At 65.3% G+C, this 55,495-nt stretch carries 57 protein-coding genes, 1 tRNA gene and 1 pseudogene (2 of these 59 only partly in view); 36 read left to right on the forward strand and 23 right to left on the reverse strand.

What is annotated here, in order from left to right:
• From RF641_RS06440 to RF641_RS06460, 5 genes are all read left to right on the forward strand, one after another.
• A protein-coding gene (locus RF641_RS06440; RefSeq protein ID WP_113606970.1) for a flavin monoamine oxidase family protein crosses the window boundary here: on the forward strand, positions 1-640 show its 3' portion. It extends 794 nt beyond the left edge of the window; the window shows 640 of its 1,434 coding nt (coding positions 795-1,434); its start codon lies off the left edge, out of view; the stop codon is at positions 638-640.
• 4 nt (positions 641-644) lie between these two features.
• Positions 645-1,517 (forward strand): universal stress protein, encoded by an 873-nt coding sequence (locus RF641_RS06445; RefSeq protein WP_047120068.1) that lies wholly within the window; start codon positions 645-647, stop codon positions 1,515-1,517.
• A 156-nt stretch (positions 1,518-1,673) separates the two neighbouring features.
• Complete coding sequence (locus RF641_RS06450) at positions 1,674-3,188, forward strand: APC family permease (RefSeq protein WP_244910839.1); 1,515 nt, start codon at positions 1,674-1,676, stop codon at positions 3,186-3,188.
• Between the two features lie 74 nt (positions 3,189-3,262).
• Complete coding sequence (locus RF641_RS06455) at positions 3,263-3,670, forward strand: arsenate-mycothiol transferase ArsC (protein WP_047120911.1); 408 nt, start codon at positions 3,263-3,265, stop codon at positions 3,668-3,670.
• A gap of 62 nt (positions 3,671-3,732) precedes the next feature.
• Complete coding sequence (locus RF641_RS06460) at positions 3,733-4,893, forward strand: MFS transporter (RefSeq protein WP_424572862.1); 1,161 nt, start codon at positions 3,733-3,735, stop codon at positions 4,891-4,893.
• Positions 4,894-4,935: 42 nt separating this feature from the next.
• On the opposite strand, the gene RF641_RS06465 is transcribed toward RF641_RS06460, so the two are convergent.
• Positions 4,936-5,424, reverse strand: a complete 489-nt coding sequence (locus RF641_RS06465; protein WP_047120065.1) for an Lrp/AsnC family transcriptional regulator — start codon at positions 5,422-5,424, stop codon at positions 4,936-4,938.
• Between the two features lie 225 nt (positions 5,425-5,649).
• Between RF641_RS06465 and RF641_RS06470 the strand changes: the two genes are divergently transcribed.
• Entirely contained in the window at positions 5,650-5,850 is a 201-nt protein-coding gene (locus tag RF641_RS06470; protein WP_047120064.1) for a helix-turn-helix domain-containing protein, read from the forward strand.
• Positions 5,851-5,898: 48 nt separating this feature from the next.
• On the opposite strand, the gene RF641_RS06475 is transcribed toward RF641_RS06470, so the two are convergent.
• Complete coding sequence (locus RF641_RS06475; RefSeq protein WP_424572803.1) at positions 5,899-6,687, reverse strand: MerR family transcriptional regulator; 789 nt, start codon at positions 6,685-6,687, stop codon at positions 5,899-5,901.
• Between the two features lie 475 nt (positions 6,688-7,162).
• Between RF641_RS06475 and RF641_RS06480 the strand changes: the two genes are divergently transcribed.
• The 8 genes from RF641_RS06480 (at position 7,163) to RF641_RS06515 (ending at position 15,739) form a co-directional block, all read left to right on the forward strand.
• Positions 7,163-7,993, forward strand: a complete 831-nt coding sequence (locus RF641_RS06480) for a hypothetical protein (protein ID WP_161447282.1) — start codon at positions 7,163-7,165, stop codon at positions 7,991-7,993.
• A gap of 57 nt (positions 7,994-8,050) precedes the next feature.
• Positions 8,051-8,401 (forward strand): cupin domain-containing protein, encoded by a 351-nt coding sequence (locus RF641_RS06485; protein WP_052772483.1) that lies wholly within the window; start codon positions 8,051-8,053, stop codon positions 8,399-8,401.
• 71 nt (positions 8,402-8,472) lie between these two features.
• Positions 8,473-9,120: an aminoacyl-tRNA hydrolase gene (locus tag RF641_RS06490; RefSeq protein WP_424572804.1), complete on the forward strand. Its 648-nt coding sequence runs from the start codon at positions 8,473-8,475 to the stop codon at positions 9,118-9,120.
• A gap of 140 nt (positions 9,121-9,260) precedes the next feature.
• Positions 9,261-11,825: an SH3 domain-containing protein gene (locus tag RF641_RS06495; RefSeq protein WP_424572805.1), complete on the forward strand. Its 2,565-nt coding sequence runs from the start codon at positions 9,261-9,263 to the stop codon at positions 11,823-11,825.
• 330 nt (positions 11,826-12,155) lie between these two features.
• Entirely contained in the window at positions 12,156-13,046 is an 891-nt protein-coding gene (locus RF641_RS06500) for a metal ABC transporter substrate-binding protein (RefSeq protein ID WP_424572863.1), read from the forward strand.
• Positions 13,043-13,798, forward strand: a complete 756-nt coding sequence (locus RF641_RS06505; protein WP_047120059.1) for a metal ABC transporter ATP-binding protein — start codon at positions 13,043-13,045, stop codon at positions 13,796-13,798. Before RF641_RS06500 ends, RF641_RS06505 begins: the two co-directional genes overlap by 4 nt.
• Positions 13,795-14,670, forward strand: a complete 876-nt coding sequence (locus tag RF641_RS06510) for a metal ABC transporter permease (protein ID WP_424572806.1) — start codon at positions 13,795-13,797, stop codon at positions 14,668-14,670. Before RF641_RS06505 ends, RF641_RS06510 begins: the two co-directional genes overlap by 4 nt.
• Before the next feature lie 217 nt (positions 14,671-14,887).
• Positions 14,888-15,739, forward strand: a complete 852-nt coding sequence (locus RF641_RS06515; protein WP_424572807.1) for a GDSL-type esterase/lipase family protein — start codon at positions 14,888-14,890, stop codon at positions 15,737-15,739.
• Positions 15,740-15,821: 82 nt separating this feature from the next.
• On the opposite strand, the gene RF641_RS06520 is transcribed toward RF641_RS06515, so the two are convergent.
• Together RF641_RS06520 and RF641_RS06525 are read right to left on the reverse strand one after the other, a co-directional pair.
• A complete protein-coding gene (locus tag RF641_RS06520; RefSeq protein ID WP_424572808.1) occupies positions 15,822-17,150 on the reverse strand; it encodes an MFS transporter in 1,329 nt (442 codons plus the stop codon).
• A gap of 11 nt (positions 17,151-17,161) precedes the next feature.
• Positions 17,162-18,397 (reverse strand): M20 metallopeptidase family protein, encoded by a 1,236-nt coding sequence (locus RF641_RS06525; protein ID WP_424572809.1) that lies wholly within the window; start codon positions 18,395-18,397, stop codon positions 17,162-17,164.
• Between the two features lie 116 nt (positions 18,398-18,513).
• Here RF641_RS06525 and RF641_RS06530 point away from each other — a divergent pair, with 116 nt between their 5' ends.
• Positions 18,514-19,527 (forward strand): winged helix-turn-helix transcriptional regulator, encoded by a 1,014-nt coding sequence (locus RF641_RS06530; RefSeq protein ID WP_424572810.1) that lies wholly within the window; start codon positions 18,514-18,516, stop codon positions 19,525-19,527.
• 76 nt (positions 19,528-19,603) lie between these two features.
• Here RF641_RS06530 and phnE read toward each other — a convergent pair whose 3' ends face one another.
• From phnE to RF641_RS06550, 4 genes are read right to left on the reverse strand one after another with little or no spacing between them, the layout of a single operon-like run.
• A complete protein-coding gene (gene phnE / locus RF641_RS06535) occupies positions 19,604-20,479 on the reverse strand; it encodes a phosphonate ABC transporter, permease protein PhnE (RefSeq protein WP_082344831.1) in 876 nt (291 codons plus the stop codon).
• The gene (locus RF641_RS06540; protein ID WP_424572811.1) at positions 20,476-21,237 is read right to left on the reverse strand and encodes a phosphonate ABC transporter ATP-binding protein; all 762 of its coding nucleotides are present in this window, start codon (positions 21,235-21,237) and stop codon (positions 20,476-20,478) included. Before RF641_RS06540 ends, phnE begins: the two co-directional genes overlap by 4 nt.
• The gene (locus tag RF641_RS06545; RefSeq protein ID WP_424572812.1) at positions 21,238-22,167 is read right to left on the reverse strand and encodes a phosphate/phosphite/phosphonate ABC transporter substrate-binding protein; all 930 of its coding nucleotides are present in this window, start codon (positions 22,165-22,167) and stop codon (positions 21,238-21,240) included. It abuts the gene before it with no gap.
• Between the two features lie 46 nt (positions 22,168-22,213).
• A complete protein-coding gene (locus RF641_RS06550; protein WP_424572813.1) occupies positions 22,214-23,410 on the reverse strand; it encodes a TIGR03364 family FAD-dependent oxidoreductase in 1,197 nt (398 codons plus the stop codon).
• 168 nt (positions 23,411-23,578) lie between these two features.
• On the opposite strand from RF641_RS06550, the gene RF641_RS06555 reads away from it, so the two are divergent.
• Both RF641_RS06555 and RF641_RS06560 read left to right on the forward strand, forming a co-directional pair.
• Positions 23,579-24,349 (forward strand): GntR family transcriptional regulator, encoded by a 771-nt coding sequence (locus RF641_RS06555; RefSeq protein WP_181728063.1) that lies wholly within the window; start codon positions 23,579-23,581, stop codon positions 24,347-24,349.
• A 21-nt stretch (positions 24,350-24,370) separates the two neighbouring features.
• Positions 24,371-25,060, forward strand: a complete 690-nt coding sequence (locus RF641_RS06560; RefSeq protein ID WP_047120055.1) for a phosphonatase-like hydrolase — start codon at positions 24,371-24,373, stop codon at positions 25,058-25,060.
• A 61-nt stretch (positions 25,061-25,121) separates the two neighbouring features.
• On the opposite strand, the gene RF641_RS06565 is transcribed toward RF641_RS06560, so the two are convergent.
• Positions 25,122-25,805 (reverse strand): metal-dependent transcriptional regulator, encoded by a 684-nt coding sequence (locus tag RF641_RS06565; protein WP_047120905.1) that lies wholly within the window; start codon positions 25,803-25,805, stop codon positions 25,122-25,124.
• A gap of 188 nt (positions 25,806-25,993) precedes the next feature.
• On the opposite strand from RF641_RS06565, the gene RF641_RS06570 reads away from it, so the two are divergent.
• A complete protein-coding gene (locus RF641_RS06570; protein WP_047120054.1) occupies positions 25,994-26,890 on the forward strand; it encodes a ribokinase in 897 nt (298 codons plus the stop codon).
• A 68-nt stretch (positions 26,891-26,958) separates the two neighbouring features.
• A complete protein-coding gene (locus RF641_RS06575; protein WP_424572814.1) occupies positions 26,959-27,804 on the forward strand; it encodes an oxygenase MpaB family protein in 846 nt (281 codons plus the stop codon).
• On the opposite strand, the gene RF641_RS06580 is transcribed toward RF641_RS06575, so the two are convergent.
• Positions 27,789-28,280 (reverse strand): DUF6328 family protein, encoded by a 492-nt coding sequence (locus RF641_RS06580; protein ID WP_047120053.1) that lies wholly within the window; start codon positions 28,278-28,280, stop codon positions 27,789-27,791. The genes RF641_RS06575 and RF641_RS06580 overlap by 16 nt on opposite strands.
• A gap of 306 nt (positions 28,281-28,586) precedes the next feature.
• On the opposite strand from RF641_RS06580, the gene RF641_RS06585 reads away from it, so the two are divergent.
• Positions 28,587-28,982: a hypothetical protein gene (locus RF641_RS06585; protein WP_424572815.1), complete on the forward strand. Its 396-nt coding sequence runs from the start codon at positions 28,587-28,589 to the stop codon at positions 28,980-28,982.
• A gap of 72 nt (positions 28,983-29,054) precedes the next feature.
• Here RF641_RS06585 and panD read toward each other — a convergent pair whose 3' ends face one another.
• From panD to RF641_RS06600, 3 genes are all read right to left on the reverse strand, one after another.
• Positions 29,055-29,477 carry an aspartate 1-decarboxylase gene (gene panD, locus RF641_RS06590; RefSeq protein WP_120990905.1) on the reverse strand — a complete coding sequence of 141 codons (423 nt, stop codon included), beginning with the start codon at positions 29,475-29,477 and terminating at the stop codon, positions 29,055-29,057.
• 100 nt (positions 29,478-29,577) lie between these two features.
• Positions 29,578-31,128 carry a histidine ammonia-lyase gene (gene hutH, locus RF641_RS06595; RefSeq protein ID WP_424572816.1) on the reverse strand — a complete coding sequence of 517 codons (1,551 nt, stop codon included), beginning with the start codon at positions 31,126-31,128 and terminating at the stop codon, positions 29,578-29,580.
• Positions 31,129-31,235: 107 nt separating this feature from the next.
• Positions 31,236-31,808, reverse strand: a complete 573-nt coding sequence (locus tag RF641_RS06600; RefSeq protein ID WP_047120049.1) for a DUF3060 domain-containing protein — start codon at positions 31,806-31,808, stop codon at positions 31,236-31,238.
• Positions 31,809-32,143: 335 nt separating this feature from the next.
• Here RF641_RS06600 and RF641_RS06605 point away from each other — a divergent pair, with 335 nt between their 5' ends.
• The gene (locus RF641_RS06605; protein WP_047120048.1) at positions 32,144-32,374 is read left to right on the forward strand and encodes a hypothetical protein; all 231 of its coding nucleotides are present in this window, start codon (positions 32,144-32,146) and stop codon (positions 32,372-32,374) included.
• Positions 32,375-32,591: 217 nt separating this feature from the next.
• Complete coding sequence (locus RF641_RS06610; protein WP_047120047.1) at positions 32,592-33,101, forward strand: Dps family protein; 510 nt, start codon at positions 32,592-32,594, stop codon at positions 33,099-33,101.
• Between the two features lie 109 nt (positions 33,102-33,210).
• Here RF641_RS06610 and RF641_RS06615 read toward each other — a convergent pair whose 3' ends face one another.
• The 3 genes and pseudogenes from RF641_RS06615 to RF641_RS06625 form a co-directional block, all read right to left on the reverse strand.
• Positions 33,211-33,996, reverse strand: coding sequence for an IclR family transcriptional regulator (locus RF641_RS06615; protein WP_047120046.1), 786 nt, complete (start codon positions 33,994-33,996; stop codon positions 33,211-33,213).
• A 52-nt stretch (positions 33,997-34,048) separates the two neighbouring features.
• Positions 34,049-34,327 (reverse strand): annotated as a pseudogene (locus RF641_RS06620) (SDR family oxidoreductase); the annotation flags it as partial.
• 32 nt (positions 34,328-34,359) lie between these two features.
• The gene (locus RF641_RS06625) at positions 34,360-35,268 is read right to left on the reverse strand and encodes a carbohydrate kinase family protein (protein WP_047120037.1); all 909 of its coding nucleotides are present in this window, start codon (positions 35,266-35,268) and stop codon (positions 34,360-34,362) included.
• 182 nt (positions 35,269-35,450) lie between these two features.
• Between RF641_RS06625 and RF641_RS06630 the strand changes: the two genes are divergently transcribed.
• Positions 35,451-36,119, forward strand: a complete 669-nt coding sequence (locus RF641_RS06630) for an alpha-ketoglutarate-dependent dioxygenase AlkB family protein (RefSeq protein WP_047120036.1) — start codon at positions 35,451-35,453, stop codon at positions 36,117-36,119.
• On the opposite strand, the gene RF641_RS06635 is transcribed toward RF641_RS06630, so the two are convergent.
• Complete coding sequence (locus tag RF641_RS06635; RefSeq protein ID WP_147407272.1) at positions 36,116-37,057, reverse strand: endonuclease/exonuclease/phosphatase family protein; 942 nt, start codon at positions 37,055-37,057, stop codon at positions 36,116-36,118. The genes RF641_RS06630 and RF641_RS06635 overlap by 4 nt on opposite strands.
• 84 nt (positions 37,058-37,141) lie before the next feature.
• Between RF641_RS06635 and RF641_RS06640 the strand changes: the two genes are divergently transcribed.
• A complete protein-coding gene (locus RF641_RS06640) occupies positions 37,142-38,422 on the forward strand; it encodes an MFS transporter (RefSeq protein WP_047120035.1) in 1,281 nt (426 codons plus the stop codon).
• Here the strand turns inward: RF641_RS06640 and RF641_RS06645 are convergent, their stop codons facing one another.
• Positions 38,423-38,848 carry a VOC family protein gene (locus RF641_RS06645; protein ID WP_053798744.1) on the reverse strand — a complete coding sequence of 142 codons (426 nt, stop codon included), beginning with the start codon at positions 38,846-38,848 and terminating at the stop codon, positions 38,423-38,425. It abuts the gene before it with no gap.
• Between the two features lie 192 nt (positions 38,849-39,040).
• Here RF641_RS06645 and RF641_RS06650 point away from each other — a divergent pair.
• Positions 39,041-39,113, forward strand: a tRNA-Ala gene (locus RF641_RS06650).
• A gap of 447 nt (positions 39,114-39,560) precedes the next feature.
• Here RF641_RS06650 and RF641_RS06655 read toward each other — a convergent pair.
• The gene (locus RF641_RS06655) at positions 39,561-40,919 is read right to left on the reverse strand and encodes an NAD(P)-binding domain-containing protein (protein WP_424572817.1); all 1,359 of its coding nucleotides are present in this window, start codon (positions 40,917-40,919) and stop codon (positions 39,561-39,563) included.
• Between the two features lie 739 nt (positions 40,920-41,658).
• Here RF641_RS06655 and RF641_RS06660 point away from each other — a divergent pair.
• Positions 41,659-42,429, forward strand: a complete 771-nt coding sequence (locus tag RF641_RS06660; protein WP_047120032.1) for an SDR family oxidoreductase — start codon at positions 41,659-41,661, stop codon at positions 42,427-42,429.
• Positions 42,419-43,465 carry an L-idonate 5-dehydrogenase gene (locus tag RF641_RS06665; protein WP_047120031.1) on the forward strand — a complete coding sequence of 349 codons (1,047 nt, stop codon included), beginning with the start codon at positions 42,419-42,421 and terminating at the stop codon, positions 43,463-43,465. The genes RF641_RS06660 and RF641_RS06665 overlap by 11 nt, the downstream gene beginning before the upstream one ends.
• Before the next feature lie 106 nt (positions 43,466-43,571).
• Here RF641_RS06665 and RF641_RS06670 read toward each other — a convergent pair whose 3' ends face one another.
• Entirely contained in the window at positions 43,572-43,793 is a 222-nt protein-coding gene (locus RF641_RS06670) for a hypothetical protein (RefSeq protein ID WP_047120030.1), read from the reverse strand.
• A 4-nt stretch (positions 43,794-43,797) separates the two neighbouring features.
• On the reverse strand, positions 43,798-44,982 hold the full coding sequence (locus tag RF641_RS06675) for a S8 family serine peptidase (RefSeq protein ID WP_047120029.1): 1,185 nt from the start codon (positions 44,980-44,982) through the stop codon (positions 43,798-43,800).
• Positions 44,983-45,146: 164 nt separating this feature from the next.
• Here RF641_RS06675 and RF641_RS06680 point away from each other — a divergent pair, with 164 nt between their 5' ends.
• The 5 genes from RF641_RS06680 (at position 45,147) to RF641_RS06700 (ending at position 50,803) form a co-directional block, all read left to right on the forward strand.
• Positions 45,147-46,736 (forward strand): sialidase family protein, encoded by a 1,590-nt coding sequence (locus RF641_RS06680; protein ID WP_047120028.1) that lies wholly within the window; start codon positions 45,147-45,149, stop codon positions 46,734-46,736.
• A 93-nt stretch (positions 46,737-46,829) separates the two neighbouring features.
• A complete protein-coding gene (locus RF641_RS06685; RefSeq protein ID WP_424572818.1) occupies positions 46,830-48,038 on the forward strand; it encodes an NAD(P)/FAD-dependent oxidoreductase in 1,209 nt (402 codons plus the stop codon).
• A gap of 2 nt (positions 48,039-48,040) precedes the next feature.
• Complete coding sequence (locus RF641_RS06690) at positions 48,041-48,946, forward strand: P1 family peptidase (RefSeq protein ID WP_424572819.1); 906 nt, start codon at positions 48,041-48,043, stop codon at positions 48,944-48,946.
• A 45-nt stretch (positions 48,947-48,991) separates the two neighbouring features.
• On the forward strand, positions 48,992-49,435 hold the full coding sequence (locus RF641_RS06695) for a universal stress protein (protein WP_047120026.1): 444 nt from the start codon (positions 48,992-48,994) through the stop codon (positions 49,433-49,435).
• 3 nt (positions 49,436-49,438) lie between these two features.
• The gene (locus RF641_RS06700; RefSeq protein WP_053798735.1) at positions 49,439-50,803 is read left to right on the forward strand and encodes a mycothione reductase; all 1,365 of its coding nucleotides are present in this window, start codon (positions 49,439-49,441) and stop codon (positions 50,801-50,803) included.
• Here the strand turns inward: RF641_RS06700 and RF641_RS06705 are convergent.
• Positions 50,800-51,138 carry a CHY zinc finger protein gene (locus RF641_RS06705; RefSeq protein ID WP_424572820.1) on the reverse strand — a complete coding sequence of 113 codons (339 nt, stop codon included), beginning with the start codon at positions 51,136-51,138 and terminating at the stop codon, positions 50,800-50,802. The two genes, RF641_RS06700 and RF641_RS06705, sit on opposite strands and share 4 nt — an antisense overlap.
• The gene (locus tag RF641_RS06710; RefSeq protein WP_424572821.1) at positions 51,131-52,162 is read right to left on the reverse strand and encodes an alcohol dehydrogenase catalytic domain-containing protein; all 1,032 of its coding nucleotides are present in this window, start codon (positions 52,160-52,162) and stop codon (positions 51,131-51,133) included. The genes RF641_RS06705 and RF641_RS06710 overlap by 8 nt, the downstream gene beginning before the upstream one ends.
• 50 nt (positions 52,163-52,212) lie before the next feature.
• Between RF641_RS06710 and RF641_RS06715 the strand changes: the two genes are divergently transcribed.
• The 4 genes from RF641_RS06715 to RF641_RS06730 all read left to right on the forward strand — a co-directional run.
• Positions 52,213-52,905 (forward strand): tyrosine-protein phosphatase, encoded by a 693-nt coding sequence (locus RF641_RS06715; protein WP_047120023.1) that lies wholly within the window; start codon positions 52,213-52,215, stop codon positions 52,903-52,905.
• The gene (locus RF641_RS06720; RefSeq protein ID WP_082123975.1) at positions 52,902-53,972 is read left to right on the forward strand and encodes an ROK family transcriptional regulator; all 1,071 of its coding nucleotides are present in this window, start codon (positions 52,902-52,904) and stop codon (positions 53,970-53,972) included. Before RF641_RS06715 ends, RF641_RS06720 begins: the two co-directional genes overlap by 4 nt.
• A gap of 78 nt (positions 53,973-54,050) precedes the next feature.
• On the forward strand, positions 54,051-54,839 hold the full coding sequence (gene ppgK / locus RF641_RS06725) for a polyphosphate--glucose phosphotransferase (RefSeq protein ID WP_047120021.1): 789 nt from the start codon (positions 54,051-54,053) through the stop codon (positions 54,837-54,839).
• 28 nt (positions 54,840-54,867) lie between these two features.
• Positions 54,868-55,495, forward strand: the 5' portion of a protein-coding gene (locus tag RF641_RS06730; RefSeq protein ID WP_113606948.1) for an HAD family hydrolase. 188 nt of this gene lie beyond the right edge of the window; 628 of the gene's 816 nt are visible here — the first part of the coding sequence; it begins with the start codon at positions 54,868-54,870; its stop codon lies off the right edge, out of view.

Consider the following 55,495-nt stretch of genomic DNA (forward strand, 5'->3'; position numbering starts at 1 on the left):
GCCGAACCTGTACAACCGCATCAGCTACTTCCCGCCGCTGCCTCGCTGGCAGCACGTCACCCACCAGCACCAGTCCATGGGCCTGGTCATCAAGGTGCACGCGGTCTATGACACCCCGTTCTGGCGTGAAGAGGGCCTGTCCGGCACCTGCTTCGGCCCGAACCACCTGGTCCAGGAAATCTACGACAACACCTTCGACGGCGAATCCACCGGCACCCTCGTCGGCTTCATTTCGGATCTGGAAGCCGACAAGATCTGGGCCATGGACACCGACGCCGAGCGCAAGGAAGCCATCCTGAAGGCCATGGCCGAGTTCCTGGGCGAGAAGACCCTGGATCCGAAGGTCTTCTACCTCTCCGACTTCGGCTCCGAAGAGTGGACCCGTGGCGCCTACGCCACCAGCTACGATTTGGGCGGCCTGTACCGCTTCGGCCCGAGCCAGAACGAGAACGTCGGCCCGATCTACTTCTCCTCCTCGGACCTGGCCGGCGAAGGCTACCAGCACGTTGACGGCGCAGTACGCATGGGCCGCCGCAACGCGGCCCGCATTCTCGCGGAACTCGACGGAACCTCCTACGACGAGTCCTACGACGGCGTGGCTACCCTGACCGCTCCGGCCGACTCGAAGATCACCGTCTAAGACGATGAAACTGCTCGTAGGTTACACCGCCGACGAACGCGGCGCGGAGGCCATTGAGTTGGCCAGCGCAGTGGTGGCCGGAACGAAGGATGCATTCGTGCAGATTGCCATCGTTCTTCCGGCCGCCGCACCCTTTACCGCCGTCTACCCGGGCGGAGACCATGGTTATGAAACCATTCTCTCCGCCCAGGTGGACCGGTGGGCCGCCGAAGCACTGGCGCTGGTTCCCGAGGGAATCGGCGCCAGCGTTGTGGCGCGCTCCGTGTCGTCCATCGCTGAAGGGCTGATCGAACTCGGCGAAGAGTTCGAAGTCCACGGAATCGTGCTCGGAGGGCGCAAGCGCCATCTGGGCGGCTTCTTCATGCCCGGGGCCATCGCCAACGCCCTGCTGCACTCCTCGCCGCTGCCGGTCTTCATGACCTCACCGGCCTCTCTGGAGAACCTGCGCGAAGCAGGCGGGCAGATCACCCGGCTGACCGCGTTCGTCGGAGACCGCCCCGGGGCCGAGGAGATCATCTCCCTGGCCGCCCGCGTCGCCAACGCGCGCAATATCAAGCTGCGTGTGGCAAATTTCGTGGCCCACGCCGACGTGTCCGAAGGCTCCGCCGGAATCGACGACCACGTGCGCGGGATCCGCGAATACCTCGATGAACTGGTGAAGGAACTGGGCATCGAAGCGAGCGTCGAGGTCATCGCCAGCGGCAGCATCGACACCGCGATCAACGAGCTGTCCTGGCAGCCCGGAGATCTGGCCCTGCTCGGCTCGGCCCGCCTGGCGGCGCATCGCCGCCTGTTCATCGGCCCGAAGGCGCATCGCATCCTCGGCCACCTCAACGTCCCCATGGGCGTCATTCCCCACTTGCCATCAACACGGTAGAAAGCCGATCAAAAATTCGTATCCCTTGGATCCTCTCCAAAACGCACTCACCGTCGACCGCCCTGCCGCATACCTGACACAGCGTCCAGGGCGGCGCGCACTGCCGCGGCTCAACGGTGAGCACACTCCCAAAGGTTTTTGACAATGTCACAAGAAATGAGGCGGGATAGCCTTCCCGAAACGAACGATTCGGGACTTCATGAAAAAGGTCTGTCCAAGGGCACCGTCGGTGTCCTGGGCCTGATCGTTATCGGCATCTCCTGCATTGCCCCGGCGTACACCTTGACCGCCGGGCTCGGCGCGACCGTCGCCGAGGTGGGCACCAGCCTTCCGGCCATCCTGATCGCCGGCTTCATCCCCATGCTTCTCGTAGCCCTCGGCTACCGGGAACTGAACAACGCCATGCCCGACTCGGGCACCTCCTTCACCTGGGCGACCCGGGCCTTCGGGCCCATGATCGGCTGGATGGGCGGCTGGGGCCTGATCGCCGCCACGGTGATCGTGCTCTCCAACCTGGCCGCGGTGGCGGTGGACTTCTTCTACATCCTCATCGCACAGCTCACCGGCCAGGAATGGATCGCGGCGCTGACCAAGAACCTGTGGATCAACATCCCCACCACGCTGGTGTTCATCGCCATCGCCGCCTACATCTCCTACCGGGGCATGAATGCGACCAAGGTCTTCCAGTACGTGCTGGTGGGCTTCCAGGTGGGTGTGCTGCTGCTGTTCGCCATCATGGCGTTCACCTCGGATACTCCCTACGATCCGACCCAGATCACCTGGGACATGTTCAACCCGGCGGGCGTGGAATCCTTCACCGCCTTCGCCGCCGGCATCTCGCTGTCCATCTTCGTGTTCTGGGGCTGGGACGTCACCCTGACCATGAACGAGGAAACCACCGACCCCAACAAGGTCCCGGGCCGCGGCGCCACCTGGACGGTGCTGATCATCATAGCGCTGTACCTGGCCGTCGCCACCGCCGTGCTGTACTTTGCCGGCGTCGGAACCACCGGACTGGGCGCCGGCAACCCGGACAACCAGGAATCCATCTTCGCGGTGCTGGCCGGACCGGTCATGGGCCCGCTGGCCATCTTGATGTCGCTGGCCATCATGTCCTCCTCTGCGGCGTCGCTGCAGTCGACAATGGTCTCCCCGGCGCGCACCATCCTGGCCATGGGCTACTACAAGGCGCTGCCAAGCAGCTTCGCCAAGATCTCCCCGCGCTACATGTCGCCGTCGGTGGCCACCGTGGTCTCGGCGGCAGCCGCCGCGGCGTTCTACGTCGTCACCCGCCTGCTGTCGGAAAACGCCCTGTGGGACACCATCACCGCCCTCGGCCTGATGATCTGCTTCTACTACGGCCTGACCGCGCTGGCCTGCGTCTGGTACTTCCGCAGCGAGCTGTTCTCCAACGCCCGGAACTTCTTCTTCAAGTTCCTGGCTCCACTGGTGGGCGGTGTCATCCTGCTGGTGATGTTCTTTGTCACCGCGGTCGACTCGATGAACCCGGAGTACGGTTCGGGCTCGGAGATCGGCGGCATCGGCATGGTCTTCATCCTCGGTGTCGGCGTGCTGCTGCTGGGCGTGTTGGTCATGCTCTACAGCCGCATCCGCCACCCGGCGTTCTTCAAGGGCGAGACAATCAAGACCGGCAAGAACCTGACCCTCTGAGAATCCAGGCGCCCCGGCGTCACTGTTGCACATTGAACCACCCAAAGCGCGCTTTGGGTGGTTCAATTGTTTTCATGACTACACCTTCGGTTCTCTTCATTTGCTCACGCAATGCCGGCAAGTCGCAGATGGCCGCGGCACTGATGGATTACGTGTCAGACGGCAAGGTCACCAGCTATTCGGCCGGCACCAACCCCGGTGCCTCGATCAATCACGAAGCGGTCGCCTCGCTGGCCGAGTGCGGCGCGGACATGGCCCAGGGCGAACCCAAGCCCATCGATCCGTCGCTGGCCGCCTCGGTGGACCGGGTGGTTATCCTCGGCACCGACGCCAATCCGAGCTTCGATCCGCAGGTGAAGACCGAACGCTGGGTCACCTACGAGCCGAGCGAAGACGGCATCACCGGCGCCGAACGGATGAACATGATCCGCGATGAAATCGCCGACCGGGTACGCAGCCTTTTCCACGAATTGGAGAAGTAGGCATCGCACTTTCCAAGACCGCACGCCGCACCACCTCGTGGTGGCTTCCCGGCATCTGCCTGATCCTCACCGGCTGGTGCGCCAACCAGTATGTCTCCCTGATCAGCTGGTACCAGCAGCAACGGCTGCTGAGCGAATTCGAAGCCATGCTGGTCATGGGCAGCTATCTGCTCGGCATGATCCCTGCGCTGATGTTCGGCGGCCCGCTGACTGACCGCTTCGGGCGAAAGCCCTTCACGCTGGCGGCCCTGGCATTCTCGGTGCTCGGATCCCTGGCCCTGATGGGCGGCTGGTACACCGAAGCGGGCCTGTACCTCGGACGCGTCTTCACCGGGCTGGGCATGGGGCTCGCCATGGTGGCAGTCACCAGCTGGGTCAAGCTGATCAGCCCCGGGCCGGCAGGCGCCACCCGGGCGGCGCTGTGCACCTCGGCCGGCTTCGCCATCGGCCCGGCGATCTCCGGCGCGATTGTCGGATCCAGCCAAAGCCCGGAACTCGCCTACGCTGTCCACGCGGTCGCCACGCTGGCCTGGTTGCTGCTGATGCTCACCGCCAAGGAGGAACAGCCAGCCGTCCTGCGCCAGGTGGATCCGGCGGATGCTGCCCCTGCCGCGCACCAGATGCGGACCAGCATGGCGAACATGAAGCGGTTCACCCGGCTGGTGCTGCCCGCAGCCCCCTGGGTCTTCGGGATGGCAGCCACGGGGTTCGCGGTGGTCCCCGCCCTGACCGCCGAACCGGGCCAATCCAGCCTGCTGTATTCCACGATCACCGTGGTGGTCACGATGGGCATGGGCGCAGCAATCCAGCCGCTGATCCACCGTTTCAACGATGTCAGCCGGGTCGGCCTGCTGCTCTGGGGGCTGGGCGTCGCCTTGGCGGGCCTGTTGCTGATGCTGGTGGTTTCGCTGACCGGCTCCGAAGCCGTGGGCATGGCGGCATCGGTCGTGTCTGGCGCCGCGAACGGAATCCTGCTGGTCGCAGGGCTGAGCCAGGTGCTGGATCTGGCAGGTCCCGCGGATCTGGGCAAGCTGACCGGACGGTTCTACATGTGCTGCTTCATCGGCTTCACGTTCCCCACGCTGTTCGCCCTGTGGCGGCCGATGGCCCACCCGGCGCTGTTCATCGGGCTGCTCGCCATCTGCTGCGCCGCCTCCATGGTCCAGGTATTCAGGGCCCGGAAATACCTGCCCGGACGAATCCCCCAGCATGTAACAGACTAACGGCCAGGCACGCGGTGCCTGGCCGTTGTGAAAGATGCGGGCTTAGTGCTTTTCGCCGCTCAACTTCTTGAGCAGCTCGGTGGTGCGGAACGGAATGACGTCGCGCAGGATCATTGACGTCGAGGTGCGGGTGATGCCCGGGCAGAGGCGAATTTCCTCGCTGACCCGGTACAAGTCGTCGGGGTCCGTGGCGGCTACGCGGATCAGCAGGTCGGTATCGCCGGCAGGAGCCACGCACTCGAGGACTTCTGGGATTTGCCGCAGTCCCGCGATCGCCTCGTTCAGGCGGGCCTGGTCCAGCTCCGCGCTGACGAACGCGCTGACGCCGCGGCCCATGGCCGCCGGCAGAATACGCGCAGTATTCGGACGCAGGGCGCCGGAGTTCGCCAGCCGCTCCAAACGGGACTGCACGGTGCCTCGGGCCAGTCCAAGCTGCTGGGCGAGCATCATGATGGGAACACGCGGATCGGCATCGAGGGCCAGAAGGATACGTCGGTCGGTTTCATCGAGCTGATACGTATCCGAATTCATCTGTGGTCTCCTATGACGGCGTGTGCGTGAAGATCGCGAGTGCTACAAATAGATTTTAGTCAAAATGACCAGTATCTCCCAAGCGTGTTGCACGGACTGACCGGTTTGTTGCGTGCGCGGTGCTCGCAGGGGCAGCAACGGCATAAATTGTGGCGTAGGGAACACGTTATGCACAGGTTGCGTCGAATCAGATCTAACTTCAGCAAATGACAGTAATCTGATGCCATGAGGTTCTTGCGATTAGAAGACGTTGCCGAGGAGCTGAACGTCAAGCTTCCGCAGATCCGCGCGTTGATCAAGAGTGGAGAGCTGCCAGCCATCCAAATCGGAGGCAGGGGAGTGTGGCGCGTGGAACGCGAAAAGCTGGAGGAATACATCCAGACTCGCTATGCCCAAGCGCGCGAGGAAATCGAGAGGGAATCATAGCGGGCGCTCCGGCAGAGTCTTCGAGACGTATGCCGAAGCACCTGATTGCTAGTGCTCCTCTTCATTCATGAACGAATGCAGGGCATCGCGGACGAACGGTGCGTGCCCCTGATAGTTCTTGGCGAAGCGTTCATCAGCGACGTACATGTCGGCAAGTCCCAGCACGTACGCGCGCAACTGCGCCGGGTCGCCGGAAGCGGCCGGGGTGCCCGGTATGGACGCCAGCCACTGCACGTGCCGGGAAGCCAGCAGGCGTGCGGCGTCGCTGTCGGCGGAGATTCCGTCTTCGCCAGCCTGTACCCACGCGTGGTTCAGCTCCTTGACCTGTTCCATCATGTCGGCTCGCTCGGCGCCGCTCTTCGAGCGCCACCATTGATCGGAACGCTCGTAGGCTTCCGAGCCCCACCGGGCGACGACTTCTTCCTTGTATTGCTCGTTGAACCCTTCGAAGGCCGAATCGAGATTCACTGTTTCCCCTTTCGATAGTGCGCTAATGCTGTGGCGCAGGGCCTTGATCTGACGGTCTATGTTTTCCCGCTGCCGATCCAGGTCTTTGACATGGATTTCCAGCGCCTGGATCTGTTCCGTTTTGGAATCGAGCACCTCGGAGATGGTGTCCAGCCGCAGGCCCAATTGGCGCAGCAGCAGGATCCGTTGCAAGCGGACCAGCTCGTGCTGGCCATAATGCCGGTAGCCGTTGTCAGCCACGAATGCCGGACGAAGCAGGCCGATGTGGTCGTAGTGCCGCAAGGTTCTGCTGGTCACCCCGGTCGACTTGGCTACCTCGGAGATGCTGTAACTCGTGTCCGGGTGTTTCTTTCGGCGAATCTTATCCATATGGAAACGCTATAGGTTGACGTTACGTCAAGGTCAACACCGTTCGGAACGCACCTTCCGGGAGGGTTTTCGAGCAGTGCCGGCAAAGTGACGGATCGACGCAAACGAGATGGGCCGAGATTGATCATATTGATCAACCATGATGATGCGTATTGCACACCCTGACTGGTCTGTAGTTGAATAAACGTAGTTGAAGTCGTCAAGAGCTACCGCCGAGAACGACTTTCACCGGCACGTTCCAGACCAAAGTCATCTGTAACGTTGTCGTGCGCTTCGACCACCCGTATCGAACCATGGTGAATAGAATTCGCGAGCGGCTCGCAGGTATTCCACCCTTGAGGGAATGCCTCCGAGCCGCTCGTTTGTCCTGCCATTCCTGCTCCGGGGCTCGCGAAACGCTGGCCTGAAGCCCTACAGGTTGCCCTGAGCTCTGGAAGAATAAGTCCAGAGGAACACTTGGGGACTCGAAGGAGCAATGTTGAGATCAACCGCAGGCGTCTGGCAAAGCTGGTGGATGCAGCTGGTGGCCGGGCTGCTGATCGTGGCGTTCGCCGTCCTTCCGTGGCTGTGGATCGGCTACGAAGACCAAGCAATTCTTCCCTATGCTTCGAACGACGCACTCGGATTGCTGCTCGTCTTCTCCATGGCGACCCTGCTCAGCGCATTCTTCGCCCGCAGGGTTGGGTACGGCGGTACTAAATTCGCCGTGGTGACCGATGTCGGCATGGTGCTCGGGTTTATCGCGCTGGCATTCCAAGCGACGTACGCGCTCGAACCGGGACTATTCGATGGGGAGATCTCTGCGGACTCGGTGCGCCACCTGTATTTCCTTGGCACCCTGTTTGCCGTGTTCCAAGCGCTGTACTACCTGATCGTCAAGCTCAAGCTCATTGCAGCGGCCCCGCTGGTTGCGCTGATCGCCGTGGGCTTCAGCTACTGGCTGCAGGTCGTGGCTTCTCTGGTTTCCGGAGCGCAGTCCTACGCGCAATATCTCTGGTATGCCGGGCCGGTAGTCCTCGGCCTGGTGCTGGGAGTCCTGGGGTTCCTGAAGGCCGCCAATCTGCTGATCTGGATTCTCTCGCTCGTGATCCAGTGGATCACGCCTGCGCTGTTCGAGAGTGTCGCCGCGGTCGGCCAAGGCACGGAGCGCGGTGTCGGGAGCATTCTCGGCGCGCTCGTGAGCGGCACTTCCGATGCCCTAGTTAAGCAAGAATGGCAGATCCCTGTTCTGGTCAGCCTCGCTACTGCCATGCTGACGAGCGTCGTCTTGCTGATTGTCCACAAGGTCAGGGGACGAAGGTACTAGCCGATCTCGTCGGATGATTATCTCCCTGCGCACCATGAATTACGGAAGGAACTAGCCATGAGCCAGAATACGTCGGATGCGAGCGATTCGGTGCTGATCGCCCGGACAATCCAGGACTATGCCGAACGGAATCCGATCAAGCCCGGCAAGTACGCCGCCAAGCGCATTTTCGCGGGGGAGAAGGCCCAGATCACCGAAATCGCCTTCGATGCAGGGGTGGAGCTTCCGGACCACATGGCGCGCACACCGATCATCGTCCAGGTGATCAGCGGCGAAGTTGATTTCACCGTTGGCGGCGCAACCTCCACGTTGGGCATCGGAGGCTCCATTTTCGTTGAAGCCAACGTCCTGCATGCGGTCTACGCCGCGCAGCAGGCGCGCATTACGGTCACGTTCCTGAGCAGCTAGGGTCGGGGACCCTGCAACCGGTGACGGTGAGAGGCCCCGCGCGCTTTGAATAGAATGATTCCATGAGTGAGTTGCGCGAACGCGATCCGGATGAACTGGTCCAAGCGATCATCCTGCGGATCGACAAGGAAGATCCGTCCACCGAGGAGGAGGGCCTCTCAGCAGTTGCCCGCGCAGCTGTCATCGCCTACCTCCGCTCGCCGCATGAACCTGAATGGCAGACCTGGTCGGAGCAGGCATTTGCCAAATCGGTGCGGCGCGCCAATCCCAAGATGTTCTCCAAGGTGCTGGAGGTGTTCCCCGAAGCGATGGTGAGCCAGGTCGGCAAGGCCCAAGCCGTGGGCCTGCCGCCGCTGCCGGCGAACGACCTGCCGAAACTCATCGCCAAACTACAGGTGTCCGGCACGCAACTGCCCAAGAGCAACGAGGTGCTGGTCGCGGAGGTCAATATCGGCATCAGAAAATCACTGCAGATGTCCACCGGCAAGGCTGCGGCGCAGAGCGCGCACGCGCTGTTCGCCTGGCTGACCGAGGAAAAAGGCGAGCGCATCGAACGCTGGTTGTCCGCCCATGCGCCGGTCGGGATCCAGCACCTGTCCGATGAAGACTTCGAGCGGCTCCGCGCACAGGCCGCGGGACCGGTGATCCAGGATGCAGGGCGAACGGAAATCGAGCCCGGTTCGGAAACCGCGTTTGTATACATCAAAACAACTAAGTGAATTTCGAGTGTGCAAATACTGTATTTTCTCTGGGTATGTCATTCTAGGAGTGGCAGCCGTAACTGGAGGACTACCGACGGGCAGCTGTCGTCCAGTTTCCGACCTCACCGATCAGTGAGGATCTGACCGAAAGAACCCAGATGCCCCGTCGCACTCGCGCGCTAGGCCTTGCCTTGGCGCTGTCACTATGCCTGAGCCCCGTGATCCCGGCCGCTGCCGCGCCGAGCATCGCTCCCGCCCAGGAAGTAGCACTTGCCGCCGCGGTCAAAACCGTCAGCAAGAAAACAATCCAGAACCTGAACCTGCGGCAGAGCGCCAGCGCTTCGTCCAAATCGCTGCTGGTGATTCCCAAGAACGCCACTGTTAAGGTCAGCGCCACGAGCAACGGATGGTCGAAAACCAGCTACGGCAACAAAACCGGCTGGGTCTCGGCAAAGTTCCTCACCAACGTTCCAGCAGCTTCCACCTCGAAGACCAAGACCTACCGCTACCTGAGCTCCTACCAGGTGCTGCGGCAGAGCCCGTCGTCCAAGGCGAAGTCGCTCGGAGCGCTGCAGCGCCGGACCAAGGTCGAGCGCCTGGGCACCTCAGGCTCCTGGACCAAGATCAAGTCCGGCAGCAAGACCGGATTCGTCCCCACGAACCAGCTCAAGAGCAGTGCGCCGGCTGTTGCCTACCGCTGGGCCAAGACCAAGCAGCCGACCTACAAGAGCACCTCGACGAGCTCCGCCAAGGTCGCCACCCTCGCCGCCGGCGCAAAGGTCCAGTGGCTGCGCAACTACGGCAGCTGGAGCTCGGTGTCGGTCTCGGGCAAGACCGGATGGATCCAGAGCAAGCACCTGGGTGCCACCGCACCGCTGAAGGTGATTGGTTCGCGCTGGAGCATCGATACCACCGTTGTCCGCGCGACCCCGTCGTCCAAGGCGAAGTCGCTGGGAAGCATCCCGGCTGGCCAGAAACTGAGCCTGTACTCGACCAGCGGCTCGTGGGCCAAGGTCAAGACCTCCAAGGGAATCGGTTGGGTGCCGGTCTCCTCGCTGGTGGCCACCGCCTACAAGCCGATCTCCAGCAAGTCCTACTGGGCCGGGGCGAATCTCGCCTTGAAGTCGGCGAACTCCTCTGGCAGCAAGAGTATGGGCAGCATCGCCAAGGGGCAGAAGGTCACCGCCATCGGCACCTCCAACGGCTGGACCCGGATCAAGTCCTCCAAGGGCACCGGCTGGGTGCCGTCGAAGAACCTGCTGGCCAAGGCCCCGGTGGTCGAAAAGGTCATCGGCTCGCGCTGGACCATCGACAAGACCGTCGTCCGCGCCACCGCCTCGACCAAGGCCAAGTCCCTGGGTACCGCCTACGCCGGCCAGAAGATGAGCCTGTATTCGACCAGCGGCTCGTGGTCGAAGGTCAAGACCGCCAAGGGCGCCGGATGGGTTCCCACCTCCTCGCTCGTCACCACGGCCTACACGCCGATCTCCAGCAAGTCCTACTGGGCCACCTCCGGCACCACGCTGCGCGCGTCGAACACCGGCAGCTCGAAGTCGCTGGGCTCCCTGGCAAAGGGCCAGAAGGTCACCGCCATCGGCTCCGCCAACGGCTGGACCCGCGTCAAGTCCTCCAAGGGGACCGGCTGGGTTCCGACAAAACACCTGAGCTCCAAGGCCCCGGTCGTGGACAAGGTCATCGGCACCCGCTGGAGCATGGACGCAACGGCGGTGCGCACCACGGCCTCGTCCTCCGCGAAGTCGCTGGGCACCATACCTGCCGGCCAGAAGCTCAGCCTCTACGCAACCAGCGGCTCGTGGTCGAAGGTCAAGACCTCCAAGGGCACCGGATGGGTTCCAACCTCCACGCTGACGAACTCGGCCTACGCCGTGATCGCCAGCAAGCCGTACTGGGCCACCACCAACGTGAACCAGCGCGTCGGAAACTCGGTGAACACCAAGTCATTGGGTGTGCTGTCCACGAATGAAAAGGTCACCGCCCTGGGTTCGGCCAACGGCTGGATCCGCGTGAAGAGCCGGCTCGGAACCGGCTGGGTGTCGGGAGCCTACCTCTCGGCATCCAAGCCGAGCCTGCCGCTGCCATCGGACCCGCCAGCCACTCCCAACGCCAGCTACCGCTGGACCACCGCCAGCGTCAACCTGCGCACCGGTGCGGGCACCCAGTACGCGTCCAAGGGCGTCGTGGCGCTGGGCGAAAAGGTCACCTACCTGAAGACCTCGAACGGTTGGGCCAACGTGGTCACCAGCCTGGGCAGCGGATGGATCAAGGACGACTACCTGAGCACCAAGGCCACCGTTTCGGTGCAGCCCGACACCCAGAAGGTCATCAACGCGGTCAAGGACCGCTTCGCAGACAGCATCAGCGCCATCTATACGTTGCGCAGCGGCTCGATCGGGCACAGCAGCGGCAAGGCCGCCGATTTGATGATCCGCAACTACAAGACCGCAACGGGTGTGGCCAACGGCGACAAGATCGCGCAGTTCCTGCTCGACAACCGCGACCAGTTGGGTGTCTCCTACCTGATCTGGCAGGACGAGATCTGGCTTCCAACCACCGGATGGACTGCCTACTCCACCTCCGGCAAGTACGGAAACCAGTTCACCGGCAACTGGAACGACACCACCCGCCACATGGACCACGTCCATGTCGAGGTCTACGGCAACGCCGCGAACAACAAGCCGCTGGACCTCAGCGCCCTGCGTTAGCGGGCCTCGCAGCCCGCACGCTGGGGATGGAACGTGAACAGGCCCCGGAACGACGCCGCTTCAGCCGCGCGTTCCGGGGCCTGTTTTTCTTCTCTGGCTCCCTTGCCCGGGTGGCCTCGGTTCGCGTGGAGGGTTGCCCGTCAGCGCAGTCGAATTGAATGTTTGACCCCTCAAACATTATCCTATGAGGGGGTGGAACGTGAGCCCCCTCTTTCGCGGCAACGAGGCCGTGCGAGCACAGGGAAAAGGATTCGAGGGTTGTTGGTGAAAACTCACTCGCGCCGGCGGCGGGGCCAGGGCCTGCTGCGGCGCCTCGGGATTGTGCCGCTGATGCTGCTGTTTCTCGCGGGCTGCTCCGGCGGCACCGCCGCCGAACCGCAGCCAGTGGAGCCCGATGACCGACCGGTGGTCTTGACGACGTTCACGGTGCTGGCAGATATCGCGCAGAACGTGGCAGGGGAGCACCTGCGGGTGGAATCGGTGACCCGGCTGGGCGCCGAGATCCACGGCTACGAACCGACACCGGACGACCTGCGCCGGGCCTCGCGCGCTGACCTGATCCTTGACAACGGGCTGAACCTCGAAGCGTGGTTCGCGCAATTCGTGGCCGACAACCCCGCCCCGCACGTCACGGTCAGTGACGGCGTCGAGGTCATCGACATCGCGGACGAGGAAGGCTCGGGGAAACCGAACCCGCACGCCTGGATGAGTCCGCTGAACGTGCAGAAATACGCCGGGCGCATTGCCGAGGCGTTCAGCGAGCTGGACCCGGAACACGCCTCTGACTACCGCGCCAACGCCGCGCAGTACCAGAGCAAGCTCCAGGCCGTGCATGACGAGCTGGCCGCCTCGCTCGCGCAGATCCCCGAATCCCACCGGACCCTGGTGACCTGCGAAGGCGCCTTCAGCTATCTGGCCCGCGATGTCGGGCTGACGGAGAAGTACCTGTGGGCGGTCAATGCGGAATCGCAGGCCACTCCGCGCAAGGTGGCCGCGGCCATCGACGCCGTGCGCGAACGGCAGGTGCCAGCGGTGTTCTGCGAATCCACGGTGTCGGACGCCGCCATGCAGCGGGTGGTGGAGTCCACCGACGCCGTCTACGGCGGGACACTCTACGTCGACTCGCTGTCGGCCGCCGACGGGCCCGTGCCGACCTACCTCGACTTGATCACCCACGACACCCGTACCATCGCCCGCGCATTGAAGGGAGAGTTGCGATGAGCAGCCAAGCGGAGCATCCATGGGCCATCGACGTCCAGAACGCCACCGTCCACTACGGCCCGGTCCAGGCGCTCGACCACGCCACCGTGCAGCTGGGACGGGGTATGGTCTGCGGGCTGGTGGGCATGAACGGCTCCGGCAAGTCCACGCTTTTCAAGACGATCATGGGCCAGATCAAGCCGGATACCGGCAGCGTCCAGATCAACGGACAGGATCCGCAGCAGGCGCGGAAGAAGGGCATGATCGGCTACGTCCCGCAGAACGAGGCGGTGGACTGGGACTTTCCCATCTCCGTGCGGGAGGTGGTGATGACCGGCCGCTACGGGCACATGGGCTTCACCCGCCGTCCGCGCAAGGCCGACCAGCGGGCGGTCGACGAAGCGCTGGATCGCGTCGAGCTGACAGCCTACGCCGGACGGCAGATCGGCCAGCTCTCCGGCGGGCAGAAGAAACGCGCGTTCGTGGCCCGCGGCATCGCTCAGGAAGCCAGCATCATGCTGCTTGACGAGCCGTTCGCCGGGGTGGACAAGCGCAGCGAGGCGACCATCACCAAGCTGCTGCGGGACGTCGCGGACGACGGCGGAACGGTGCTGGTCTCCACCCATGACCTGCACGCGCTGCCCCAGCTGGCCGACGAAGCCATCCTGCTGATGCGCAGGGTGCTCATGCACGGGGACCCCACCCGCGTGCTGCAACCCGAAAACCTGGCCATGGCCTTCGGCCTGGACCCGATGAAACGAGGCGGACAGTGAACCTGATTGAACTGCTGGTCGAACCGCTGACCTACACCTTCATGCTCCGCGCGTTGGCCGTCACGATCATCGCCGCGGTGCTGTGCGCCATCCTGTCCTGCTGGCTGGTGCTCATCGGCTGGTCGCTGATGGGCGACGCCGTCTCCCATGCGGTGCTCCCAGGCGTCGTGCTGGCCTACATCGTCGGGGCTCCCTTCGCGCTGGGCGCCCTGGTGTTCGGCTTCCTCGCCGTCGCCCTGATCGGAGGAGTGCGCGATACCTCCAGGCTCAAGGAGGACGCCGCCATCGGCATCGTGTTCACCACGCTGTTCTCCTTCGGCCTGGTGCTGATCTCTGTGACGCCGAGCCAGGTGGATCTGAACCACATCATCTTTGGCAACCTGCTGGGCGTTTCAGCTGCGGACCTGTGGCAGGTGCTGATTATCGGTGCCATCGCCTTCATGATCCTGCTCCTCAAGCGCAAGGACTTCACTCTCTATGCGTTCGACCCCACCCATGCGCACGCTCTGGGCATGAACCCGAAGCTCATGGGCGCGGTGCTGCTGGGCCTGCTGGCCATGACCTCGGTGGTGGCGCTGCAGGCAGTCGGGGTGATCCTGGTGGTCGCCATGCTCATCGTCCCGGGTGCCACCGCGTACCTGCTCACCGACCGCTTCGGCACCATGCTGGTGATCGCTCCCGTGCTGGCCGCGTCCGGCGGGGTGCTCGGCGTCTACGTGAGCTACTACCTGGACGCCTCCACCGGCGGCATGGTGGTGCTGGCGCAGGGTCTGATCTTTGTTGCGGTCTACCTCTTCAGCCCGCGCCAGGGCCTGGTCGCCTCGCGGCTGGCGATCCTGCGCCGGCGCAAGGCGCTGTCGACGACCTCCTGAATCGGGCGTACGATATGTTGCACGCGTGGGCCTGCCGTGGGCAGGCGGCGCGGGTTGCTCCACCGGCGCGGACAAGGCCCACTGGTGAACTGCTCTTGGGAAGTTCAGAGCCGCGGTTCCGCCCGCCACGCGTGCGCAGCCGCTTCAGGGCAGGGATTCATTGAATTCCGCCACGCGCAGTGCACCTTGAAGTCGATAGGGAAACGGGGACTTTCCAATGGCCGGCAAAACCACACCACGAATTTACGGGATGCTGGCCGCGGCCGCGACGGCATTCGCGTTGCTGCTCACCGGCGGGGCTCCTTCCACTGCCGCGAACCCGGCGCAGGAAAAAACCATCAACTACGTGAACCTCGGAGACTCCTACTCCGCAGGGTTCGGATCGGGCAGCATCATCTCCCCGTTCCCCGGTTGTTTCCAGGGCGACGGGCCAACCCATGTCACCCAGATTGCTGCCCTGCCCGGAGTGGTGCTGACCGCCGACGGCGCCTGCGCCGGGGCCACCGCGCAACAGGTGGCAACCATGGCCGGCGCATTGAACAGCCAGCTTGCGCAGGCAGATCTGGTGACCCTGAGCCTGGGCGGCAACAACCTGCCCTTCGGGGATACGATCGCCGCATGCAGCACCCTGGGCAGCCCTGCAGTGTGCGAGCAGATGCTCGCGGCCGCATGGGAAGAACTGGACGGCGTCCAAGCAGCAGTCCATGCGACGCTGGCCCAGATTGACAGCCAAACCGACGCAACGATCCTGGTGCTCGGCTACCCGCGGCTGTTCACGACCAACAATGGTGACCAGCCGCTGGTCACGGCCTCCACCGCGCGTGCGATGAACAAGGTGAACGATGCGCTGAACCGGAGCATCCGCAGTGCCACCAACGGTACCAGCGCGAAGTTCGTGCCGGTCCTCGGCCCGTTCAACAACCACGGCATCAATGCAGACAACTCGTGGATGTACTACAACACCGGCAACCTGGCAGACCCCTTCAACGTGCACCCGAATACCACCGGGTACCTTAACGGGTACTTCCCGGCATCGCGCAACCACATCCACCTGAACCAGCTGGGGTGATCAGGCCCGGTAATACCCCTTGATGCAGTACAACGAAAGCAGCGCCCCACCGGCTATGGCGGGGCGCTGCTTTCATCGGGGCCTAGTCGTGCAGGTCGATGCCCTTGGATTCCTTGATCCGGTACACAGTGAACGCCGAAATCAGCATCAGGATGATGGCGTAGATGGAGAACATCAGCGCACCGTTGCTGCCGAACCATACGTCGCAGGCGGCCTGTAGGTAGGCGGCGGTTCCGCCGAACAGCGCCACGCTGAAGGCGTAGGGGACGGCCATGCCCACGGTGCGGACCGAGGTGGGGAACAGCTCGGCGTACACGGCCGGGGCAATGGCCGCGAAGCCTGCGATGAACACGAGCATGACGATCATGGAAACCAGCAGCTGCCACCATGCGTCACGGACGAACAGCGACGCAGGGATCTGCAGGGCGGAGGCGCCGATCAGTGAAATGGCCATCACCGGGCGGCGTCCGATGCGGTCCGAAAGCTTGCCCCACAGCGGCAGCGAGGCGATGAAAACCAGGTTCGCCGCAACGCCGACCCACAACGCCTGGGAGGCGGGGATGTGCAGGGTGGAGATCGCGTGGGCAGGGGTGGAAACCGACCAGATGTAGTACACCACGGTAATGCCCACGGTCAGCCCGATGACCTGCAGCGCGGGAATCCTATTGGCCATGAAGTCCCGGTACAGCGAAGGCTTCGCCGCGCCCTTGCCGTCGCTGGCCTTGTTCTGCGTGAAGTGCTCGGACTCCTGCAGGCGCGCACGCATGATCAGCGTGTAGAGGCCGAGCAGGGCGCCGATCAGGAAGGGGATGCGCCATCCGAAGCTGTGCATCTGCTCGGGGCTGAGCACCATGGTGAAAATTGCGCCCAGCAGGGTGCCGACCACGATGCCGCCGTTGCCCGAAGCGTAGATCAGCGTCGAGTACAAGCCGCGCTGCTTGGCCGGTGCGATCTCTGCCAGGTAGGTCTGCGCGCTGGGCATCTCGCCGCCATGGGCCAGGCCCTGCAGCAGGCGGGCGACCAGCAGGATGACCGAGGCCCAGATGCCGATGCTGGCATAGGACGGGGTGATGGCGATCAGCAGGGAACCGAACGCTGCCAGGGCCACGGCGGCAGTCATGGCGGTTTTGCGCCCGATGCGGTCGCCGATGATGCCGAAGAGCAGGCCGCCGATGGGTCGGGCGATGAAGCCTACGGCAAAGATGCCAAGTGTCGCAAGGAATGCGCTGGAAGGGTTCTCCTTGGAGAACAGTGCCTGGGCGATGTAGGAGGCGAAAGTCGCGTAGATGGCCCAGTCGAACCATTCCACCGCGTTGCCGGTGCCGATGCCGAAAAGGGTCTTGGCAGTGGTGCGTTGGGCGGCGGCCGGGGCCGCGGTGCCGGGCGCTGGGCGGTGCTTGAGAGTAGTCATGACTGTTGCCTTTAGCGGGTGGAGAGTTGGGAGAGGGAGCTGGTGGCGAGGTAGGTGTACAGCGCGGTGCCCCTGGCCAGCACCGAGTCGTCAAAGTGCGCGTAGGGCGAATGGTTGTACTCGGCGGATTCGGCGCTGGCCCCGGGGGCCAATGCTGAAAGGAAGATGAACGCGCCGGGGACTTCCTTCAGGACCCGGGAGAAGTCCTCGGATCCTGTCAGCGGTTCGGCCATCTCCGTGTAGCTGGCGTCTCCGAAGAGCTCAATGGCAGCATCCCGGGCGAAGGTGGTGTTCTGCTCGTGGTTCTCGGTGACCGGGTACTCGGCGCGGTAGTCGATCTCGACCTCCAGGCCGTGGGCTGAGGCGATGCCCTGCAGCAGCTGCGGTACCAGCTTCGCCAGGCGTTGGTGGGCTTGGGCACTGAAGGAACGGATGGTGGCCTCGAAGTGGACGGATTCGGGAATGACGTTTCTGGCAGAGCCGGCGTTGAAGACCCCCACGGAGACGACTACCGGATCGAAGGCATTGAAATTCCGGGTGACCATCATCTGCAGGGCTGTCACCATTTCAGCCGCGGCCCCTACCGGGTCCTTGGCCAGAAAGGGGGCCGAACCATGCCCGCCCTTACCGTGGACGGTGACGAACAAACCGTCCGAAGCGCTCATGATGGCCCCGGAACGCGACATGAATTCGCCGCTGGTGCCGATACCGCTCATGACATGCAGCCCATAGGCGGCGTCCACCCGCGTGCCCGAGGCATCGAGCACACCCTCGCGGATCATATGGCCGGCCCCGTCGTATCCTTCTTCGCCGGGCTGGAACATCAGCACCACGTCGCCGGGGAGCTGGTCTTTGCGTTCGGCCAGCAGGGTGGCAGCCCCGGCCAGCATTGAGGTGTGCAGGTCGTGTCCGCAGGCATGCATGGTCGTTCCGGTCTGTGAAGCGAAGTCGACGTTGCTCCTCTCGGTCACTGGCAACCCATCCATGTCGCCGCGCAGCAGGACCGTGGGGCGGTTCTTGGCCGGCCCCAGGGCAGCTCCACCGCGGAGCACCGCCGTGACTGAGCTGAGGTCCTGGCCCAGGCTCACTTCATAACCCAGCGGTGCAAGCCACTGGAGGACCGTTTCCTGGGTGAACGGAAGGTCCAGGCCCACCTCCGGGCGGCGGTGCAGTGCATGGCGCAGATTGCGAACTTCATCGAAGATTTCATCTGCGTCATCGGTGATGGACTGGGGCGTCAGGCTCATGGCTACCTTGGTGTTGGCGGGACTGGAATATGTGAATCAGCTCACGACTCAAGTTTGCTTCTTCGGTGAAAAACTTCCCCATATTCAAAGAAGAATTGCGAAAGTACAATCTATTTATGGGAAAAATTGCAAATGGTGCTCGTGAGGAGCTCTCGGACGAGGATTTCGAGCTCGTCAGCGCGCTGCAGATTGCACCGCGGGCGAAGTGGAGCGAGCTAGGGCCGATCCTCGGCCGGCATCCCTCGACCCTCTCGGCGCGCTGGGAACGGCTCACGTCGCAGAAATTGGCGTGGTGCGTGGGCCACTTGGGCGGTCGGCCCGGGCTGCACTGCGCGGCGCTGATCGAGGTCGAGGCAGATCCTGCCCGGATGGATCAAACCCGCCAGGCATTGTGCGCGCTGCCCCAAGTGCAGTCGGTGGACGGGGCCTCCCGCCATGCCGACTTCAGGCTCACCTGCCTGAGCGCTGACTGGCTTGAGATGTCCCGCGAGGTGCTGCCGCTGATCAACGCGGTGCCCGGAGTCATGCGGATCAAGGTTTCGGTCTGCACAAAAATCTATGCCAGCGCGGAGCACTTTCAATTCGACGTCCTGGACAAGAACCAGCAGCATGCGCTGCGCCTGCTCGCGCCCCGAGCGCAGCCGCAGCGGACGCTGATTCCCGATGCCCTGCGCCCGTGCCTGGAGGTGCTGCAGCGTGACGGGCGGGCTACCGCCAAGGAAATTGCCCAGGCCACAGGCCAGCACCCTGCCACGGTTGCGCGTATGCTGCGCAGGGCCCTGGAACTGGGCATGATCGTGGTCCGCTGCGAGCTGGCGACCGACTACTCGGGGGAGCCGCTGCTGGTGCAGTGGTTTACCAAGGTGCCCCGCGAACTTGCCGATCGGGTCGCGGAGTTCCTGCTGACCATGCGCAACCTGAGGCTGCTGGCAGGAACCACAGGGGAAGCCAACCTGATTTTCAACATGCAGGTCAGGGACCCGGTGGACATCGCCGAAATCGAATTGAAGCTGCTGGCGGCGTTTCCGCAGGTTGACATCCTTGAAACCTGCGTCGGCATCAGCTCCTACAAACGCATGGGATGGATCCTGGATGACGAGGGTCGGGCCACCGGCCAGGTCGTTGCCTGAACGGGAGCAGGGCATAACAACACCCGGCGGGCAGGACCCTGGTGGAGGTCCTGCCCGCCGGGCATCGTTGTTTGGCTTAGACGGCCAGCTTGCGGCGGATGAATCCGGAGGCCTGATCGACCACGATGATCAGGATCAGCACGATGATGATGTGGGTCAGCATGGTGTCGAACTGGAAGGACTTTATGGCCTGGTTGATCAGCAGGCCGATGCCGCCGGCGCCGACGAGGCCCAGGACCAGCGAGGAGCGGACGTTGACGTCAAAGCGGTAGAGCAGCAGGCCGACGAACTGCGGGATGACCAGCGGCAGCGAGCCGTGGGTGATCTGCTGCAGGCGCGAGGCGCCCGCGGTGGCCAGCGCGTCCTGCGGGCCCTGGTCGGTTTCTTCCATGGACTCCGCCCAGAGCTTGCCCATCACGCCGGTGTTGTGGCAGATCAGCGCCAGCACGCCGGCGAACGGGCCCAAGCCCACGGCGGTCACGAAGATCAGCGCGAACACGATGTCCGGCACCGCGCGGAAGAAGGAGAGGATGGCGCGGGAGATCTGGTAGGCCACCGGGTGCGGGGAGGTGGTGCGCGAAGCCAGCACCGCCAGCAGCAGCGCGCTCGGGATGGACAGCGTGGTGCCCAGCAGGCCGATCCACAGGGTCACCAGCGTGGCGTCCAGGCCGGGCTTGATGACTTCTTCCCAGTCGAGGTTCGGCGGGAAGGCGTCGGAGACGAAGCGGGCCATGCCCTGCCAGCCGTCGACCAGCAGCGTCGGGTCGAAGTCGGTGCCGGCCACCGCGAGCAGGTGCAGCACCACGATCACGGCGGTGGCCGTGCCCCACAGCATGGCCTTGCGCCCGCGGTGCGGGTCGGCGGGAACTGGCAGCTTGGCCGGGGCCGGCGTGCGGACGGAAGCGGACTCCAAGGCGGTGTCCAGCGGGCGGGGAGGAGTCTGGATGCTCATGCCGCGTTCCTTTCGGGGGAGTAGAGGGTGTCGAGCACATTCTGGTTCAGGGAGGCGACCGGGCCGTCGAAGGTGATGCGCCCGTGCATTAGGCCGATCGCGCGGTCAGCGTGGCGCAGCGCCAAATCCGGCTGGTGCAGCACCGCGGCCACCGCCAGGTTCTCGTTGTGGGCCAGCTCGGCGAGCAGCTCCATGACGTGCTCGGCGGCGTTCGGATCCAGCGCGGAGACCGGCTCGTCGGCCAGCAGCACGCTGGCGCGCTGGCACAGGGCCCGGGCCACTGCAACGCGCTGCTGCTGTCCGCCGGAGAGGCGTCCCACGCGGTCCAGCGCACGGTCTGCCATGCCTACGCGTTCCAGGCAGCCCATGGCTTCCTCACGCAGTTCGCGGGAGAAGAACAGCGGGGAGACCGAGGCCAGCGAGCTGACGCGCGCCAGCGCTCCGGCGCAGACGTTGTCCAGCGCGGTGCGGCGCGGGACCAGATGGATCTTCTGGAAGACCATGGCGGCCTTGCTGCGGGCCAGCTGCAGCTGGCGTCCGCTGAACTCGGAGAGCTGGGCGCCCTCCAGCTCGATGCGCCCGGCATCCGGTTCGGCCAGCCCTGCCACGCATTTGAGCGTGGTTGACTTGCCCGAGCCGTTGGCGCCGAGGAAGGCAACCAGCTCGCCGCGCTTGACCTCGAAGTCCACGTCGTCCAGGACGCGGCGCCCGTTGTAGGACTTGGCCAGCGAGCTGACCTTCAGTGCTGCCTGTTCCATTTAGATGTCCTTCTCGGTCAGGCCCATTTCGGAGGCCAGGTCGAACAACGGCTTGTAGGTTTCCTTGGTGACTTCCAGCAGCGGTCCGGCCGGGTCCACGTCCAGGAACTTGCCGACCTGCTCGATGTCTTCCTTCGGCAGGTTCAGCAGGGCGTCCTTGACTGCCTTCTTCAGTTCCGGATCGGCGTCCGGGCGCACGGTGATCGGGTCGTTCGGGATCGGCTCGGAGGTCCAGACCTGGCGGAAGTCCTCCGGGTTGAAAGTGCCCTCGGCCTTGGCGGTGGCCAGCGTCTGGGTGTTGATCTGGGCCGCATCCACGGTCCCGTTGACCAGGGCCAGCAGCGCCTCGGGGTGGCCGCCGGCGTAGTTGATGTTCAGCTCGTCTTCCGGAATGCCCGCGGTCTTCAGCGCGTAGCGCGGTAGCACGTCGCCGGAGGTGGAACCGACCCCGCCCAGGGCCAGGTCCTTGCCGCGCAGGTCGTCCACGGTCTTGATGTCGGAGTCCTTCGGGACCCAGATGCCCGCGGTGTAGGTGCTCAGCTTGCCGTCGGCGGTGCCGAAGGAGACCATCGGCTCGGCGCCTGCCTGCTCGCTGGCGAACACGTAGCCGACCGGGCCGAACTGGCCCAGGTCCAGCTTGCCGTTGCGCATGGCCAGGACTTCTGCGGAGTAGTCCTCCACAACCTGGACCTCGACCTCGCAGCCGAGTTCGCGTTCCATGGCGTCGGCCAGCACTCCGTAGGCCGGTTCCAGCTTGGCCGGATCCTCGAACGGCTCGATGCCGAAGTTGATAGGGCCGTCGGCGCAGTAGGCCGGGGCGCCGGAGGCCTCGGTACTGGTGCTGCCGTTGGCCTCGGAGGCGCCGCAGGCGGTGGTGGCCAGCAGACCGACGGCGACAGCTGCCAGGGGAAGTGCGCGGGAAAGCTTCATGGGGATGCTCCTGTATAAGAAAAGTCTGTTGCGAGTGGGGTGGTGCTTAGCGGGCCGCGGCAGCCAGCGGCTGTCGGGCGGTGAGACGGTCGGTGACATTGCGGTCCGCCAGGCCGAAGGACAGGGTCATGCCCACGCCTGCGGTCACCGAGACCACGGTGACGCCGGGGACGACGTCCGCGATCAGCAACGGGCCGACTTCGCTGGAGGCGTAGACGCCCTGCCAGCGCTCTTCGATTTCCAGTGGGGTGTTCAGGATCTTCTCGATGCTCTGCAGCAGTGAGGTCGAAGTGGTCTCCTTCAGGAACGGGGGTTGGGTCAGGTCGTAGGTGTGCGAGTCGCCCAGCAGCAGTGAGCCGTCCGGCCGCTGGGTGAACATGACGTTGGCTTCCACCTCCAGCAGGTGGGGCTGGTTCTCGCTGACTTCCGCGCGCAGCTTGGCGGCCGAGGGAACCTCGGTGAACGCCTCGTAGCGCAGCATCGAGGTGGCGGTCAGCACCGCCGGGCCGAGGTCCAGGGGCTGGTCCGGGGTCGAACGCGCCATTTGCAGGGCGCAGCGACGGACCTTGTGGTCTTCGGCCAGCTGCGGGAAGAGGTAGTCGACGTCATGGCCGACGCAGACGAACACCTGGTCCGCCTCGATGGGGCCGCGGCTGGTCTCGATGCGGGCGCGGCGGGCGGAGCCGGCGCCGAAGCCCAGTGCCGCGGTGTTCCACAGCACCGATCCGCGCTCCTGAGCATCCAGCCAGGCGGCCAGCTTCGCCACGGTGGTGCGCGGGTCGACGCGCAGGTCGTCGCGCAGCCGGGCGCCGCCGGCGATTCCCTCGGTGGTGTCTCGGCCGAGCACGCCGGCGACCTCGTCGGCGGAGAGCAGGGTGATCTGCCCGGACTCGCGCACCGCGGCCAGCTCGCTGAGCACCTGCAGCTCGGTGTCGGTCGCGGCCACCACGACGGCCCCGGCCTCGGCGGCCCAGAAGCCTGCGCGCCGGGAGTAGTCGAGCCACAGCGGACGGCCCGCCTGCGCGATGTCGTAGAGGTCGCCGGACTGCGCGGTGATGCAGGCGTGCCCGAAGTTGCGCACCGAAGCGCCGACGGAGCGGTGGTCGCGGTCGATGACGGTGACGGTGTAGCCGGCGTCCAGTGCGCGGGCTGCGTGGGCCAGGCCGATGATGCCTGCGCCGACCACCAGGACGTCGGTCTGGATCGGCTGGGAAGCGGTGGGGAGGGAAGTATTTTCGTTCATCACGGAATTGATCATCCGTGGCCTGGCCGGGCGATTTCAAGCCAGATTGGCACTTGTTCAGACAAGTTTCCCGAGTGTTCAACTTGGTTAATTTTCGTTAACCTAAGCTTCACCCCGAAGCCGGAAAAACCACTGATTTCACGCCGGATCCACTTGTATGATCAAGTGGTGATCCAGAAAAAGAACCAACCCAAGCACCAGGTGCTGGCCGCGGATCTGCGTGAGCGGATCGCCTGCGGGCAATGGCTGGAAGGGGACCCGATTCCCAGCGAGACGGAGCTGTGCGCCCTGGCGAACGCTTCACGGGGCACCGTGCGCCACGCCCTGGCTACGCTGCGTTCCGAAGGCTTGATCGCAGGCGGCCAGGGCAAGCCCCCGGTCGTTGCCCATGCGGTGCGCTCGCAGTCCTTCAGCACCTTCATGTCCTTCACCGAATGGGCGCATTCGGTGGGACGCGTTCCCGGCCAGCGCACGCTGGAACTGGCGCGCCGCCCCGCCGGGGACGAAGCGGCCGGGCAGCTGGGGCTCGCCCCGGGCACGATGATCGTCCAGGTGCTGCGCCTGCGCCTGCTGGACGGCACCCCGGCAATGATCGAACGCACCAGCTTCGCCCCCGACGCCGGACGGCTGCTTTTCGACTTCGACACGGATTCCGGGTCGATCTTCAACTACCTGCGCGGGCAGGGTGTGGACCTGAGCCGCGGCAAGCACATCATCGATGCGGTGGCCGCGGACGGCGAGGACAGCAGGCTGTTGGAAGTGCCTGCCGGTACGCCGCTGCTGCGCGAACGGCGCATCACCTCATCCGGGTCAGGCGAGGTCAAGGAATATTCCGATGACCGCTACCTGCCCCACCTTGCAAATTTCACCATAGAAAACACCAGCGAGGAACGCGCGGCATTCACCCGTGCGCCAAGCATGGCTTTCCAGAGCTACTAACCCAACCCAAGGAGAAACACCGTGATTGAACTGATCGTTTGCGACATGGCCGGAACCACCATCGATGAGCACGCCGATGTCTACCGTGCGCTGGAGAACAGCGTGCGCGAAACCGGGGCGGAGGTCACTGCGCAGAACCTGCAGACCTGGATGGGCGCCGAGAAGCGCGAAGCCATCACCGCGTTGATCACCCTGGGCGGCGGCGTGCCCGAGAAGCAGCTGGTCGACGCCACCTTCGAGCGTTTCCGCGAGCTGCTGTTCTCCTACTACGAGCAGAATCCGCCGGTCGCGCTGCCGGGTGTTGTCGAAGCCTTCCGGAAGCTCTCCGCCCAGGGCGTCAAGATCGCCTTGACTACCGGGTTCTCCCGCGACGTCGCATCGGTGATCCTGCCGCAGCTGGGCTGGGCCGCAGGCGAGGGCGAACTGCTGGACGCAGTGGTCACCGCGGACGAAGTGGCCGCCGGCCGTCCGGCACCGTACATGATCCACCGCGTGATGGAACTGACTGGAATCCGCGACGTGCGCAAGGTAATCGCCGCCGGCGACACCGTCAACGACCTGCAGGCAGCCAAGAACGCCGGCGTCATCGCCGTGGGCGTGCTGACCGGCGAGCTGGGGCGCGAGGACCTCGAGGTCCACGAGCACGATGTGATCCTGGACGGCGTGGCCCAGCTTCCGCAGTTCATCGCCCAGCTGGAGGTCAAGGCCTAGACTTCGCCAGCCGGAGCGCGGCGGCCGGGGAACCATCTGCGGTTCCCCGGCCGCCGCGCCGTTAAGCTCGACCGATCACCGAGACCCAGACGGCGCTGGTGGCCCGCTGGCCCAGGCGCAGCGGGGCCCCGGTCTTGGGGGAGGCCACCTCGACGGTGTCGGAGAAGGCGTCTCCCGGCTGGATGGACAGCCGTGCGCCAACGGTGATCCCGTGGTCGGAGAAGTACTGCAGCAGCTGGGAATCGTCATCCGAGATCCGCTCGACCTGCACCTGCGAACCATCGGTGATTTCCGTGAGCGAGACCGCCTTCGGGATGCTGATCTGCCCTTCCGCGGTGGGGATGGGATCCCCGTGGGGGTCGCGGGATGGATGGCCGAGCAGCTCGTCGATCCGCGCGATCATGAAGTCGGAGACCGCGTGCTCCAGCTGTTCTGCCTCGTCGTGGACCTGGTCCCAGCGGTAGCCGAGCATCTGCACCAGGAAGGTCTCGATCAGGCGGTGCCTGCGCACCATGGTCACCGCGTAGTCGCGCCCCAGATCGGTGAGGTTCACCGCGCCGTAGGGGGCGTGGTCCAGCAGCCCCTGCTGGCGCAGCTTGGACAGGGCCCCGGAGACCGTCGAGAGCTTCATGCCCGCCTTGCCGGCGATGACGCTGGCGGTCACCGGCTCCTGGGACCACTCGGCCAGGCCGTAGATGATTTTGAGATAGTTCTGCGCGCTGTCCGAAAGCTGATTTACCGACACGCTTCCCATGATAGTCAACGCTCGGCCGTCACGGCCAAGATCCTAGGGCAGCCATTCGCGCGGTCCGGTTCGACACCGCCGCGGACCGGTCATAGGCTTGAGTGTCACATGCTGCATCCTGGCGGCGAATTTTTCTGGTGGCGGGGCCCACGACGGCCCCCGGGAACGGCTGAAAGAGCAAGGCAACCATGCAACATCCACAGGTCACGATCGTCGGTTCAAGCAATGTGGACATCACCGCGCTGATGGCTCGACTGCCCGGGCCGGGGGAAACGGTACTGGCGGATTCCTACCAGCTCACCCCCGGCGGCAAGGGAGCCAACCAGGCGCTCGCCGCCCGGCTGGCCGGCGCGACCACGGAATTCATCGGTGCCGTCGGCCGTGATGCCCATGCCGAGGTGGCGCTGAGCCAACTGGCAGAGGCCGGTGTGCTGCTGGACCGCGTGGCCCGCACGACCCACCCGACCGGGGTGGCCATCATCCAGGTCGACGCTGCCGCGGAGAACTCCATCGCTGTGGTGCCAGGGGCCAATGCCCAGGTCACCGGCGATGCCGTATCCTCCCTCGGCGAGCTGCGCGGAATCCTCGTGCTCCAGGGTGAAATCCCTGCCAGCGGCATCACCGCGGCCATGGATGCCGCCAGCGACCGCGTGGTGCTGAACCTTGCACCGGTCATCGAGCTGCCGCGCGAGTACCTGCTGGCCGCGGACCCGCTGGTAGTCAACGAGCACGAGGCGGCGCTGGTGCTGGCACTGCTTGACGGCACCAGCGAAGTAAGCACCGAGAGCGAACCGGTGATTGCCCGGAAACTGATCGACCACGGGGTCTCCTCCGTGGTGGTGACCCTCGGCGCCCAGGGGTGCCTGGTTGCGCAGGGACAAGGGATTGAGCAGCTTGCCGCAGTCAAGGCGGATGCGGTCGACACCACCGGAGCCGGAGATGCCTTCACCGGTGCGCTCGCCGCCAGGATTTCCCAAGGCGACGACCTGGTGAAAGCGGCCGAATTCGCTGGCAAGTTCGCCGCGCTGACGGTGCAAGCCCATGGCGCGCAGTCCTCATACCCGCGCAGCCTGGAGAACCTCTAGGCTTGGCACCGACGTGAAGCGGAGGGTGTTATCAGGACGCTGACAGGTGAGCCCCGTAGGCTCGAAGGGTGAATCCCCAACCCGAGCCGCAGCCGCTTCCTCGCGACCAGCTGGCCAAGGCCGCCCCCGAATCCGCGCTGCTGCTGGGCGCCGGCCGGGCGATCCTGCTGCAGCTGGCGCATCCGCAGATCGGCCGGGCCATCGCGGAGCATTCGGACTTCGCCTCCAACCCGCTCTCCCGGCTGCTGCACACCCTGGGCTACATCTACGCGCTGAGCAACGGTACCGCCGAGCAGCAGCGCACCATCATCGACTATGTGGATGAGGCGCACCGTCCCGTGCACGGGACGCGGGACAAAACCACCGGCGCGCCCGCCTACTCGGCGCTGGATCCGCGGCTGCAGCTGTGGGTTGCCGCCACGCTGTTCGACTCGGCCCGGGTGATCGGCGCGCAGGTCCTGCCCGCGTGGGATAAGAACGCGAGCGCGGAGTTGTACCTGCAGTACGCCCGGCTGGGTGATACGCTGCAGATGCCCACCGACTTCTGGCCGCGCAGCGAAGCCCGGTTCAACGACTATTTCGCCGGGATCACGGCGGACCTCCAGGTGACGGAGCAGATCCGCACGCTGGCCGATGAGCTGTTTGCCGGCTCCCGCGCACCGTGGTGGATCAGGGTGGCGCTGCCGCTGATGCGCGACGTGACCATTGCGCAGCTGCCGCCCCCGGTGCGCGAGCAGTTCGGATACGAGCTGACCCGCAAGGTCGAGCTGCGCAACCGGATGATGGTGCGAGCCGCCTGGGCGGCCTCCCGCGTCCTCCCCAAGGCCATTCGGCACCTGCCCATGAAGCTCATGCTGCGCCATGTGGACCGCATGGCGGCCAGCATGAAGACTCGGTCTCAGCCCTCGTCGTAGGATTCCGGCATACTGCCGCGGGGAGTGAGCAGCCGTGGCAGCAGTACCAGCAGGAACAGTGTTGCGAGCATCAGGCCGCCCCCGACATACACCGAGACCGGCCATCCGACCAGCACCTGGATAACGAACCAGACGCTGCCCGCCACGAGCAATCCGGCACTGATACCCACGACCTTGACCACGCGGTGGCCCAGCAGCACGGTCGTCGCTTTCAGGCGCTGGCCGAAGAGGTAGCGGTGGACCAGCACCGGCACCAGCATCAGCACGATCAGCAAGGCTGAGAACACGAGCAGTATGACGTAGAGGATTTCCTCCACATCGGTGAGCATGGTGAATCGCGCCTGGAACGGCAGGATCACCAGGAACGCGGCCAGAATCTGAACCCCGGTCTGCATGACGCGGGTTTCTTGGAGGATTTCGTTCCATTGGCGATGCGGAGCCTCGGGGGAGTCATCCGGATGGACGTTATTGGACATTGCTTCTCCTTCTCTCGCACCCAAGCATTTTGAGATCGGCCACCTAGCGTTTGATTCTACTCAGCGACTGTTTGCCGCGGCGGGATCCGCACCGCAGGCTTCGGAATTACGATCGTTGCCTGCGGCAGGAAGTTCCAAAGAATAGAACATATGTACTAATAAATAGAGTAGAGTCTATATATGTTCGAATTGCTTCGCGGAGTGCTGGGGAAGGGATTCGGCGCGGACGGGCTGGCGGAAAGCCCGGCAGGCTGCGGAATCCACCGGGCCTGGATCTGAGCAGAGCCGAAGGGAGCGGGGAGCCTCATGAGCGCAGCAGGCAATGAGACCGGATTCAACGATGTGGGTGGCGGCCCGCCCGGAGATTCCTCGTGGGTGTGGGCCATGCCGGCCACCGGCATGAGCTGGTGCGAGTGCGGCGAGGGGCACGAGCTGAACCGGGAAATCATCTGGAGCATCTCGCGCCAGCTGGGCTTGGAGCGCCGCCGCGAGCTGAGCTACGCGGAGCTCTTCGAGCTGGCCATGGAAGTCTGGCGCTACGACGAGGTGTGCAGCTTCTTCAGGATGGTCGTCGATGATGCCATCGACCGCGTGTACGGCCGGCATGCCAGGCGGTATCCGATGGTCAGCGCCCTGGACATCATCGGCTACTTCTCCAAGCGCTGGCAGGGTTGCCCCGAATTCGACTGCGACGGTTCGTAGGCTCCCGGAACGCGCAGCAGGCCGCCGGCTGATGCCGGCGGCCTGCTTGGTGCCTGAAGCGATCCCCGGGGGTCAGCGCCCGGTGACCAGCGCGAACGGCGGAGTCTGGACGTCATCGCCCAAGGCCACCGCCGGGTCGTCGCCCAGGTGGATGATCTTGTTGTCCGCGTCGACGTGCACCACGCTAGGTACGTAGCTGCGGGCTTCTGCGTCTTCCATCTGCGCGTAGCTGATCAAGATGACCAGATCGCCCGGGTGGACTAGATGCGCCGCCGCGCCGTTGATGCCGATGACGCCGCTGCCCGGCTCGCCGGCAATGGTGTAGGTTTCCAGCCGGGCGCCGTTAGTGATGTCCACGATGCTGACCAGTTCGCCCGGGAGGATGTCCGAGGCCGCAAGCAGCTCGGAATCAACCGTGACCGACCCGACATAGTGCAGGTCCGCCTGGGTGACCGTGGCCCGGTGGATCTTGGATTTGAACATGGTCCGTTGCATACGATGTTTCTTTCGTGGTTTGGATGCCGTTTCCCGACAATCAAGTTTACGCTCAATCCGGGCCATTCGGGCGGAAATGTCGGGAAACCAACAGCTTCGGCTATCCCCGGGAAAGATAAGGCTGCAGCGCCTCGTGCACGGCGCCTGATTCCAGCAGCTCGCACGCGGCCTCCAATTCAGCCGACAGGAAGCGGTCTTCGCCGGGGCCGGCGACCTTGGTGCGCAGCAGTTCCAAGACGGCACCGGTGGCCGGGCCAGGCTGCAGCGGCGCGCGCAGATCCAGCGCGCGGCCGGCGATGAGCATCTCCACGGCCAGGATGCGGCGCAGGTTCGCGACCGCGGTGCGCAGCTTGCGTGCCGCGTGCCACCCCAGGGACACGTGGTCTTCCTGCATGGCCGAGGAAGGAATCGAGTCTACGCTGGCCGGCACGGCCAGCCGCTTGTTCTCGGCAACCAACCCGGCCTGCGTGTACTGGGCGATCATCATGCCCGAATCCACTCCCGGGTCATCGGCCAGGAACGCCGGCAGCTCCCGCGAGCGGGCTGGATCCAGCATGCGGTCGGTGCGGCGCTCGGCAATCGAGCCCAAGTCAGCGACTGCAATGGCCAGGAAGTCCAGCACGTAGGCCACCGGGGCGCCGTGGAAGTTGCCGTTGGAGGTCACCTCGCCGCTGGGCAGCACCACCGGGTTGTCGATGGCCGCGGCCAGTTCTCGGGTTGCGACCATGCGGGCATGCGCGATCGTGTCGCGCACCGCGCCGGTGACCTGAGGGGAGCAGCGCAGCGAGTAGGCATCCTGCACCCGCCCGTCGCCTTCCTTGTGCGAGGCGACCACGGGGGAGTCGGAGAGGAAAGCGAACATGTTTGCAGCGCTGCGGGCCTGTCCCGGATGCGGGCGCAACGGCTCGTGCAGCTCGGGCCGGAAGACCTGATCGGTGCCCATCTGGGCCTCGACGCTCATGGCCGCGGTGGCATCGGCGATGTCCGCCAGCTCGTCCAGGTCCGCCAGCGCCATGAGCAGCTGACCGAGCATGCCATCGGTGCCGTTGACCAGCGCCAGGCCTTCCTTCTCAGCCAGCTGGACCGGGGTGATGCCGGCTTCGGCGAGCAACTCGGGGACCGGGCGCAGGTTGCCCTGGGCATCGGTGGCCTCGCCCTCGCCCATGAGCACCAGGGCGCAGTGGGACAGCGGAGCGAGGTCGCCCGAGCAGCCCAGCGAGCCGTATTCGCGCACGAGAGGGGTGATGCCGGCGTTGAGCAGGTCGATCATGGTCTGCAGCACGACCGGGCGCACGCCGGTGCGTCCCGAAGCCAGGGTCTTGGCGCGCAGGAACATCAGTGCGCGCACGACCTCGCGCTCCACCGGAGCGCCCATTCCGGCGGCGTGCGAGCGGATCAGCGAACGCTGCAGCTTGGCGCGGTCCTCGGGCGCGATATGGCGAGTGGCCAGGGCGCCGAAGCCGGTGGAAATTCCGTAGACGGGGGTATCCGAAGAAGCCAGGGCATCAATGTGGGCGCGGACGTTGGCCAGCTCGTCGAGGACCTCGCGGGAGATCTCGATGCGGGCGTCGTGGCGGGCCACGGCGATGACATCGGCGGCGGTGGCGCCGAAGCGCTGCAGGGTGACAGTGGTCGAAAGCTTCACGGTCATGGGAATCCAATCGGTGGGAGGAGTGTTCTTGTTTCCCATTGTTCGCCAGTTTCAGCGGCGCAAGGCCGCGAATCCACCCGTACTGTCTGAAATGCCGGACAAGCCGTCTAGAAGGCCAGCTCCACGCCGTCCAGCGCGTTGCGGCCCAGCGAGTTGCTCTGGCCGCTGTCGGTGACGTGGGTGTCGCCGCTGCGCCATGCCACCACGTTGCCGACGCCGCTGACCTCCACCTGGCGCAGGCTCTTGATCGCAACAATGTTCCCCGCCCCGCTGATGGCAACGGAACGGGCGTTGTTGGCCACGATCATATTGCCAGTGCCGGTGATCGCAACATCCTTGCAGTCTCCGACGAGCAGCAGAATCTGGCCGTCCTCGGAAATATCGGTATCCTGCGAGCATTTCTTCTTCTGCGCGTGTTCCAGAATCTTGTCGAATCCCGCTTGGAAGCTGTCGCCGGCGGTTTCCTTGGGCACGGTGCCCAGGCTGCCTTCGGTGCTGGTGGGATCCTTGGGCAGCGGGGTCGCGGTGCCCTGGATGGAGGCTGTCGCGGTGGGAACGGCCGAGGCGGTCGGCGCGGGGCTTTCCTCCTGCGGCTGGATGCTCACGCAGCCGGCCAGCGGGATCGCCAGCATGAGCGCGGCGAGGGTCGAAACGGTGCGTTTGGTACGTGGCGCTGGCATGCTGTTCCTTGTTCGGTTGAATGGTCGTTTCTTCCATCTTGGCCGATTCGCTGGCTCATGTCCTGTTCCACTGCACGGAAGCTTCCAGCCCGTGGCTTGGGGCAGCGGTCTTGCCTACGGGAACCGATAGGACCAATGGCTCCTGTTTCCTAGGTGAGGCCCCGGGGTTTACGGTGCATCCGGGACAATTCGGAGGCAAGGGACTATGCTGTTTGCACCATGGGGAAGCCCGTGGCCGAACGCAGCAATGCAGGGGAGGACATTTGGACAGGTACCCAATCACCGCTCACTGAATCTGCCCACGTACGGCGGGCAGCACCAACGAAGGAGAAGCCATGCCGCACAAGAAGCACTTGGGAATCGGGCTGGTCGTCGGCGGAGCGCTGGTGGCAGCACTATTCCTCTCGTTTATCTATGTGGTGCCCCACGGATCTTCCGCGGATGTTGCACCCCTTTGGCTCGGAGCGATCTGGGCAATGCTGACCATGCTCTGGGGAATCTTCCGGCTGGCCGCCGGACCCAGCAAGCTGGACCATCTTCACGGCGGAACCGATGCCGGCTCCTAGACGCGGAGCACGAAGCGCGGCGCGTCCGACCCGGACGCCCCATACAACTGAATGAAGGGTGGCGGAGTTTTCCGTCACCCTTTCTTCATGAATCCTGAATGTCTCCCGTGTGCTTCCAGGCCGGGCTTCAGTGCTGAAGGCAATGAGGGTAGCGTGCGGAATGTAAGCTGGGGAAACCCGGCAGGATTGACCCTTGAGTCTGCAAAGGAGATCATGTATGTCGAGCAAGAAGAGTACGCCTGCAAGCAAGACTTCGCTGGAGAATGCGGAACATGGATTTGTGGCAACGGAGGTGCTGCGTGATTCGCTGCAGCTTGTTCTGGTGAACATGCTGGACCTGCAGTTGGTCGGCAAGCAGATCCACTGGAACGTCGTGGGACCGAATTTCCGCGACCTGCACCTGAACATCGATGAAGTGGTGGCCATTGCCCGCCGAGGTTCGGACGAAATCGCCGAACGTATGCGCGCCTTGCACGCCACTCCCGACGGCCTCGCGTCCACCATTGCCAAGTACACGCGCATCGAGCAGCCGGTCAACACCGAGGTGCTGACCACTGACGGCGTGGACATCATGGTCAAGGCTGTCCAAGCCACCGTGGATGTCATGCGCGAAGTTCATGACCCGGTGGATGAGGATGACCCGACCACCGCAGACATCCTGCACCAGTACATCGCAGAGCTGGAGCAGCAGGCGTGGTTCCTGAGTGCTGAAACGCGCCGCCCCTAGCGCGCAGCGACCCGGAGGAATATGCCGGGAAACCAGGCCAGCGGGCCGGTCGAATCGTGTGGTATTCGGCCGGCCCGCTGCTGTCTACGGGGGAGCATGGACCGGACCGCTACTGCTTGCGGTGCCCATGCAGCCGGGCAGTCAGCTGGGCCGCGGTGGCGCGGATGGGCTCTAGCAGTTTTTCCCACTGGTCTTCCGGTATCCGGTCGCCCAGGAACGTCACCGCGACGGCAGCCACCGGCCATCCGCTCGCGTCGCGGATCTCCACCGCGAGCGAATTGAAATCGGCGGTGAGGTCCCCGCGTTCAATCGCGTAACCGCGTTGCGCGCTCTGGTCCAATTCGCGCCTCAGCTGTGCATAGCTTGAAATCGTGCTCTGCGTCTCGCGGCCTGAGAAACTCGCAGGGGTCGGATACAACGCCCGCACCTGGGACTTGGGCAGGGCGGCTAGGATGGCGCGTCCGGAGGCGACCAGGTGCGAGGGCAAGCGCACGCCGACATCGGTCACCAGCGAGGGCCGGCCCTTGGCTCGTTCCTCCACGATATACAGCACGTCCGAGCCGTGCAGCACCGCCAGATGGGCACTTTCGCCGACCTTGTCCACCAGCTGGGCCACCAGTGGCGCGCCCAGCCGGGCCAGCGGCTCTTGCCGTGTGTAGGCGCTGGAGAGCTCGAAAGCCGCAACCCCCAGTCCGTAGGACTTGTCCTCCGGATAGTGCGCGATGAAGCCGTGTTCGTGCATGACCGTCAGCAGCTGGTAGACGCTGGAACGCGGCAAGTCCAACAACCTGGCGATCATCGCCGCGGGCGTCGGGGCCTTGCGGGACGCCAGCAAACCCAGGATCCTCAAGGTGTTGTCCGCTGCCGGGACCTTGCTGCCCACTACTGCCTCCATGGTCGAATGATGCGAAATGCCTGCATCCGAACTCTAGCAACCTATGCCGGGCTCAACCCACCGGGCGAAGGCGCAATGCCTGCATTCCGCCGTCAACCGCCAGGGCAACGCCATTGGTCGAGGAGGACAGCGGGCTGCACAGGTAGGCCACCGAGGCGGCGGCTTTCTTCGCGGAGACCAGTCGTCCGTGCGGCTGCCGGGCGTTGAGCGCCTGGCGTTCGGCCTGGGATTTGGCCGCCGAATCCAGCAGCCGGCCCACCCGGGGGGTGTCGACGGTACCCGGGTTGACCGCATTGACGCGGATGCCTTCGCGGATGTGGTCCGCGGCCATATCCGCTGGGCGTGTGGAGCATCAACCGGTCGTTAGAACTCGACCGACGACAGGCAGCTCTCGAGCTCGACGAGAGTCGGGGGATTGGCTCCGATTTTCTGGACCGTCAGCGCCGCGGACAGCGAAGCGGTGCGCAGCGCTGACTCCAATGCGTCTTCGTCCAGATTCTCGTTGGACACCAGCGCCTGCAGTAGCGGGCCGTTGCCGATTGCATGGAGCAGCCCGGACATGAAGGCGTCTCCGGCGCCCACGGTGTCTGCGACGCTGACCTGCAAAGACGGCATGGAGACTTCAAGCTGGTCGGTGCGTGCTTCGCAGCCGCGCACCCCGAAGGTCATGACCGCGAGCTTGGCGCCGCGCGCCAGCAGGTGCCCGAGCACCCGTGCGGTATCCCAACCTGGGTAGAGCCACAGGGCATCTTCGTCGCTGAGCTTGACCACATGGCTCAAGGCGCACAGCTTCTCGATGCGGGAAATCACGGCACGGCGCTTGTCCACCAAGGCGGGACGGAGATTGGGGTCATAGCTGCGCAGCTGATGCGCCGGAGAGGCCGCGAAGACTTCATGGATCCGCGAGCAGCCCGGCTCGGCAAAGGCGGCGATGGAACCGGTGTGGAGGATCTGCGCATCGGTGGGGACCACAGATTCTAAGTTCCAATCGAGCTGGAAGTCGTAGGTGGCCTGGCCGGTGGAATCCAGGGACACGGTGGCGGTGCTGGTGGCCGATTCCGTGACCGAATCAGGGCCGAGCAGGACATCTGACGCATTTAAGTGCTCGATGATGGCGCGGCCGTGCTCATCGCCGCCGATTCCGGTCTGGAGTGTCACTTCATGCCCCAGACGTCCCAGTCCCACGGCCACGTTCAGTGGGGATCCGCCTGGATATGCGAGCCCATTGACGATGTCGACCAATGCCTCGCCTGCAACCTGTATTGATGCCATGCCAATGATCCTACGTACGGATGCTTCGAAAGTCCTCTTAACTCCGCCTTGGCGTGGGAGAAGGTTGTCCAGAGCACATATAAACCGTGTTCGTCCGGCTTGCCGGGGCCGGATGCTACAGTCGGTGGCGGCACGACAGCCGCCGCGGGACGGATAATTCGCAGACTAGAGGCAGGGAACCCATGGACTTTCTCTTCGATGACAGCGCGCTGCCGCGCGAGCCGAGGCTACTGCGTCCCGGCGCCTGGCATGTGCCCGGCTGGCTTTCGCCTGAAATGCAGTCCTGGATCATCAACCGGTTCTTCGAATGGGGAAACGGGCCGGTTCCGCCGCATCAGACATTGGTCAACGGGCACCCGATGAGCGTGCAGAGCCTGTGTCTGGGCTGGCATTGGAGCCCCCACAGCTATTCGCGCACGGCCGACGACATCAATGGGGAGCCGGTGGCGCCCATGGAACCTTGGCTGGTGGAGCTCGGGCGCCGTGCGGTCAACGACGCGACGGGGGACCAGGCCAAGGCGCAGTCTTATCTACCGGACGCGGCCATCGTGAACTACTACAACGTCAATGCCACGATGGGTATGCACCAGGATGCCGAAGAACGGATCAATGCGCCGGTGGTCTCGCTGTCCCTGGGCGATTCCGCGACCTTTCGACTGGGTAACACGGAGCATCGCAACAAGCCTTGGCAGGAGGTGCGCCTCGCCTCGGGAGACCTGTTCGTCTTCGACGGGCCGGCGCGCTTCGCCTATCACGCGGTAACGAAGATCCATCCGGGGACGGCACCGCAAGAATGCGAGCTGGGCGGCGGACGCATCAATATCACCCTGCGCCAGACCGGCCTGTCCTAGCCGCCGGCCAGGTCCACGGACGCCCGCAGGGCGTAGTGGTCGGAATCGCCGGCAGGAATGCGGTCGAGAGAGGTGCCGGTGACGCCGCGGACCATGACGTGGTCGATGCCGAGCATGGCGAATGGCGTGCGCGGCCAGGTCATCGCCAGACCCCAGGCGCTATAGTGCACATCGTCCAGCTGGTCAGCGACCGGGGCGAAGTGGCGGTCCGTCGAGGTGGCGTTGAAGTCGCCGGCGGCAATGACCTTGGACGAAGGATCCTTGGCCACGTAGTCCGCCAGGGACGCGAGCATGGTGTCGCGCTCATCATGGCCCGTCGGGCGCGCCGAAGCGGCGTGGACCGCGTACACGCGGACCGGCCCGGATTCGGTGTCGACGTCGGCGCGCAGTGCGCGGTCCCAGCCCAGACCCAAGTCCAGCGGTTCGGGGTTGGACAGCGGGTAGCTGCTCCATAGGCCCACGGTGCTCACTGAGTAGTAGTACGGATGGCTCCGCTTCAGGGCGTCCGTCACCAGATCAATCTGGCCCTCGCCCAGTTCCTGGAGCGTGATGACTTCGGCTCCCGATTCGGCCAGGGAGCGGGCCGAGGTCACCGCATCCTGGTGGACGTTCTGCGAAGCGACTACCAAGGGATCCTGGCTATCGACGGGCGCGGAGGGCAAGGCCGCAGACCCGAAAAGAACACCCCAGACAACAGTTGGCACCAGCAGCGCAACGTAGGTTGCGCGGCCGCCGAGGACGATGGTCAAGAGCAGCAGCAGTGGTATGCCCAGGCCGAGCCAAGGGGTTAAATTGTCAAGTATGAGCCCCAGTCCCGCGACGTCGGGAATCTGCTGGTGGAAAGCCATGAGCACGGCAAGGCCAAGGCACAAGAGGATGACCGTGATTCGTGCCAGGATTCGTGATGCCGACAACCGGCGAGGTGATGCTTTGGACATTGGACTTCCACAGTGCCACAGAAAACTGTGGGAATCGTAATTTTCCTCAGCCGTGCCTGCAACTACGATGGAAGTCAGGCGTCGATGAAGCCGTGCCATCTCCAAACTCCCGAGGATCCAAACGTGACTACTTCTGCGCCCAGCAAATACTTGTCCGGCGGCCGGCTGCTGTTGGCGATTCTCGCCCTGTCCATGGGCGGATTCGGCATCGGTGTCACCGAATTCACCCTGATGGGGCTGCTCCAGGAGGGCGCCGCCGACCTTTCGGTGAGCAATTCCCAGATGGGCCTGATGATCAGCGCCTATGCCATCGGCGTCGTGGTTGGCGCCCCGGTGCTGACCGCACTTGCCGCCAAGATTCCGCGCAAGCGCGCGGTCTTGCTGCTGATGCTGTTCTTCACTGTCGCAAACTTGTCATCGGCCTTTGCCCCGGATTACGGAACCATGCTGGCTACCCGATTCCTCGCCGGCCTGCCGCATGGCGCCTACTTCGGCTTGGCCGGAGTCCTGGCTGGTTCGCTGGTGCCCGGAAGCATGCGCGGGCGCGCCATCGCATGGGTGATGCTCGGGCTCTCGGTGGCCAACGTCGCCGGTGTTCCGCTGGTCACCCGTTTGGGGCAGCTGACTGGATGGCGAGCGATGTTCGTTGTTGTCGCTGTGGTTGGCCTGATCACGATGCTGATGATCAGCTTGTTCGTTCCGTGGCACAAGGCTGAACCCGGAGCGAGCATGCGCCGCGAACTCTCGGCGCTGAAGAATATCCAGGTTTGGATGGCCATGGGGACGGGCATCGTGGGGTTTGGCGGCTTCTTCGCCGTGTACTCGTACATTTCACCGACCTTGACCGAAGAAGCAGGACTCGACATCAATCTTGTTCCCTGGGCTCTGGCGCTCTATGGCTTGGGCATGGTCGTCGGTTCGCTGGCCGGCGGACGCTTGGCCGACTGGTCGATTTTCGGTTCCATCAAGCTGACCAACCTGATCATGGTGGCGGCCATGCTAATTTTCGCCGCCGTGACCAGCTGGATTATCCCCACGCTCGTCATGGTCTTCGTGCTGGGCGCGGTGGGCTCGCTATTGATCCCGAGCTTGCAAACCTTGCTGATGGATTCGGCACCCCATGCCCAGTCGCTGGCCGCCTCCTTGAACCATTCCGCGCTCAACGTGGCCAACGCGTTGGGGGCCGCCCTGGGTGCTGCGGTGATTTCCGCGGGCTTCGGCTACCGTGCGCCGTCCATCGTCGGAGCGGGGCTCGCGGTACTCGGCTTCCTGCTGGCTTGGGCAACCCAAATCCGGGCAAAGAAGATCGGCCTGCTCGTGGGCAGCGAAGCGGTCGCTTCCCGCGAACAGGCCGAGCTGAAATAGCTACGAGCGCACCGCAGAGATATTGAACATCCAGGTGACGCCGAACTTATCGGTGAGCTGACCGAAAGAGTCTCCCCAAGGAGCTGTTGCCAACGGAACATCGATGCGCGCGCCTGCAGATAGTCCATCCCACCACTTCTGCAGCGGCACCGAGTCCGCATCGTCCGTGCCGTCGCTGCTGAAGGACACGGTGCCATTGGGCATGAGATTCATTTCGGGCGGGGTGTCCGAGGCCATCAGGTGCACGCCGCGACTCACGAACAGCGATGAATGCATGATTTGGTCGGTGGTTGCCGGGCGATCGTCATTCATTCCTTCTTTGAAGGTCATCATCGACAGTTCTCCGCCAAATACGGAGTTGTAGAACTCCATGGCCGCGCGGGCATCGCCGGCGAAACGCAGGTACGGGGTCAGTCCAATGCTCATGGGAGTGCGCCTTTCGACTATGTTCTCGGGACCGATCGATCCACGTGGAAGATTCTTCCACCCGCAACCGACAAAGTGAATAGCACCCTGTGACCAGCGTCTCCGAACGCCGATTTGGTGTTTTCTAAACACCTCCGGTAGAGTTTTATCTCGGTTCAGAGGTCGAAAAAACCGAAGAAACCGCATCCTTTTGGGGGTATGGCGCAGTTGGTAGCGCGTCTGCATGGCATGCAGAAGGTCAGGGGTTCGAATCCCCTTACCTCCACAAGATAAATGATCTCGGGTGACTTATGTCGCCCGAGATTTTTTCTTTCCGGTTGCACTTCTGACGCCAACCCACGACTGAACGTGCAAAACATCCAGGATGTTCTCTGACCCGCGCCGTTGTATACGACGCCAGCACCAAAAATTCTTGATCCGTAGAAGGTTCTTGCGGTATCAAGCACGCGTGGAGCCGTGATGCCGCCTCTGCCGCATTGAGTCCAGGAATACGCCACCTGGACGGCCGGCGTCAGCGTTAATCGCGCCGTGAAGGCATTCGTGTGCTACCTGCTCGGAGTAGACTCTGCGCTTTCTATGCAGGTGCCTCTGCTTTCCGATGGGGCTTTAGTGGAACAGCGGGTCGAGATTCCGGATCTCGACCCGCTGTCCGCGTGGTTATCAGTCGTGAGGCTGCTTACGCGGTTTGCTCCGGCAACTAGGTGTATTACAACTAGGCCGGGCTGGCGGAGCTGTCCTTGCCGCGGACCATACGCTCCAGCTCGTCCTCTTCTGGCTGGGACAGGTAGCGCTCCAATGAATCATCCAGCTCGCGAAGCCACGGGGTGTGGTGCTCGCAGGCCATGGTGCCGGTCATGACCGAACGATAGACCTGGTCGCGGTAGTTCAAGATGTTGTGCTGTTTGTCGTTCTTCCACGCCAAGAAGATGCGGGTTACCTCGTCCAGATCGAACATCGGGTAGTCGGTCTGCTCTATGAGGTCTCGAATGTAGTCGGCCTGGAAACGGACTTCATCTGCTGCGCTGCCTAGATTCGCCAAGCGCTGTGTCCATTGCGCCATGTCAAGTTTCTGCTCGGCCTCGGAAGGAAGCTTCGCATCGCCGAGGATGACATCGCGGACGTACCAGGCCTGGGCATCGAACATGTTGAAGGTGAACCACTGGTCCTGGGCGCCCAGGTAGAACAAGTTGTTGTTCGCTTCGCTGACAACGCCGCGGTACAGGGACTTGGGGTACAAGTTGTTGGGAGAGGACAGCGCCAAATCCGATGGCAGGAACGGGTAGTGGTGCAGGTATCCGGTGCACAGGATGACTGCGTCGAACTGTCGCTCGGTTCCGTCCGCGAAGTGGGCTGTGCTCCCTTCGAACCGCTCGACCAGCGGGCGTTCCTGGATGCCCTCGGGCCAGTCGTAGCCCATCGGGGCAGTACGGTAGCTCATGGTCACCGAGCTGGCACCCATCTTGAATGCCTGGATGCCGATGTCCTCGGCGGAGTAGCTGGCGCCGATCAACAGGACGTTGCGGCCGGCCAGCCGTTCCGCACCGCGGAAATCATGGGCGTGGATCAGCGTTCCCGGGAAGGTTTCGATTCCGGCGAAGTCCGGAACATTCGGGAAGCTGAAGTGGCCGGACCCGACGACGACCTTATCGAATTCGCTGCTTTCCGTTTGACCGGTTTTCAGGTTTTCAATCGTGACGGTGAACTTCTGGGTACCTTCATCGAACTGGACCCAGCGCACGACGGTCGAGAATTGGACGTACTTCTTGACATTCGACTTCTCGGCGCGGCCGTTGATGTAGTCCCACAGCACCGCACGAGGTGGATATGAGGAAATCGGACGGCCGAAGTGCTCATCAAAAGTGTATTCGGCGAACTCCAAGGCCTCCTTGGGACCATTGGACCATAAATTGCGGTACATGCTCGAATGGACTGTCTCACCATACTTGTCGATGCCCGTGCGCCAGCTGAAATTCCACTGGCCACCCCAGTCATCCTGTTTTTCGTAGCAGACGATTTCCGGGACCGAACGACCGGCTGTGCGCGCCGACTCGAAGGCTCGCAGTTGAGCCATTCCGCTGGGTCCTGCTCCGATGATTGCAACGCGTTGTGACAAGCGTACCTCTCCGGCATTTCAGCCTAATAAGTTACTCCTTGCGCGGCGAAAAAATGTTCAAAATCGACTGGGCTGCGCCACGCTGAACCCCAAATAAGCACCAGCCGAAACCCGGCGGGTCACGCTGAAAAAGCTCCCACGCGCCGGGTGTAAATCTCGTCAGGAATCGAGTGCGATGGATCAAGTATAGCAGATCGTCGATGCACTGGATCGTAAAGTCCCAAATCAACGAGTATTTTGCTGCGAATAAAACTTATGGAGTGAAATAAGATGACAAGCTCAGGGTGGCATCCGCTGTCCAACTGGCACCCTTGTGCACCGGGTCGAATTGCGGTCTATTCAAGCCTGAAAAGCCCCTTGTTTTGTGGATCAATTCGCATTTTTCTCGACGTGATATTCCGCTGAAATACACCTGGATTCACCTCACGCGCGGAGGGGCGCGCCTTGCTGGTTGCACCTTTCGTGCGCCGTTGCTTCTGGAGGGTTGCCCCTGGGCGGGTGCAACGTCGCAAAGATGGCGAGATCGGATCTTTAAAAACATATTTATTATCGCGTTTAGCTTGTTAAGTCTGTTATATTGGGCGTGGCGACGAGGCCCTCTGTGACGCAGCTGCTTGCTGGTCGGCGGGAGCGTCCGCCGACGACATCTGACATATGATGGCAGCTTGCTGCCGTCAGAACAGGGAAGCGGGCAAGCATGAGCAATCTATTCGACCTCACGGGCAAACTGGCCTTGGTCACCGGATCATCACGGGGTATCGGCAGGGAACTGGCCCGGGCCTTGGCAGACGCGGGTGCCGACATCGTCCTGCATGGCCGCGACGCCGACCGGCTGGCAACCACGGTCGCCGAATTCACCGAGCTCTATGGGCGAGAGCGTATCCACTCTGCTTGCTTCGACGTGACGGATGACGAGTCGGTCAGTGCCAATATCGAGGACATTGAGAAAGGCATCGGCACTCTGGACATCCTGGTGAACAACGCCGGAATCCAGCACCGCGTCCCCTTGCTTGAGCTCGAGGTCGCGGACTGGCAACGAGTCATCGACACCAACCTCACCAGCGCCTTCCTGGTCGGCCGGGCCGTTGCCCGCGGCATGGTGCAGCGAGGCGCCGGGAAAATCATCAATATCTGCTCCGTCCAGACCGATTTGGCGCGACCGACGATTGCCGCCTACACCGCGGCCAAGGGCGGACTGCGCAACCTCACCCGCGCTATGACCGCTGAATGGGCCGGCTCCGGGCTGCAGATCAACGGCATCGCCCCGGGCTACATTCATACCGAAATGACGCAGAACCTGGTGGACGACGAGCAATTCAACTCCTGGATCCTGGGCCGCACCCCCGCCGGGCGCTGGGGCACGGTCGCGGACTTGGCCGGGCCGGCGGTCTGGTTGGCGTCCGAGGGATCCAACTACGTCAACGGGCAAACTATTTTCATCGATGGAGGCATGAGCGTTGTCGTCTAACCTGAACGAACAAACCTTGGCAGTGGTGGCCCACGCCGCCGGAGACCTCCGGGTGGAGCAGATCCACCTGCCCGCTCCCACCGCGGACCAGGCGCGCGTCGCCATTGCCTACGGCGGCATCTGCGGCTCGGACCTGCACTACTGGAGCCACGGCGCCGCCGGCGAATCCATCCTGAAGGCGCCCATGGTGCTCGGGCATGAAATCGTCGGCACCGTGGTGCAGGCCGCCGCCGACGGCACCGGTCCGCAGGCCGGTGCCCAGGTAGCAGTCCATCCAGCGACCCCTGCGGGCACCGGGGAACCCTATCCGGAGGGCCGCCCTAACCTGTCCCCGGGGTGCACCTACCTGGGTTCGGCCGCCCGCTTCCCGCACACCGAGGGAGCTTTCGCCACCGAAGTGAACCTGCCCGCGCGCATGCTGCGCGAACTTCCCGCCGGGCTGTCCCTGCGCGACGCTGCACTGGCCGAGCCGGCCGCGGTGGCCTGGCATGCAGTCTCCCGGGCAGGGGAGGTGGCCGGTAAACGCGTCCTGGTGATCGGGGCAGGCCCCATCGGCGCGCTGGCCGTCGCCGTGCTCAAGCGCGCCGGCGCGGGGGACATCATCGCGGTGGACATGTACGATGCGCCGCTGCACGTCGCCGCCGAGCTTGGCGCGACCCGCACTCTGCGTGCCCCGGAAGCCGGGGACATCGCCGGCATCCACGCGGACGTGGTCATCGAAGCGACCGGGAACTACCGCGGGCTGGCCTCGGCCGTGCGCGGCGCGGTCCGCGGCGGGCGAGTGGTCATGGTGGGGCTGCTGCCTTCCGGCGAGCAGCCGGCGCTCATTTCGCTGGCCATCACCCGGGAACTGGAATTGGTCGGATCCTTCCGTTTCAACGATGAAATCGACGAGGTGCTGCAGGCGCTGGCCGATGGATCGCTGCAGATCGGCGCCGCGGTCACCCATGAGTTCCCCGCGTCCGAGGCCTTGGCCGCCTTCGAAACTGCCAAGGATGCTTCCGTCTCCGGCAAGGTGCTGCTGGACTTCCGGTAGACATCGCAACGCAACGGTCCGCGACATGATCCTGCCGCGGGCCATCGCGTATCCCAGTCAGCCTGCCAGTGCCAGCGGTTGCTTCGCCGCCGGCCCTGCCCCGTGCCTAGAGCGCCTTGTACTGCTGTTCGGAATCAACCGACTGCACGCAGTCAAGTCCCTTGAGCTCCTTAACCCGTTCATCCGCAGCCTGGCCGATCACCTGCCCCAGCATGCCCAGTACCTGCTGGACTTGCAGCCCATGGGACTCCAGCTGGGTCACCGCGGCGGGCATGTTGCTGGTGTAGGTCTCGGAAATCGTCACGATGAACGTGCGCTGGGAAGCCATGATGCTAGGCCTTCTCCTGCGCCGGTTCCGGCGACCTGGTCAGGCCCGCTCCCACGTCAACGGAGAACTGCTCCAAACGCCGGGCCTGCTGCACCAGCTCGGCCCACAGCTCGCGGGCGCGGTACCCGGTCGCCTCGGCCAGCAGCGCGGCCACGCCGGCCACGTGCGGGGTGGCCATCGACGTGCCGCTGATCGTGTTGTAGCGCTGCGCGCCCGGCCACGAGGAATAGACCTTGACGCCGGGACCGGAAATGTCCACCTGTCCGCCGCGGCCCGGAAGTGTCCTCGCGGAGAACGGCGCGATCTGCAGGCCGGAGTCCAGCGCGCCGACCGCCATGATGTACGGGCTGTTCGCCGGCGCACCCACGAATCCGGGATCGTTGGAAGCGCGTTTCGCGTTGTTGCCCGCCGCGGCGATGATCAGGGTTCCCTGTTCCAGCGCGCGGCGCCCGGCGGTGACATAAGGCGGATGCACCTCGCGCACGTCCGCGCCGAGGGACATGGAAATGACGTGGCATTCATTCTGCAACGCCCAGTCGATGCCGGCCAGGATCATCGAGTCGGTGCCGGACCCATTGGAACCCAGCACCTTGCCAGCGAAGATTTCCGCGCCGGAGGCGACCCCGTAGCCGCGGCCGCCTTCGACTGCGCGCGGCCCGCAAGCGGTGCCGATGCAGTGGGTACCATGGCCGTGGCCGTCCGCGGCGTCCTCGCCGGCCGCGAAGGACTTGGTGGTGACGCTGCGCCCGGCGAAATCGGGGTGCTGGGTGTCGAAGCCGGTATCCAGCACCGCAACCTTGATGCCGGCGCCGGTGTACTGCGAATTCGCGGCCTGGACCGCTTGCAGCCCCCAGGTGAACTCGTCGTTGTCCGCATAACTCGTGGGTTCGTCATCGGCTTCAGCGAGGATCCGGTAGATCCGCTCCGGGACCACGCGGGCAGGCATGTGCTCGCCTGCCACTCGGGCTGAAAAATCATCCAATTGCTCCGGGGGAGAATCCACTACGGCGATGCCCAGACGCGGAAAATATTCCGTTGTCTCGTAGCCGGCGGCCGACAGCAAGTTGGGCACCTTGTCTTCAAGGGCTGCAATACCAAGGGTGGATGAATGGGCAGTTGTCGGCGAATCGAAAATCAGGACGTAGCGGCCGGGAACTTCCGCGGTGGGTTGGCTTTCTGGGGTAATCATGACGCACTCCTCGCTCGGGTACTTAGCACTGTAGCCCCAGTGCACCGACAGATAAAGGGGTTGGCCCACGCTCGCTGGTCCAGCCGATCAAGGCCATCGGATAACCATCGGCATGGTCTGGCGCGGAAACAACGAAAGCTCCAGAATCGGGAATACTTGATCCCATGACCGCCGCAGAAAACCTGAGCTTCCAGACGCTCGCACGCCGAGGCCACCACGGTTACCGCCAGTACCGCATTCCAGCTTTGGCGGTCACGACCGCCGGCACCGTATTGGCCGCCTATGACGGCCGCCCCAACCTGGACGACCTGCCCAACACCATCGACCTGCTGCTGCGACGCAGCACCGATCACGGACAAACCTGGGAAAACCAGCAGGTGATCCGCACCGGTTCCGGCCTTGAAGGCTTCGGTGATCCCAGCCTGCTGGTTGACGCCGACACCTCGCGAATTTTCTGCTTCCACGCCGCCGGCACCCGCGCGGGATTCTTCGAATCCGCCGAAGGGGCGCAGCCCGTGGACGAGGTGCAGCACGTGGACCTCTCCTACTCGGACGACGACGGGAGGACCTGGTCGCATCGCCGACTGACCGCGCAGCTGAAGCGGCCGGGCATCACCGGCATCTTCGCCGCCGCCGGCGCGGGGATCCAGCTGCGCACCGGCCGGCACGCCGGACGCCTGCTGCAGCAGATGGTGGTGCTGTACCACGGGCGGATCCGCGCCGCCTCGGCCTACTCCGACGACCACGGCGAGAGCTGGCGGCTCGGCGAGCTTACAAGCGCCGAAGCGAACGAGAACAAAGCGGTCCAGCTGCCCGACGGGCGGGTGCTGATGAATTCCCGGGCTCCGGACCAGCGGCTCCAAGCGGTGTCCACCGACGGCGGGCACCGCTACGGCGAGCTTGCGCCCGTGACTGACCTGCCGGATCCCGGGGACAACGGAAGCATCTGCGCCCTTCCCTCCGACGGAGGGCAGCTGCTGCTGCTGACGAACAACCGCGACGCGGCCCTGCGCCGCAACACGGTGTTGAGTGTGTCCTTCGACAACGGAGACCACTGGAGCCCGGTCCAGTCGATCTGCCCCGGCAGCAGCGCCTACTCCACCGCCGCGCTGCTGGCCGACGGCTCGCTGGGGGTGCTGTTCGAACGCGACGGCTACCAGGACATCGTCTTCACCAAGCTCGAACCCGGGAGTCTTGCCCCGACCGCGCTCGCCGAGGCCGCCGCGCGGTACCGGGAGGATCCGGGCAGCGAGTTCACCATGGTGCTGCGCTCCATCACCCCGGCACGGCCCGAGCGCTGGACCAGCATCGGCGAGGAGCACGTCATCAGCGCCACGGCGGGGGACTGGGCAGGGCACACCTGGAAGGAAATCGGCCAGGGGTACCAGGACGGAGTGCAGGTCCTGGGATCCCGCGAAGCGCAACTGACCAACTATGGCCCGGTGCTGCCGGGGTTGCGCGCCGGGGACATGCTGGCATTCACCGGGCGGTTCGTCAATTCCTCCGAGCGGGCTCTGGAGGTGGAACTGCTCGGGAACTACGACCGTGCCCCCGGCACAGGATTCGGGCCCGCCAGCGTACCGGCCGGCGGCCAGCGGCTGTTCTTCACCCCCACTTACACCGTGACCGCCGAGGACCTGCGCGCCGGCCGCGCCAGAGTGGGCTTCGAGGTCCGCGGCGGCTCAGGAAGCTGGAGCCAGGAGTTCGAGGTGGACACCGCCGCCGGCACCATCCGGTCGCTTCCGGCGCGCTGAGCACCGGAGCTTCGCTGGGAGCCGGCCGCAGTGATTGCCAGCGGTGCGCCGACATGTGAGGATCGAAGGACACCTACGCGTGAAAGGCGATCGATGAATCCGGAAACGATTGTTGTCATTGGCGCGGGGCTGGCCGCGGCCACCCTGGTCTCCGAGCTGCGCTCCCGCGGGTACGACGGGGTGCTGCGGCTGATCGGGGACGAAGCCTCGCTGCCCTACGAACGCCCGCCGCTGTCCAAGGGCTACCTGCAGGGCAGCGACACGGTGGAGGACTTCACCGTGAATACCGCCGCCTGGTACGCGGAAAACCATGTGGATCTGCGCCTTGACACGCACGCCATCAGCATCGACCGCAAGCACCAGCACGTGGTGCTGGCCGACGGCACCACCTTGGACTACGACGCGCTGGTGCTGGCCACCGGCGCGCGCTCGCGGCTGGGCGGGGAGGAGCCGATGGCCGGGCACGACCTGCCCGGGGTGCATACGCTGCGCAGCCTGGCGGACGCGGACGCGCTGAAAACCGAGATCACCCAGGGCAAGCAGGTCGCGGTGGTCGGCTCGGGCTGGATCGGCATGGAAGTCGCCGCCAGCGCCCGCTCGCTCGGGGCGCGGGTGACCGTCTACTCCCCGGACGAGGTGCCGCTGGCCAAGGTCTTCGGCGAACGCTTCGGCCACCACCTGCTGGAGCTGCACCAGGGCCACGGCGTGGATGTGCGCACCGGCACCCGGGTGCAAGGCATCGAGCTGGCCGACGGGCACCTGCAGGTCATCTCCGACATCGGCAGCAGCCGCGCCGACGTGGTGCTGCTGGCCATCGGCGCGGTGCCCAACGTGGAGCTGGCCGAAACCGCGGGGCTGGACGTCGACCGCGGCGTGGTGGTGGACGCCTCGCTGCGCAGCAGCGACTCGAAGATCCTGGCCATCGGGGACGTCGCCCAGGCGTTCAATACCCGGCTGCGCCGCCAGCTGCAGGTGGAGCACTGGGACAACGCGATCCGCCAAGGCAAGCTCGCGGCCGCCACGCTCACCGGGGCCGACCAGGCCTACGACTGGCTGCCCTACTTCTTCACCGACCAGTACGACCTGGGCATGGAGTACGTCGGGGACGCCGCGCCGGGGGACGAGACCGTGCTGCGCGGCTCCGAGAACGAGTTCATCATCTTCTGGCTGCGCGAAGGCCGGATCACCGCCGCCGCGAACGTGAACATCTGGGATGTGAACGACACGCTGCGCGGGCTGGTGGGCCGGCAGATCGATCCGGCGCGGCTGGAAGACACGGCCATCGAGCTGGGGGACCTGTAGGCGTGCCGGCCCCAGGCGACCTGGAGGTCACCGTCCCCGGGGTGTCGATCGGGCACTGGAGCACCGAGGGCACCGGGTGCACGGTCGTGTTGTTCGACCAAGGCACCGTCGCCTCCGTGGAGGTGCGCGGCGGGGCCCCTGCCTCCCGCGAGCTGGATGTGCTGGGCCCGCTGATGACCGTGCAGCAGGTCGACGCGGCGCTGCTCACCGGCGGGTCGGCCTTCGGGCTGGCCAGCGCGGACGGGGTCATGCGCTTCCTGCAGGAACAGGGGCGCGGGGTGCAGACCCCCGCCGGGCGGGTGCCCATTGTGCCCACCTTGGGCCTGTTCGACCTAGCCGAGGGCACCGCGCGGCCGGATGCCGAGTCCGGCTACCTGGCCGCCGCGGCCGCCGCCGCGCCCGAATCCGCCGGGAGGGTCGCCGTCGGGGCGCTGGGCGCCGGCACCGGGGCCCGCGCCGGACGCTGGCGCCGGGAGGACTCCTACCCGGGCGGGCTGGTCTACGCGGAGCAGCGCCTCGGCGAGCTGGTCGTCGGCGCGCTGTGCGCGGTCAACGCCTTCGGCGACGTGCTGGCTCCGGGCGAGGAGCCGTCCCTGGACTCCGTAGCGGTGTTCGAGGCGCTGGCCGCGGCGGCCCGCAGCGGCGGGGCGCAGCCCCCGCGCACCAACACCACCATCGGGGTGGTGTTCACCAATGCGAAGCTGGACAAAACCAGCTGCCACCTGATCGCCCAGGGCGCCCATGACGGCCTGGCCCGCGCCCTGCAACCGCCGCACACCAGGCTGGACGGGGACGCGTTCATCGCCGCCGCCACCGGACGGGTGGACGCGGACGTGGACACGGTGCGCTTGCTGGCCCTTTCTGCCACCGCCCGCGCCATCGCCTGCGCGGCGCGCAAAGATGCCTGATGGCGGAGAACAGGGTAATTTGGTAGTCAGAACGAAGGAGCGCCAATGAGCACTGTTGTAGTCGGCATCGAACCCGGCCAAGCCCCATCCGTCCTGGCCACCGCCGCGTCGATCGCCGCGGACCTGAGGGCCAAGGTCCAGGTGATCTACGCGGATTCCGGCCGGTACGTCACCGAACGCCTTCCGGAAAGCAACGTGCTGGGCACCGCAGAAGCCGACTTTCCGGCCGAGCTGGCCGAACTGGTCGCCGAGCACCTGGCCGGCGTGGACTACGAGCTGCACAACGTGCCAGGCGATCCCGCCAAGGTGCTGATGGCAGTGGCCGAGGAGGTCGACGCACGCATGATCGTGATCGGCACCCGCCGCCCGGGCATCCGCAACAAGCTGGCCCAGTTCATCGACGGCTCGATTGCGGTGGCGCTGGCGCAGAAGCAGACCCGCCCGGTGCTGGTCGTCCCGCAGCAGATCATCAACCTGCCGGAGGCCTAGGCCGTGGATTTGGCGATCGTGGGCTCCGGCTCGGGCAACTCGTTGCTCACCCCCTTCTGGGACGGCAAGCAGGTCGCGATCGCCGAATCCGGCGTCTTCGGCGGCACCTGCCTGAACGTGGGATGCATCCCCACCAAGATGTTCGTCAGGCCCGCCCAGCTGGCGCGCACCTGGCAGGAAGCCGAGAAGCTCGGGATCCAGCTGCCCCCGGGACGTGCCGACTTCGCCGCCATCCGCGACCGCATCTTCGCGCGCATCGACCCGATCTCCGCCGGCGGGCTGGACTACCGCCAGCAGGCGGACAACGTCCGGCTGCTGGGCCGCGTGCAGCTGCTCGACGAGCACACCCTGCTCACCGAGGAGGGCGAGAAAATCCACGCGGAGCAGATCGTGCTGGCTGCCGGATCCTCCCCGGTGCTGCCGGACATCGAGGGCATCGACCTTCCCGGGGTGCACACCTCGGACACCATCATGCGCATCGAGCAGCCCCGGCGGTTGCTGGTGATCGGCGCCGGATTCATCGCCTGCGAATTCGCGTCGATCTTCGCCGGGCTGGGCACCGAGGTGACCCAGCTGGTGCGCGGGGACAAGCTGCTCAAATACCTGGACGAGGAAATCTGCGAGGCTTTTAATACCCAGGTTGACTGGGACGTGAAGCTGCATGCGGAGCCGCGGTCAATTGCCGCCGGGCCGCAAGGGCTGAGCGTGCGCACCGAGGCCGGGACCTTCACCGCGGACGCCGTGCTGGTCGCCACCGGACGCCGCCCGAACACCGAGTTCACCGCGCCGGCGGGCCTTGACTTGCACCCGGACGGCCGGCTGCAGGTGGACCAGTTCCAGCGGGTGATGCGCAGCGGAGAACCGGTCCCCGGCCTCTACGCGCTGGGAGATATCAGCAGCGAGCAGCAGCTGAAGCACGCGGCCAACCACCAGGCGCGCGTGGTCGCCCACAACCTGGAGCACCCCGAGGACCTGCGCGAAGTCTCGGAAGCCGACATCCCCGCCGCGGTCTTCACCCACCCGGAAATCGCGCATATCGGGCTGACCGAGGCCCAGGCCCGCGCCGAAATCGGCGAGCATGCCACGGCCAAGACCCAGAAGTACGCGGACACCGCCTACGGCTGGGCCATGGAAGACGAGCAGGGCTTGTTCAAGGTCGTCGCGGACAAGCGCGACGGACGCATCCTGGGCGCCCACGTGCTCGGCTACGAGGCGGCGAACCTGATCCAACCGCTGGTCACCGCCATGAACCTGGGCATCGACGCGCACACCCTGGCACGCGGGCAGTACTGGATCCACCCGGCGCTCATGGAAGTCGCGGAGAACGCGTTGCTGGGGCTGGAGGTCCCGGAGTCAGGAAGGCTCTAGGGCCGCAGCTGCGGCTCGAAGTACAGCGGGGCGTGCGCCTTGCACCCGGGGTTGAACAACGCCTGGCAGGCCGGGCAGGACCCGGTGCCCAGGTATTCGGCCGCTGTCATCTCGTGCCCGCACACCCCGCAGAGCACCGCCGGTTCGGTCCCGCGCGCCGCCGGCCACGGCACCGCCGGGTGGTCGGCCAGCTCCCGGTGGCACAGGTGGCAGGGGTACCAGGCATCGCAGCAGGCATGGCGCAGCGCGATGACGTCGATGAGCTGGCGGTAGTGCGCGCAGCGGGTCTGCGAATCCATGTCCACCCCGCGCACCTGCCGGGATCCGCTAGCCACGCAGCATGACCTTCAGGCAGGTGCGCGCCTCCATGGCCGCATAGCCCTCGGCCACCCGGTCCAGCGGCAGCACGCTGTCGAAGACGCGGCCGGGGTTGGCCCGCCCCTCCAGCACCCCGGGCAGCAGGTCGCCGATGTAGCTGCGCACCGGGGCCACCCCGCCGGTCAGGGTCACGTTGGGGCCGAAGAACTCGCGGCCCACCGGCCCGGTGGCGTACTGCGGCACACCCACCCGGGAGATCGTCCCGCCCGGGCGCACGATGCCGATGGCCTGCTCGAAGGCCGGCAGCAGCCCCACGGCTTCCAGCACCTTGCCCGCGCCGTGGCCGGTCATCTCGCGCACTGTGGCGATGCCTTCCTCGCCGCGCTCGGAGACCACGTCGGTGGCCCCGAACTCGCGGCCCAGGTCCGTGCGGTCCGCGTGCCGGCCCATGAGGATGATGCGCTCGGCGCCCAGCTGGCTGGCAGCGAGCACCGCCAGCAGCCCCACCGCGCCGTCGCCGATGACCGCCACGGTGTCGCCTTCGCAGACCCCGGCGCTGCGCGCGGCATGGTAGCCGGTGCCGTAGACATCGGACAGCGCCAGCAGGCTGGGAAGCAGCGCGTCGTCGACGGCGGCGTCGACCTTGAACAGCGTGCCGTCGGCCAGCGGGACGCGGATGGCCTCGGCCTGGCAGGCGGAGTCCCGGGAGTTGGTGCGGCCCCAGGAGCCGGCGCGCAGGCAGGAAGTGGTCAGGCCCTGCAGGCAGAATTCGCAGCTGCCGCAGTTGATGGTGAAGGGGGCGATCACGAAGTCGCCGGGCTTGAGAGTGGACACTGCGGAGCCTACCTCGGCGACCCGGCCGACGAATTCGTGGCCGATCGGGCGGGCGGCGACCGCCGGGCCGTGGTAGTGGTGCAGGTCCGAGCCGCAGATGCAGCTTGCGGTGATGTCGACCAGGGCGTCGGTCGGCACCAGCAGCACCGGATCCGGCACCTCGCGCAGTTCAACCGCGCAGTCTCCGAGCAGATAGGTGGCGCGCATGATGCTCCTTGCGTTGGCATGGGTTGCTGGTTCAAGCCTAGGATGTGAGCATGTTCCTTTCCAACCTCCGTGAAGCAGGGGGAATGCCCGCCGCGGGCGGGCGCATCGCCGCCGGGGTGCTCTTCCGCTCCGCCGCCCCGCATCTGGTCGACCAGCAGCTGGCCGACTGGGTGGCGCAGCAGCGCATCGAGCGCATCTACGACCTGCGCAGCACCCAGGAGACCGCATACCTGCCCGGTTTCCCTGCCAGCTTCGCCGGCACCATCCGCACCCACCTGCCGCTGCTGGAAGGCGCGGTGGGCCACCTGTCCACGCTGGATGAGATCTACGAGCCGCTGGTCGAGCTGCACGGCCCCACCTGGGCCACGCTGGCCGCGGGCATCGCCGAATCCGGCGCCACCCTGGTGCACTGCACCGCTGGCAAGGACCGCACCGGCGTGGGCGTGGCCATGGTGCTGATGGCGGTGGGCGCGGACAAGGACGCGGTCATGGAAGACTACGCCGCCTCCACCGCGGCGCTGTCCGGGGACTGGCTGGCGGCCATGACCCGGCGCATGGGCGAGCACGGGGTGGCGATGACCGAGCAGATGCGCACGCTGCTGGTCGGCACCTCCGTGGCCGGACTGGACAAGGCGCTGGACGCGGCCCGCCGCACCGGGTCGATCGCCGACTACCTGCTCTTGCACGGGCTTGGCCGCGCGCAGCTCGAAACCCTGGGCGAGAAGCTGGTGGTGGCCAGTTGAGCGCTGAGAACGCGGGTCCACGGGCCTTGGCGGCGCTGACCGACGAACGGGTGTTCGGGCTGCTGGCCCAGGCCCCTGCCACGCGCACCGAGATCTCCGCGCGGCTTGGCATCTCCAAGCCCACCGCGTCGCAGTCGATCCTGCGCCTGCAGGAGTTCGGGCTGGTGTCCGAGGGGCGTTCCAGCGCCGAGGGCAAGCGCGGTCGCATTCCCGAACGCTACGCCCTGCGCACCGCCTACGGGCACGTGCTGGGGGTGGATCTGAGCGCCGAGCGGCTGGCGCTGCGTGCGAGCGACGTGACCGGCACCGTGCTGGCCGAGCGCATCAGCCCGGTGCAGACCTCCACCGGCGCCGAGCAGCTGCTGGACACCGCCCGGGCGCTGCGCGACGAGCTGCAGGCCGAGCTCGGCTCGCCGCGGCTGGCCGCGGGCATCAGCCAGGCCGCCCCGGTGCTGCACGGCGAGGACGGCACCACGCGGGTGGTGCCCACCCCGATCTTCGCGGCGTCCGGCGCCGATCTGGCCGGGCTGTTCGATTCGCCTGCCACGCTGCTGGACAACGACGTGAACTGGATGGCGGTGGCCGAATACTCCCGGCGCGCCGGCTCCATGCTGCTGCTCTACCTGGGCGCGGGTCTCGGCTCCGCGCTGGTGATCGAGGGCCGGGTGTACCGCGGGCGCCATGGCCTGGTCGGCGAGCTGGAAACCCAGCGGCTGCAGGGACGCACCCTGCTGGAGCACCTGGACTCCGGGGGATTGGTGGGAACCAGGGTCCTGTTCGAGAAGCTGAGCGACCCGCAGATGTGGCCGGCGCTGCTTGAGCCGCTGGGGCAGGTGCTGGGCAACCTGCTCGGCTACCTGGATCCCGACGCGCTGGTGGTCACCGGCCCCGGGGCCAGCGCCGCGCTGACCGAGAAGCTGGCGGAGCGGCTGCGCGGCATCGTGCCGCTGGCAGGTCCCGACATCGAGTATTCGCCGCAGGGCGGGACCGGGGCGTTGGACGGGGCCCTGGCCGCCGCGCGCCGCCGCGCGCTGGCCGAGCTGTGGAGCGCCTACCGCCACGCGTGAGCCGCCACGTCGCACCATTGACCGCAGGCCGGGCGCTAGATATTGTAAAGAGTCCTAAATATTTTGAATGGAGTTCTCATGCCAGCTTCCGCCTCGCCCTATGCAGCCATCGGCCTGGATATGGGCGGCTCGTCCATCAAGTACGGCATGGTGGACTCCGAAGGAAAACTCGTCGAGAGCACCTTCAGCCACGCGCCCACCCCTGCCGGCGCGCATCCGGACGCCGTCGCCCAGGCGATGGCGGACATTGTGACCGGCCTGCAGGAGCAGGCAGGCAGCGACCTGGCCGGCGTGCCGGTGGGCGTCACGGTGCCGGGCATCGTGATCGGCGGGGTGGTGCACTCCGCAGCGAACATCGACAGCGCATGGATCGGGCTGGATGCGGTCGCCCTGATCGGCGGCGTGCTGGGCCGCGAGGTGAGCGTGCTGAACGACGCGGACGCCGCCGGCATGGCCGAGGTCTTCGCCGGCGCAGGCAGCCTCGACGGGAGGCCGCGCGCCGGCAGCACCCTGGTGCTGACCCTGGGCACCGGCATCGGCTCGGCGTTCTTCCGCGACGGGCTGCTGTTCCCCAACGTCGAATTCGGCCACCTGGAAATCGACGGGGCGGATGCCGAATCCCGCGCCGCGGCCCGGGTGATCCGCGAGGAGAACCTGAGCTGGGAGCAGTACGTCCAGCGCCTGCAGCGCTACCTGGCCCACGTGGAATTCCTGTGCAGCCCCGACCTGATCGTGATCGGCGGGGCGGTCTCGGCGGACCACGAGAAATTCATGCCGCAGCTGAAACTGCGCGCACGCATCGTGCCGGCGCAGTACAACAACGCCGCCGGAGTGCTTGGAGCCGCGCACCGGGCGATGAACCACTAGCGGCCACCCGCCACCGAAATAGGAACCGATGCATACCATTGACCCCGCCGCCCGCCTCAAGCTCGTCGCCGTCGACATGGACGGCACCTTCCTGGACGGGGCAGGGATGATCCCCGACGAGGCCTGGCAGGTCATTGCCGACCTGCAGGAGCGCGGAGTGCATTTCGTACCCGCCTCGGGCCGCCAGTACGCGACCCTCAGCGAGCAGTTCGCCCGGCTGGGCGTGATCCCGATCATCGCGGAGAACGGCACCGTGGTGATGCGCGGGCAGACCGAGGTGTATTCGAACATCATCGACCCCCAGCCGGTGGCGGCGGTCGTCGACGCGGTACGCGGCCAGCGGGAGCTGGACGCGGGACTGGTGCTGTGCGGACGGCGCACCGCCTACGTGGAGCGCGGCGATGCGGCCTTCGCCCGGGCCATCGCTCCCTACTACCGCGCGGTGGAAGTGGTCCAGGATCTGCACCTGGTGCAGGATGACATCATTAAGATGGCGGTGAACGTGGGCACCGGCAAGGTCGCGCAGATGGCCGCGGCGCTGGATGTCCCGCTTCAGGTCGTGGTTTCCGGAAGCCACTGGGTGGATGCCATGAACCACGGCGTGCACAAGGGCCTGGCCCTGGGCCGGCTGCAGGAGTCGCTGCAGATCAGCGCCG

The sequence above is a fragment of the Arthrobacter sp. 'calajunan' genome, from assembly GCF_046940185.1.
GTDB classification, from domain to species: domain Bacteria; phylum Actinomycetota; class Actinomycetes; order Actinomycetales; family Micrococcaceae; genus Glutamicibacter; species Glutamicibacter soli.

Coding starts and splice junctions, on each gene's coding strand:
- RF641_RS06670 (WP_047120030.1), bottom strand. CDS start 43,793: ATGGCTTCCCAGCGCACGTTCATCGTGACGATTTCCGAGACCTACACC.
- RF641_RS06475 (WP_424572803.1), bottom strand. CDS start 6,687: ATGGATAAGATTCGCCGAAAGAAACACCCGGACACGAGTTACAGCATC.
- RF641_RS06695 (WP_047120026.1), top strand. CDS start 48,992: ATGAGCACTGTTGTAGTCGGCATCGAACCCGGCCAAGCCCCATCCGTC.
- RF641_RS06715 (WP_047120023.1), top strand. CDS start 52,213: ATGTTCCTTTCCAACCTCCGTGAAGCAGGGGGAATGCCCGCCGCGGGC.
- RF641_RS06480 (WP_161447282.1), top strand. CDS start 7,163: ATGTTGAGATCAACCGCAGGCGTCTGGCAAAGCTGGTGGATGCAGCTG.
- RF641_RS06525 (WP_424572809.1), bottom strand. CDS start 18,397: ATGAGCCTGACGCCCCAGTCCATCACCGATGACGCAGATGAAATCTTC.
- RF641_RS06585 (WP_424572815.1), top strand. CDS start 28,587: ATGAGCGCAGCAGGCAATGAGACCGGATTCAACGATGTGGGTGGCGGC.
- RF641_RS06455 (WP_047120911.1), top strand. CDS start 3,263: ATGACTACACCTTCGGTTCTCTTCATTTGCTCACGCAATGCCGGCAAG.
- RF641_RS06685 (WP_424572818.1), top strand. CDS start 46,830: ATGAATCCGGAAACGATTGTTGTCATTGGCGCGGGGCTGGCCGCGGCC.
- phnE (WP_082344831.1), bottom strand. CDS start 20,479: ATGAGCATCCAGACTCCTCCCCGCCCGCTGGACACCGCCTTGGAGTCC.
- RF641_RS06545 (WP_424572812.1), bottom strand. CDS start 22,167: ATGAAGCTTTCCCGCGCACTTCCCCTGGCAGCTGTCGCCGTCGGTCTG.
- panD (WP_120990905.1), bottom strand. CDS start 29,477: ATGCAACGGACCATGTTCAAATCCAAGATCCACCGGGCCACGGTCACC.
- RF641_RS06615 (WP_047120046.1), bottom strand. CDS start 33,996: ATGGAGGCAGTAGTGGGCAGCAAGGTCCCGGCAGCGGACAACACCTTG.
- RF641_RS06635 (WP_147407272.1), bottom strand. CDS start 37,057: ATGTCCAAAGCATCACCTCGCCGGTTGTCGGCATCACGAATCCTGGCA.
- RF641_RS06660 (WP_047120032.1), top strand. CDS start 41,659: ATGAGCAATCTATTCGACCTCACGGGCAAACTGGCCTTGGTCACCGGA.
- RF641_RS06625 (WP_047120037.1), bottom strand. CDS start 35,268: ATGGCATCAATACAGGTTGCAGGCGAGGCATTGGTCGACATCGTCAAT.
- RF641_RS06550 (WP_424572813.1), bottom strand. CDS start 23,410: ATGAACGAAAATACTTCCCTCCCCACCGCTTCCCAGCCGATCCAGACC.
- RF641_RS06645 (WP_053798744.1), bottom strand. CDS start 38,848: ATGAGCATTGGACTGACCCCGTACCTGCGTTTCGCCGGCGATGCCCGC.
- RF641_RS06450 (WP_244910839.1), top strand. CDS start 1,674: ATGAGGCGGGATAGCCTTCCCGAAACGAACGATTCGGGACTTCATGAA.
- RF641_RS06630 (WP_047120036.1), top strand. CDS start 35,451: ATGGACTTTCTCTTCGATGACAGCGCGCTGCCGCGCGAGCCGAGGCTA.
- RF641_RS06680 (WP_047120028.1), top strand. CDS start 45,147: ATGACCGCCGCAGAAAACCTGAGCTTCCAGACGCTCGCACGCCGAGGC.
- hutH (WP_424572816.1), bottom strand. CDS start 31,128: ATGACCGTGAAGCTTTCGACCACTGTCACCCTGCAGCGCTTCGGCGCC.
- RF641_RS06485 (WP_052772483.1), top strand. CDS start 8,051: ATGAGCCAGAATACGTCGGATGCGAGCGATTCGGTGCTGATCGCCCGG.
- RF641_RS06495 (WP_424572805.1), top strand. CDS start 9,261: ATGCCCCGTCGCACTCGCGCGCTAGGCCTTGCCTTGGCGCTGTCACTA.
- RF641_RS06570 (WP_047120054.1), top strand. CDS start 25,994: ATGCAACATCCACAGGTCACGATCGTCGGTTCAAGCAATGTGGACATC.
- ppgK (WP_047120021.1), top strand. CDS start 54,051: ATGCCAGCTTCCGCCTCGCCCTATGCAGCCATCGGCCTGGATATGGGC.
- RF641_RS06640 (WP_047120035.1), top strand. CDS start 37,142: ATGAAGCCGTGCCATCTCCAAACTCCCGAGGATCCAAACGTGACTACT.
- RF641_RS06500 (WP_424572863.1), top strand. CDS start 12,156: ATGCTGCTGTTTCTCGCGGGCTGCTCCGGCGGCACCGCCGCCGAACCG.
- RF641_RS06605 (WP_047120048.1), top strand. CDS start 32,144: ATGCCGCACAAGAAGCACTTGGGAATCGGGCTGGTCGTCGGCGGAGCG.
- RF641_RS06520 (WP_424572808.1), bottom strand. CDS start 17,150: ATGACTACTCTCAAGCACCGCCCAGCGCCCGGCACCGCGGCCCCGGCC.
- RF641_RS06710 (WP_424572821.1), bottom strand. CDS start 52,162: ATGCGCGCCACCTATCTGCTCGGAGACTGCGCGGTTGAACTGCGCGAG.
- RF641_RS06515 (WP_424572807.1), top strand. CDS start 14,888: ATGGCCGGCAAAACCACACCACGAATTTACGGGATGCTGGCCGCGGCC.
- RF641_RS06580 (WP_047120053.1), bottom strand. CDS start 28,280: ATGTCCAATAACGTCCATCCGGATGACTCCCCCGAGGCTCCGCATCGC.
- RF641_RS06470 (WP_047120064.1), top strand. CDS start 5,650: ATGAGGTTCTTGCGATTAGAAGACGTTGCCGAGGAGCTGAACGTCAAG.
- RF641_RS06465 (WP_047120065.1), bottom strand. CDS start 5,424: ATGAATTCGGATACGTATCAGCTCGATGAAACCGACCGACGTATCCTT.
- RF641_RS06530 (WP_424572810.1), top strand. CDS start 18,514: ATGGGAAAAATTGCAAATGGTGCTCGTGAGGAGCTCTCGGACGAGGAT.
- RF641_RS06445 (WP_047120068.1), top strand. CDS start 645: ATGAAACTGCTCGTAGGTTACACCGCCGACGAACGCGGCGCGGAGGCC.
- RF641_RS06610 (WP_047120047.1), top strand. CDS start 32,592: ATGTCGAGCAAGAAGAGTACGCCTGCAAGCAAGACTTCGCTGGAGAAT.
- RF641_RS06540 (WP_424572811.1), bottom strand. CDS start 21,237: ATGGAACAGGCAGCACTGAAGGTCAGCTCGCTGGCCAAGTCCTACAAC.
- RF641_RS06600 (WP_047120049.1), bottom strand. CDS start 31,808: ATGCCAGCGCCACGTACCAAACGCACCGTTTCGACCCTCGCCGCGCTC.
- RF641_RS06675 (WP_047120029.1), bottom strand. CDS start 44,982: ATGATTACCCCAGAAAGCCAACCCACCGCGGAAGTTCCCGGCCGCTAC.
- RF641_RS06655 (WP_424572817.1), bottom strand. CDS start 40,919: ATGGCTCAACTGCGAGCCTTCGAGTCGGCGCGCACAGCCGGTCGTTCG.
- RF641_RS06505 (WP_047120059.1), top strand. CDS start 13,043: ATGAGCAGCCAAGCGGAGCATCCATGGGCCATCGACGTCCAGAACGCC.